Source organism: Bradyrhizobium stylosanthis (assembly GCF_001641335.1).
Taxonomy (GTDB): Bacteria; Pseudomonadota; Alphaproteobacteria; order Rhizobiales; family Xanthobacteraceae; genus Bradyrhizobium; species Bradyrhizobium stylosanthis.
In genome coordinates, this window is sequence record NZ_LVEM01000001.1 from 2,182,922 (window position 1) to 2,240,592 (window position 57,671).

The following is a 57,671-nucleotide window of genomic DNA, read 5'->3' on the forward strand; positions in this document are numbered from 1 at the left end:
ATTTGAAGCCGCGCTCGGTGAGATTGGCCGCGACCGACTCCGAATTCAGGAAGGGCACGCCGTATTTCTCGGCGATGGCGCTCGAGGTCAGGGTCACGCCGGACTGGTAGGAGCCGAACACGGCCGCCACCTTCTCTTCCGTGATCAGGCGCAGCGCCTGGTTCTGGCCGGTTGCGGGGTTGCCCTGGTTGTCGGCGATGATCACCTCGACCTTGGCACCGCCGAGGCCGGCAAGACCGGCGTTCTTCGCCAGCGGGAAATTGCCGAGCTCGGGATGGGCATTGTTGATGATGTCGGTTGCGACATCCAGCGCCGCCTTGGCATGCGCCCCGATCGAGGCGGTGCCGCCGGACATCGGCATGATCACGCCGATCTTGACCACCTTGTCCTGCGCCTGCGCGCCAGCCGTGAGCGCAAGGGACATCGCGGCCGCGCAAAGCAGCCCCGTGACGTGCTTCAAATTCATGAAATCAGACCTCCCAATGGGTTTCCCCGACCAAGGTTTTTTGGAAGCTGTGGGCGTAAGCGCCTGCTTCCGTTTGTTTATGCCTGGCTGACCCTAGGATGGCATGCCAGCCGGATACCGGCAAGGTGAAACGGGGTGCCACGATGCTGCATAGGGATGCAGCGAATGCACGCGTGCGGGCCGCGCGCTATCTGGCGTCGTTCAATGCTGGAAAAACAACCCGGCAGGCGTCAACGCGTAGGGTGGATTAGCCGAAGGCGTAATCCACCACTCTTCTCCGCGGGGACAAAAGAGGTGGATTACGCTGCGCTAATCCACCCTACGCAGCTTGCATTCAGCCAACTATGTCGCTCGCCCTCAGCAGCGTGGTGAAGCCGCCATAGATCATGCGCTTGCCGTCGAAGGGCATGTCGGCGCCCTTGAGCCGCGGATCCGCCATCACCTTCTTGTTGACGGCATCCCGGGTCTCGCGATCGCGGTAGACGATCCAGGAGAACACCACGACCTCATCCTCTTTCGCGATGACCGCGCGCGGGAACGAGGTCAGCTCGCCAAAGGGAACGTCGTCGCCGATGCATTCGACGTAGTCGAGCGCGCCGTGCTCCATCCAGACCGCGCAGGCGGTTTTCGCCAGGGCCTTGTAGGCCTCGATCTTGTCCTTCAGCACGGCCAGCACGAAACCATCGATATAGGGCATCACGGATCTCCTTGAGTGACATGAGCCCGAAGGACGATGCGGCGCCCACCGAGCCGACGTCCCGGGACGCCTGCGAGGTGAGGCAAACTGTCGCGAGCAATTCGTGAGCTGCTTCACATCCTGCGGTCGCAACTCGGGGACATCATCCCCAGCGTTTAGGTCTGCATTGCGGCTATTTCAAATTGTATTCGGCAGAAGGCAGTTTCCATGAGCGGCCGCCTTTCCTTGCTTTGCGTCCACGGCGTCGGCCACGCGGAGATCGACTCCGGATTTCAGGAGTCCTGGTCCAAGACGATCACGCACGCCATCGGATCGGTCGATCCGGACGTCCAGCTCACCATCGACTTTGTTCTCTACGACGAGCTGTTCGACAGGGCCCCGCTCAATCCCCTCACCTATGCCGCCGCCTCGGCCAAGCTGCTGGCCAGCGCGGTCGTTCATGGCATCGGCGACCTGCTGCCCGGTGCACGCGGCATCGGCGACATCCCCGCCGTCATCAAATGGACCGCGGGCATGGTCGCCCAATGGTCGACCGACGAGGAACTGCGCAACGATCTGCGCCGCGCCATTCTCGACAAGCTCGAGGCCAGGCCCTACGACATGGTCCTCGCCCACAGCCTTGGCTCGCTGATCTGCTACGACACCTTCCTGCACGAGGCGGATGCGATCAAGGACGCGATCTTCGTCAGCTTCGGATCGCAGATCGGCAATCCGGCGGTGCGCGACGTGTTTGCCGGCCGCATCAAGCCGCTGGCCTGCCGGAAATGGTTTCACCTCTTCAATCCCAGTGACCATGTGCTGACCTGTCCGCTCGATGTCCGGGCCGACAATTATCAGCAGGTCACGGTGGCCTTCGACGTTCCCAACGACGTGCTCAACCACGATGCGACCTGGTACCTGTCGCACACCAGCACGGTTGCGACCGTGTGGCATGACGCAGCGCCAGCGCCCGTGCCGCGCGCGATCGTGAGCGCGGCGCGCGAGATGGCGAGCCTCGCCGTCAAGCCCGGCCGCCGCGCCTTGCTGATCGGCATCAACGATTACCCCGATCCGGCCAGCAGGCTGGAGGGCTGCGTCAACGACGTCTTCCTGATGAGCTCGGTGCTGCAGGAGAGCGGCTTCGAGCCGGAGGATATCCGCATCGTCCTCAACGACCGCGCGACGACGCAGGGAATCATGGATCGGCTGCACTGGCTGCTCGATGGCGTTCGCGACGGCGACGAGCGCATGCTGTTCTACTCGGGCCACGGCGCCCAGATTCCGCGCTACAACATCCAGGGCGAGCCGGATCATGTCGACGAATGTCTCGTTCCCTATGATTTCGACTGGTCGCCGGCCCACGCGATCCTGGATCGCCAGTTCGCCGAGCTGTACTCGCAACTGCCCTATGACAGCTATTTCGTGGCGATGTTCGATTGCTGCCATTCGGGCGGGCTGACGCGCGACGGCGGCCCGCGTGTCCGCGGCCTCAGCCCTCCCGACGACATCAGGCATCGCGCGCTGAAATGGGACGCGAAAGAGCGGATGTGGGTGCCGCGCGATTTCACGCCGCTGAACAGGAGCCTGAAGGACAGGAAGAACGGCGCCGATTTCCTCGGGCAGAACGGGGCGACGCAACGGCTGGGGCGTGCGATGATGCTGCGAACCAAGCCGGACAAGGACTACGACAAGACGCGCAAGGAGCTCGATCATTTCGGGCCCTACATGCCGATCCTGCTCGAGGCCTGTCAGGAGCAGCAGCTCTCCTACGAATACCGCGACGGCGTGACGTCGTACGGCGTCTACACCTACTCCATGGCTGGCACGCTGCGCGAGTTGAGAGCCAGGGGCGAAAATCCATCCTTCAACACGCTGAACGACCTCGTCACGGCCAAGCTGAAGCGGATGCGTTACAACCAGACGCCCAATCTGGTCGGGGCCAAAATCCGCTGCAGCGCGCCGGTGCCGTGGGGCAATGCGCGGGACACCGAACCCGCCACGCAGGGCGGCGCGAAAGCATCCTCCACCACACCGCGCAAGAGCGGCCGCAAGCGCGCGCCGGCAGGAAAGAAGACGACCAGAAGGAAGAGATAGCACGCATCGACTAACGAGCGATCAAGCCCTTGGAGAATCGGTCATGGCGACAGGCATTTCCCTGCATATCGGACTGAACTCGGTCGACCCGCAGCATTACGAAGGCTGGAGCGGCCCCCTCAACGCCTGCGAAGCCGACGCCAACGACATGGCCGACCTCGCCCATACCCGCAGCTTCGCGCCGACCAAGCTTTTGACTCGCAGGGCAACGCGTGCCGCGGTTCTCGGCGGCATCGCGCATGCGGCCAAGTCCCTCAAGTCAGGCGATCTGTTCTTCCTGACCTATTCGGGACACGGCGGGCAGTTGCCGGATCTCAACGGCGACGAGCCCGACGGCAAGGACGAAACCTGGTGCCTCTACGACGGCGAGCTCGTCGACGACGAACTGTATTCATCATGGGGTGCGTTCGCAGCCGGCGTGCGCATCCTACTGCTCTCCGACAGCTGCCATAGTGGCAGCGTGAGCAAGGCGCTGCACTATCAGGCCAGGGCGCGCGCCCTCCCCGGCACGCAATATCGCGCCATGCCGGACGAGGTGGCGCTACGCGTCTACCAGAGCAACAGGAAGACCTATGATCCGATTCTGAAGCGGCGCGACCTCTCCGAGGCGCTCGGCAACGTCAAGGCGTCGGTGCTGCTGATCTCCGGCTGCCAGGACAACCAGCTCTCACAGGACGGCACTTTCAACGGCCTGTTCACGGGAACGCTGAAGACGGTCTGGAACGGCGGGACCTTCAAGGGATCCTACCGCCGCTTCCACACCGCGATCGGCGCCAAGATGCCGCCGGATCAATCGCCAAAACTCTCGCTGGTGGGCGCCAGCAACCCTGCCTTCATGGCCGCACGCCCCTTCACCATCGAGGACGGAAAAAAGAAGTCACCGGCAAAGAAGAAGACGGCAGCGAAGAAGAAGTCGGCCCGGAGCTGACCGGGCTTGTACCGGCGGGACGTAGCCGGCTGAGCCGGTAATTCACCAAGGGAGAGCGCCCGGAGATGGCTGGGGAACCTGGATTCGAACCAAGACAAACAGAGTCAGAGTCTGTTGTGCTACCGTTACACCATTCCCCAACGGAATAGTCGAACAAATTCAATATCTTACTGATTTGCTCGACTGTGGCCGGAAGCGCGTTTGGCGCAAATCACGGCTCAGGCGTGGCAGCGTTCTACCTGCTCGCATCTGGGCTGGCAAGCGCTCCGGTGGATGGCTCGTCAGCCCGGTTGTGGGACCGCAACGCGGGCCCGTTCGCGGGGGTGCCGCTAATGCGTGCGGCCGATGCGGACGACGATTTCGCCCCGGCTATGCGCGATCATGACCTGACCATATTCGTCCTGCGGCGGGCTTTCCTCGTAGCGCAGCGGGATCGTGGTCATCTCCTCCTGCGCCGTGCCGGCCGGCTGCTGCGCGTTGACATCGAGGATCAGGATCTTTGGATTGATCCCCTGAGGTGAGCGCCTGGTCAGGCGGGCCAGCGAGCCATTGTTCGGGACCCGCACGTCCCCAATCATGATCAGGCGGGGCGGCACGCCCGGTGCGCGGTCGATCCAGGCCTTGAAGGTGTCTCTCAGCAGGACAGTCATGACGCATCTCTCCCTAGCCAAGTTGCGCGATCCTTCGGTCGCAGGCGCAACATTGGCGGGCGAAGCGAATCCGAACGTGAACGGCCCGTGAATCGGACGAGACTGCGCAAGATGTCGCGGCGAACGCCGCGGCCCACCACCACACGATACCGGTCAGAGACATCGGCGCCGTTGCGCCAGCCGGCGAAGAAGTCAGATCGCGATCGCGCGTGAGTTGCCGACGGCGTGCGGCCGCATCGCGCGCTTGGTGCAGACGCGCAAGGACTCGCCATTCACGCTCATTTCACGCTCGTCCGCTCCAAGTTGAGGCGCGATTTTCATTTCGCCCGCAAGGTCGCATTTCGATCGCGCGGCAACCCTTGACCGTATGACAGCCCAAGATGTACGATTTCTGCATTGCACCAGATCCGGCGGGCTGTATTCCTGAGCTCACGAGTCGTTGGCTTCGCGCACAACGCGAACCAAACATCTACATTTCACCAAGCCACAGCTCCCGGGACCTGCCCTCCTGCATTGTCGTCGACGATGTCGACGGAGGATGGGACGAGATGTCGGGCGTTGGCGACGACAAGGCGGCAAGCGAGAGCGAAACTGGCCGCTTGCGGCTGAATATCATCGGAGCATTTTCCGCATCCGTGAGCGGGCACGAGATCGGGCTCGGCCGAAAGGCGCAGGCGCTTCTCGGCTACATGATGCTCTCCTCCGCGCGCCAGTTGCCGAGGACAAAGCTGGTCGGCCTGCTCTGGAGCGAGAAGGAAGACCCGCTCGCCAAGGGCTCGCTGCGTCAATCGCTGAGCCAGATCCAGCGCGAGCTGAAGACGCACGGCTGCCCGCATTTCCATGCCGACCAGATGCACGTCGCACTCGATATCGAGCAGGTGGCATGTGACCTGACGGAGATCGTCGCGGATGCCGAGCGCGGCATCGTCCATCCCACCCTGCTCGCACACGAACGCCTCACCGACGGCATCCTCGACGATCTGGAGAATGTCGATCCCGCATTTTCGGACTGGCTTGCCGAGACGCGGCCGCTGATCCACGAGCGGCTGATCGATGCGTTGACGCGGCTGCTGCCCGACGAGGGCCAAACCGACATCACCGCCATTGCCGAGGCTGCAGCCAAGGCCATCTATCGGCTGGATTCCGAGAACGAGCGGGCCGTTCGCGTTCTCATCAGGAGCCACATCGCGTCCGGAAGCATCGGTGCTGCGCTCGCGATCTACGCGCGGCTCTGGCGCCAGCTCGAGGATACCTACGACATCGAGCCCCACAAGCTCACGCAGGACCTGATTGCCGGCCTGCGCCAGCAGCAACCCGAAATCGTCACGCGGCCGGTCGCGGCTCCCGCGGTCGTGCCCGCACTCGGACTGGCCGGATTTGCTGCCAGCCGGCCGTCGGTCGCCGTTCTCCCCTTCCGTGCGCTGTCGCCGACGCTGGAGCCTCAGTTCACGATCGGCATCGTCGACAGCGTCGTCCAGGCCCTGTCGAGCCTGAAGGAGCTGTTCGTGATCTCGCGCGGCTCGACCATGATCTCGTTGTCGCAGACACCGGACTTGCGTGCCATCGGCCGCGATCTGAATGCGCAATATCTGCTGCACGGAAGCATCCAGCGGGCCGGCGACCAGATCCGGATCTCGACCGAGCTCGTTGCCGCCGAGACGGTCGAAGTCGTTCGTGCCGATCGCCTCAGCGGAACCGCCGCCGACGTGTTCGACCTGCAGGACCGCATCGCCGTCGAGGTCATACGCTCGCTGGCGCCCCAAGTTCGCGACCGGGAGCTACATCGCGCAATGCAAAAGAGGCCGGACGATCTCGATGCCTATCAGCTGTCCCTTGTCGGCTACGACCAGATGTTCAGTCCCGACTACACCACATTCGTCACGGCCCGAACCAACTTCGAGCGCGCGCACATCCTCAGCCCGGATTGGGCGCCGCCCTTGTCCTACAGCGCCATCTGGCACATGCAGCGCGTGGCCCGCGGGTGGTCCGCGAACGCGCCGAACGAGCTCGACACCGCCCGTGCGCTCGCCGAACGGGCGCTGGAGCGCAACTCGGCCGATCCGCTCGCCAATGCCGTCGGCGGCTACACGCTGTCGCAATGCAAGCACGACCATGCCGGCGCGCTCAAACAGCTCGACCGCGCGCTCGAGATCACCCCGAATCTCGCGATCGCATTCGCATATCGCGCCGCCGTGCATGTTCGTTGCGAGCACTACGCGGACGCACTCAGCGATGCCGCGATCAATCTGCGCCTGTCACCGCGAGACAGGCACGCCTGGTTCGCCGAGATGGTGTCCGCCCAGGCTCATTTTGCCATGAACGACCTGAGCGCAGCCATCGAGAACGCAGGCCGGGTCGCGACGCTGCTGCCCAGCAACCAGGTGAACCTGCGCATCCTGGTCGCAGCGCTCGTGGAAAGCGGGCGTCTCAACGACGCGAAGACTTTTGCAGGGCCACTGATGACGGCCGGCGAGCTCGACATGAAATGGATCGCGAGGTCGCCATGGCCGAAGCCGGCGCTGGCGCGCATCGAAGCCGCGCTCTCGCGGCTGGCCTCGACAGTTCGAAACGGAACCACCCACGGCAACAGCAACAAGTCCTGACAGAGGAGGCTCATATGGCGGGCGGATACGGAGGATATGGCGGTTACGGCGGTTATGGCGGCTACGGGGGCTATGGCGGATACGGGGGTTATGGCGGATACGGCGGCGCCAGCGGATCGGGCGGCGCCATGTTCGCCGACCGCGTCGATCGCCCGTTCGTCAGCGAACGCGACATCAAGGGCGCCAGGTTCGATGCCACCGGCTTCGGCATGCGCCTGTGGTCGACACGGTGGTATTCGTGGGTCGTGATGTCCGATCTCGCCAGCCGGGCAGACTGGCTCAAGCGGCTCGGCGGATTTGCCCTGCTCGGCAAGGGTCCGACCCCATGGGCGGGCGCGCTCGAGACCGACATCAGCATATTGAGGAACATGGCAGTCAACGAACGCGCGCCGGCCATGGACGAAATCGTCACCGAGGCCGACGAGTTCATCAGCAAGTTCCTGCATCTCGTGTCTGCGACGGCGACGACACATCCGGCGACGTCGCGCATGCTGATCGTCGCCGACGCGCTCACCGCGCTGATCGCGATGCACTACAAGGCGCATTTCAATCGCCCGCGGCCCACGCAGGTGGTGCCCGGTTTCATGTCGCCGATCCAGCACGGCGGACACGCGTCCTACCCGAGCGGACACGCCACGCAGTCCCACGTCTTCGCGGCGCTTCTGACCGAAGTCATGCCGAAAGATCTCGGCTTCGCCGATCCGGCTCCGGGTCTCGCGGGCCGGACAACGGTCGGAAAGACGCTCGGCGCCCTCGCCGACCGGATTTCGCGGAATCGCGAAATCGCCGGCCTTCACTATCCCTCCGATACCAAGGCAGGCGTGAAGCTCGCAGGCGCGATCCGCGACAAGATCCTTCTGGACCGGGATTACCTGCCGAAGTTCACGAAGCTCGTCGACAATGCCAAGGCCGAGTGGGAGAACACCGGCGTCTTCGAAGACGCGAAAGGCAACGGCAGCTCCGCGGGAGAGAAATATGCCCGTGACTGATCAATGCGGCCTCTACGAGGTCGTGCCTGCCGGCTTCGACCTGCTCCATGCGTCCCCCGCCGAGCTCGATCGCTACGGCATCCCGCAAAAGCCGGATGCCGACACGGAGCCGGAGCTGTTGGCGTTCTGGACAGAGCTCGTCTCGGCGCCTTTTGCGGCAAAGCAGCCGGTCTTCGCCGACATCGATCCCCCGTCCACCGGGGGACCGCTTCAATCGATGCTGAACTGGTCCGGGGCGCTCATTTCCACGCCCTGGCCCCAGCAGATCGTCTTTGCAGCAGCCGGATGGAATGTGCCGGACGTGCGCCGGCCATCCGCGTCGGCCCTCGGCACGCACTCGGACGATCCAAAATCGCTGCTGTGGGTGGGGCTGGACGGCCGCAACGGCGTGCTGCCGAATATCTCCCTGCCTCAGATCGGCACCGGCCACTGGCCCAATCGCAAGCCCAAGCACTTCGCGTGGTGGGACTGGTGGCACAATACGAAGCCGGACGAAGTGCCCGGCAAGTCGGAAACGTCGCCGGAGCCGCAGGCGATCACGCTGATCGACAACCTCGCGATGGAGACGGGCCACAAGATCCTCGCCGGTCTTGCGGTCCAGGTCAGCGGAGACGTTCTCTATTTCATCAAGAACCAGAGCACCGGCGAATTCCGCTCGTTTCTCTCCCCGCCACCATCTGGCGAGATCGAGCCGCTCGGATCGTCCGTGGAATGGGTGATGGAGCGGCCGACGGACCCGAAGAGCCGCGATCTGTTTCCGCTTCCGGACTACGACCCTGTGAACTTCAGGTACTGCGTGGCCCGCGCTGCGGATGGAGCGATCGGATCGGGCCGCATGATGACGCTCGGAGACAACGCGCTCATGATCGAGATGCGGGAAAGCTTCGCTGATCCCGAGCGCACCGTCATCGTGTCACGCCCGGAACTGCGGCAAGAGACTAAAGACGGCCCGGTCGGCATCACCTGCACATTCCAGGATCCCATGGTGTGAACGGGCATCGCGCGTGAGAGGCCGGACCGCGCTGAAGCGCCAGGTCGCGATCCGGCCTGTGTCCACTTACTCCAGCTTGATGTTCGCCGCCTCGATCACCTTCTTCCATCGGGCGGTCTCGGAGGCGATGTAGGCCGCGAACGGCTCGGAATCCACCGCGACCGCGGCGGCACCGAGCTCGGCCATCTTCTGGACCGTCTCCGGCTGCTGCATGAAGGCACGGATTTCGGCCGAGAGCTTCTCGACGATCGGCTTCGGCGTGCCCGCAGGCACGAAGAAGCCGTGCCAGGCGACGGCCTCGAAGCCCGGCAGGAATTCGGCCACCGCCGGGACTTGCGGATCGAAATCGGCCCGCTTGGGCGTTGCCGTCGCCAGCATCGCGAGCGCACCGGTCTTCACCTGCGGCAGCAGCAGCGGCACGTTGTCGAAGGCGAGATCGATCTGGCCGCTGAGCAGGTCCGTCAGCATCTGGCTGGAGCCCTTGTAGGGCACGTGCACCATCTTGGTGCCGGTCATCTGCTGGAACAGCTCACCGGCGAGATGCTGCGAGGTACCGACGCCGGCGGAGCCGAATGAGACCTTGTCGGGGTTCGCCTTCAGAAAGGCGATCAGATCCGGTACGGTGCGCGCCTTGATCTTGTTGGGGTTGACGACGAGTACGTTGGGCACGACGCTGATCTGGGCGACCGGCACCAGATCCTTGTCCGGCTGGTAGCTGAGCTTCGGACCATAGAGCGAGGGGTTGATCGCGAGCGCGGAGGTGCTGGCAACGCCGAGCGTGATGCCGTCGGGCGCCGACTTCGCCAGACGGGTCACGCCGAGGATCGAGCCGGCCCCGCCGACATTCTCGACCACGAACGGCTTGCCTAGCTTCACCTGCAGATGGTTCGACACCATGCGCGCAAAGATGTCCGCGGTGCCGCCGGCGGCAAAGGGAACGATCACCGTCACCTGCTTTGACGGATAGCCGTCCTGCGCCTTCGCCGGCGACGTCGCCAGCATCATGACCGAGGCAAGAACAAGCCACATCGATCTCATCGAAGTTTCCTCTACTGTTATCGTGTTGTTGATTGGCTGCTGCACATGGCGGAGATCGCTAGAACGCGACCTCGTACATGTTCAGGATCGCATCCCGGCCGAGATCGCGCGGGTTGTTGTCGAGCAGGCGGCGAATGGCGTGTGCCTCGTCGGCCATCGCGCCGAGATCGTTCCTGGGCACGCCGAGCGCGGACAGCCGCATCCCGATGCCGAGATCCCTGCAGAAGGCGTAGGTCGCGTCGAATGCGAGCTTCGGATCGCTGCGTTCCGGCAGCCCCAGCGCCGTCAGCACCGCGACGGTCTTCTCCTCCACGGCGGGCATGTTGAAGGCGAGCGTGTGCGGGAAGATCACCGCACAGGCGAGGCCGTGCGCGACGTGATGGCGCGTGCCGAGCGGATAAGCCACGGCATGACCGGCCGTGGTGTTCACCGGGCCGAGGCAATAGCCGCCATAGAGCGAGGCCAGCGACAGGCCGGCGCGCGCCTCGCGGTCGCCGCCATCGGCCACCGCGCGCTTGAGGTAACGTCCGACCAGCCGCGCACCCTCGAGCGCGTAGAGGTCGATCGTCGGATGCGCCTTGCGGCTGGTATAGGCCTCGACGCAATGCGCCAGCGCATCGACGCCGGTCGCCGCGGTGACCTCCTTCGGCACGGTCATGGTCAGGTCGGGATCGACGATGGCGATGTCGGCCAGCATGTAGCGGCTCTGCACCGCCTGCTTGTTCTGGCTGACGGGATCGGTGACGAGCGCGCGCGTGCCGGCCTCGCTGCCGGTGCCCGAGGTGGTCGGGATCTGCATCAGCGCGACGCTGCGGCCGGCCACCTTCTCCGGCCCGACGATGTCGGCAAAGGGCACCTCACTCGTGCACATCACCGCGACCAGCTTGGCGAGATCCATCGCACTGCCGCCGCCGAAGCCGACGACGAGGTCGGGCTTGGCCTCCTTCGCCATCGCCACCGCCTTTTCGAGATTGGGCAGATCCGGCTCGGGCTTGACCTCGCCGAACACCTTGACCGCGCCCGGCAGCGCCAGCGTGTCGACGCGGCGCGCATTGAAGGGATCGGAGATCACCAGCGGCCGCCGGGCGCCGATCCGCTCGGCGAAGCGCGCCGCGGCGGTGATGGTGCCGTTGCCGAACTCCAGGATGGTCGGACGTTGGATTTCGATGGGCGTGAAGGCGTTGGTCATCGTGCGTTCGATCTCATGATTTGGATGCGGAGGCGCCGGCCGACAGCCGTTCGGCATAGTCGATGGCCTCGATCAGGCTGTGCTCGTTTGCGATGCCCTTGCCGGCAATATCGAAAGCGGTGCCGTGATCGACCGAGGTGCGGATGATCGGCAGGCCCAGCGTGATGTTGACGCCGGACAGCTCCTGCCAGCGGCCGGTCGCGGGATCGACCTGGAAGCCGAGCAACTTGACGGGGATGTGCCCCTGATCGTGATACATCGCGACCGCGGCATCGTACTGGCCGGCGCGCAGCTTGACGAAAATCGTGTCGCCCGGCACCGGCCCGACGACGTCGAGACCATCGGCAACGGCTTTCGCAATCGTCGGCGCCGACACGTCGATATCCTGCCGGCCGAACAGGCCGCCCTCGCCCGCATGCGGATTGAGCGCGGCGATCGCGATCTTGGGTTTTGCGATGCCGAGGCGGAGCAACGCGTCGTTGGTGAGGTCGATCACCATCCGCAGCCGCTCCGGTGTCAGGCGCTTCGGCACGTCCTCCAGCGCGACATGGGTCGAGACATGGCTGACGCGCATGTTGCCGTGGGCGAGCAGCATCACCGAGCCGCGTACGCCGGTGAGATGCGCCAGCATCTCGGTATGACCGGGGAAATGATAGCCGGCCTTGTTGAGCGCTTCCTTGTTCAGCGGCGCGGTGACGATAGCGGCGGTGCGGCCGGCCTGCGTCAGGCGCACGCCCTGCTCGATCGCCTTGTAGGCGAAGCGGCCGCCGTCGGCGCTGAGCACGCCGGGCTTGATCGGATCACCCTCGGCGTCGGCCTGCAGGTAACAGAGGTTCGGCCAATCGCGATCATCGGCCGTCACCTCCGGGATCGCGACGTCGGCGCCGAGCGCGGCCTTCGCGCCCTGCAGCGCCGCGCCGCTGCCGATGACGAGCAGGCGCAGATCGCCGGCCGCGATCCGGTCCTTCAACCCGACACAGGCCTTGACAATGATCTCCGGCCCGATCCCGGCCGGGTCGCCCATGGTGATGGCAAGGTGACGAGAGGTCATATCGGACTCTCCATTTTGAGCAGATGATTGTCTCGGAGCAGGTCGCGCCACAGCTCGCTGTTGCCGAAGGCTCCGGACTTGGAAACGACATCGACGCCGGCCCAGCGGCCCCCTTGCAGGATCGAGCGCGGCAGTCCCGGCACGATGCGTCCCGTCACCTGGAGCGCATGCGCGCCGAGGGCAACGCAGGCAGCCTTCAAGGTCTCGCCGCCGGCGACGATCAGCGTGCCCGGCGGCTCCAGCGCCGCGATCAGCGCCGTCATCTCGTGCGCGATCCGCCGCGCCGCCTCCGTGCGCGCCAGTCCCTCGGCGAGCAAGAATTTGACCATCGCGACGCGGTCGTCGGCGAGCTTGCGCTGAACCGGCGACGCGCCCTCGCCTTCCGCAAGCGCAATCGTCGCTTCGCCGCAGGCGGCGAGCTGCGAGGCGGTTGCGGGCTGGTCGGAGCCGAACAGCCCTAGCACCGGCAGCTTCAACTGGCCCGGAGCATCAGCGCGATGGCTGCGCGCGAGCGCGCCGGCCAATCCGCCGCTGCCGCACCACAGCACCGGACCCGGCATACGCCGTCCCATCTCGACGACGCGGTCGAGATCGATGTCGCTCTCGGCATCGAACACCTGGACGCCGCCCTGCGACAGCGTCTCGGCCTGCCCCTGCCGCGCCGCGATGCCTTCTTCCTGCAATTGCGCCAGGAGATTGTCGCCGACACGATGCCACTCGCCTTGCACGGTGCGCGCGAATTGCTGGCCGCCCGCGGTGCGGCGTCCCTGATAGTCGAACGCGGGCGCGACCACGCAGGATGCCCAGGGGCCGCTGCGCAGGCAGGCGCCGAGCTCGGCGGCCCAGGCGCCGCGCAACAGGCTGTCGACCTTCTTGTAGGCGATGGTCGCGCCCTGGAGCTGCGGCGCCAGCCGTCCGACGATCTCGATGCTGTCGGCCTTCGACCGTTCGCGGGTGCCGCTATCGATCGCGAGGCTCCCGGAGCCCCTCGGTGCCGACGCTTCGGGCCAGGTGACGTCGAACGGTCCGCACAGGCCGACGAACTCCGCCGCGGTGTCGAGCGCACCGGTGAGATCGTCGGCAAGCAGGCGGACGCTCGTCATCGTCAGGCGGCTCCCGTGCCAAAGATCTTGCCGGGATTCATCAGGCCATGCGGATCGAGCAGGCGCTTGATGTCGCGCATCAGCGCGATGTCGAGCGGATCGGCGACGCGGGCGAGCCGACCGCGATTGGTGATGCCGATGCCGTGCTCAGCGCTGATCGCTCCACTCTGCGCCGCGGTCTCGTCGTCGACGATCTCGTTGATCTGTGCGACCAGCTTCGCCGTCGCATCCGGATCCTGGCAATGCACCCGGTCGATCAGGGCCACGACATGGATGTTGCCGTCACCGATATGGCCGTGCATCACGACATTCGCATGCGGCACGGCGGCCTTGATCCGCGCCTCTACATTGCTCACGAAGGCTGCCTGGCGCTCCAGCGGAACCACGCTGTCATGCGACACGACGTAGCCGCTGCGCTTGTTGCCTTCCGACACGCTGTGCCTGACGGCCCAGATTGCCTTGGCCTGCGCCAGGTTCGAGGCCAGGATGACGTCCTCAGCTAGCCCCGCCTCCATCGCGTCCGCCAACACCTCGGCCAACGGCTCGTTGAGATCGACGCCTGCGAGCGTGTCGGTCAGCTCGACGATCAGATACCACGGTGTGGTCAGTTCGAAGGGAACGGTCACATGCGGCACCGTCGCGGCGATCGCCTCGATCTGCGAGCGCGACATGATCTCCAGGCTGCCGAGCCGGTCGCCGACCGCACCGCGCAGTTGCTGCATGATCTCGAGCGCCTGCTCGACGCCTTGCAGCTTCAGCAGCGCCAGCGCCGAGCTGCGCGGCGGCGCGAACAGTTTCAGCACCGCCGCGGTGACGATGCCGAGCGTGCCTTCCGCACCGATGAAGAGCTGCTTGAGCGCATAGCCCGTATTGTCCTTGCGCAGCGCGCGCAGGCCGTTGAAAACCCGCCCGTCGGGCAGCACGACCTCCAGCCCGAGCACGAGATCGCGCGTCGGGCCATAGCGCAGCACGGCGGTGCCGCCGGCATTGGTCGAGATGTTGCCGCCGATCTGGCAGGAGCCTTCTGCGCCGAGGCTTAAGGGAAAGTAGCGATCGATGTCGCGGGCGGCGTTCTGCACCTCGGCGAGGATACAGCCCGCTTCCACCGTGATGGTGTTGGCGAGCGGGCTGACGTCGCGCACCGCGCGCATGCGATCGAGCCGGATCACGACATTGCCCGCAAGATCGTCCGGCGTGGCGGCGCCGCACATGCCGGTGTTGCCGCCTTGCGGCACGATGGCGAGCCGCCTTGCAGCGCAGAGCTTCACGGCGGCGGCGACCTCGGCGGTCGAGCCGGGCTTCACTACCGCGACCGCCTGGCCGCGATAGCGGCCGCGCCAGTCCACCACGTAAGGCTCCTGGTCGGCTCCGGACGCGATGACGTGCTTGTCGCCGACGATCGCGGCGAGCCCGGCCAAAGCGTCCTGGAAGGAGACGGACATCAGATCGCCTCGCGGTGCGGCCTAGAAGGCGGCAGCGAACGCCACGGCGTTCGCGAGCAGCTCTTTCAGCTGGTCCGGCGGCAGCGACTCCAGCGGCGGCCGCAGCCGCTGCCATCCGGCATGCTTGGTGCGATCGGCCGCGAGCGCCTTCAGCGAGGCCATCTGCGGGAAGCGCGAGACCAGCTCGCGGGCCTTCACGATGCGCGCCTGCGCCGCCTTGAGCGCCGGATCGTCGTCGCTGTCGCCAAAGTGCTTGAAGACATAGGCCAGGCTGCGCGCCACGACGTTGGACGTCGCGGTGATGCAGCCCGCGCCGCCCTTGCGCAGCAGCGGCAGCATCAACGGATCGGCGCCGCCCAAGACTGCGAAACCGGGGAAGCGCTCCACCATCGCGGTCATGTTGGCGAAGCCGCCGGACGAATCCTTGATGCCGGTGAACGTCGCCGGATAGGCCTTGCGCAGCCGCTCGATCAGCGCGTGCGAGATCGGCTGCGCGGACATCTGCGGGTAGTGATAGAGGACGACTTTCAGGCGCTTATCGCCGATGCGCTGCACCACTTCGCTGTAGGACGCATAGATGCCGTCATCGCTGACGTTCTTGTAGTAGAACGGCGGCAGCATCACCACGGTCTCGACGCCGAGCGAGAGCGCATGGCGCGTCAGCGCGACGGTCTCGGTGAGCGCGGCGACGCCGGTGCCCGGCAGAAGCCGCTGCGGCGAGATGCCCGCAGCCACGACCGCTTCGAGCAGCGCGGTGCGCTCCGCCAGCGAAAAGGAATTGGCCTCGCCGGTGGTACCGAGCAGCGCGATACCGTCGCAGCCTTCGTCGAGGAGGTAGCGGCAATGCTCCACGAAGCGCGCATGATCGGGCGCGAGCTCGGCGTCGAGTGGGGTCAGCGCGGCGGAGAACACGCCATGGGGATGGAGCGATGATGTCGACAAAACTTCCTCCGATCGGCAGAACGATGTTGTTCGGAATGCGAACATTTGTTATTTACTGACACTGTCGTAAAATCAGCCGGTCCCAGCGTCAAGGGCGATGGCTGTCATGGCAGGGCATTCGGGCATGGCCAAGGTCGAGCGGAAGACGGCGAAGCGCAAACCGGACGCTAGCCCGGGAAATCCAAAGAATAATCCAAAGAACTACGTTGCTTCCGTCGGCAAGGCATTCGCCGTGCTCAAGAGCTTCACCAGCGAGGCTTTCGAGCTGACCCTGAGTGAGATTGCCGCACGGGCCGAGCTTGACCGCGGGACCGCGTTCCGCCTGATCCAGACCCTGGTCGAGCTCGGCTATCTCCAGGCGGTTCCGCAGAGCCGCCGGTTCCGCCTCGGCATCGCCTGTCTCGACCTCGGCTACACCGTGCTGTCGCACGGGTCCTTGCGGACCATCGTCGAGCCGCTGCTGCGCGACCTCGTGCCTGAGGTGGGCGACGCCGCCTCGCTCGGCATCCTCGACGGCGGCGACGTGGTTTATCTCGCGCGCGTCGGGGCCGGTCTCGACCGCCACAAGATGGATCGCCGGCCGGGCACGCGCATTCCGGCCTACAGCGCCGCGCTCGGCCACGTCATGCTGGCGCATCTGGCGCGGGACGAGCAGATCGCGCGGCTGGAAGCGCGCCCCCGCGTCAAACTGTCGGAGCGAACGCTCACCGATCTCGATGCGCTGCTCGCCCGGCTCGATCAGGTGAAGAAGAAGGGCCATGCCGTCTCCGACGGCGAGAACGCCTACGGCCTGCGCACGCTGGCAACGCCGATCTTCGATGGTCAGGGTCTCGTGATCGGGGGATTGAGCGTCACCGTCGATGCGATGCGGATGGACATGGCAACCTTCCGCGACCAGGCGCTGCCGCGGCTGACGCGACTGACGACCCTCGTGCAGGATCTCGCGATCAAGTCGGGGCTGACGAGCTAACGTCATTGTGGAAGGCAGCCTGAGACCTATATCGTCAGGGCTTCCTTCCAAAACCCGACCTGCCCTTGCGAAAAACCGTGCTCATTTTCTTACTGCTCCTGTTCGTGCCGATCGGCATCTCGGCAGCCCGCTACACTTGGGCCGGCGACGGTCGCGGCAACTGGCAGACGGCGGACCGCTCCAGCGCAGGCTTGCTGCCTCCGGCCTCCTCCCATCCCGACGCCCTGATCCGGGTCTATGCCGCACGAACCGTGCGGTGGCGGAGCATCTTCGCTGTGCACACCTGGATCGTCGTCAAGGACAAGGACGCAAGCAGCTACAGCCGATACGACTACACGGCGTGGGGCGAACCGATCCGCAGCAACGGGTTCGCTCCCGACGGACGGTGGTTCGGTGCCCTGCCGGAAACGGTCGTCGCGGTCGACGGGCCGCAGGCCGAACTGCTCATTCCCAGGATCCGGTCCGTCATCGAGACCTACAAGTTCCGAACCTACGGCGATTACAGCGCCTGGCCGGGACCGAACTCGAACACCTTCGTGCAAGCCGCGCTCGATGCCGTGCCCGAGCTTCGCGCCGTCCTGCCGCCGACCGCGATCGGCAAGGACTATCCCTATTCCGGGCGATGGATCGGGCTGACCGCCTCCCGCTCCGGCGTCTATGCCTCGCTCTCCGGCTATCTCGGCCTCACGCTCGGCTGGGTCGAAGGTCTCGAGATCAACGTCTTCGGTGCCGTGCTTGGCCTCGACATCAGGCGTCCCGCCATCAAGCTGCCGGGCATCGGCCGCCTCGGTGTTGCTGCCGGCCTATAGAGACAAGTGCCGCGGCGCCTAGATGACGATGCGGTCGAAGTCGGCCGCGATCCGGGTGTTCGGAAATATCCGAGCCGCTTCAGTCAGGATCTCAGAATCTTCGTAACGCCCCGACATGTGGGTCAGCACGAGCTGCCCGACATTGTTCGCGGCAGCGAAGGACGCCGCCTCTGCCGCCGTGAGATGGCCGTAGCTTCGCGCGGTCGTCGCGTCACGATCGAGAAACGTCGCCTCGATCACCAGCAGGTCGGCATCGGCAACGTGTTGCGACAGCCCATCGGTGGTTTCGGTGTCGCCGATCACGACGAGCTTCTTGCCGCCGCTCGGCGGGCCCAGCACGTCCTCCGGATCGATCGTTTGACCGTCTTCGATCGCGATCGGTCGTCCCGCGGCCAATTCACCGCGCAAGGGACCATCGGGAACGCCGAGTGCAGCCAGGCGATCGGGCCGAAGATGGCGGCGTGCGGGACTCCAAAACGAGAAGGCAAAGCTGTCGGTGTCGCGGTGGCGCACCGGAAAGCAGTCGACGGTGAAGTCGCCGGCGTCGATCACCGGCCCTTCGGTCAGGGCTGCGAACTCCACCGGGATCGGAGCCCTGCCCGCACCCCAGAGGCCCGCGAGCATGCGGATGACAAGGTCGAGCGTGCCTTCCCCGCCATGAATGGTCATCGCGTCCGAGGTTTGCCGCAGGCCGAGCGTCGAGAACAGCCCGGGAATGCCAAGCACATGATCGAGATGCGCATGCGTGAGCAGGATGCGGTCGAGCCGCCGGAAGCCGGCGCCGCTGCGCAGCAGCTGGCGCTGCGTGCCCTCGCCGCAATCGACCAGCATGCGCTGGCCCGCCGCCTCTACCAGAAGAGCCGGATGGTTGCGTTCCGCGGAGGGAACACTTGCCGAGGTCCCGAGAAATGTCAGGGCGAACATGGTCGTCGATGGTCCTGCGACCGCCCTCTCCGCGACAACACCCTGGACGGTCTCACCGTCCCCAATGCCACGCGAGCAGCAGCGCGTACAGGCCCATCGATGCCGCGTAGAGCACGGCCAGCAGCGCATAGCCCGCGATCTGGCGGCTGATCGCCGCCTTCGGCGCCACCCACCAGTCGAGCGCCCTGAAGGCGGCCGGCACCAGCCACCAGCCGAGCAACTGGGTGCTGACGAGATTGCCGATGAAGAGCGACAACCAGACCGGCACGCCGTGACTGTCGATCAGCGGCCTGCTGATGAAGTAGCCCCAGAGATAGACCACGGGATACAGCACCAGGAGAACGATCAGGTTGCTTTTCCAGATCAAGCCCGGACCTTGCTCCGGCGCCGGCGTCTTGCCGGTGGGGAACCAGAAATTGAAGCCGTAGCTCGCCCGCTTCACGTTCATGCCGGCGTTGAAGCGCTCGCCTTCCTTCAGAAGGGTCTGCCGCAGCGGCGAGTCCAGCCAGGCATTGAGATTGGCATCGCTGTCGAACGACAGGATGATGATCCATTCCTCGTGCAGGCCGGGAATCGGCCGCTCGATCTTGTGACGCAAAAATCCCTTGAACTCGGCCTCGGCTGCCTGGATGCGCTGCTGCCATTTCAGGAACGCATCCTCGAGCCCGTCAGGCACCCTGAACGAGATGACGGCGGAGACCGCACTGTCGCGCTGAACGCCGGTGTCGGGCAGGATATGGACATCCTCCGACCCGACGAAGTGGCGCTGCACCTCCGAAATCAGCTTCGCCCGCACCTCGCTCTGGAGCCAGGCGCGCGCCGCGGCCGGACTGGCGAACCGCACAATCGTCACCCAGTCCACATGCGCCGGCGGCTGCGGCGGCACCACCTCCTGGCTGAGAAAGCCGGGCCACGTCTTGAGCACCTCGCCGACCTCGCCGTTCCACCGCGCGAACGCGGCAAAGCCGTCGTCCGCTATGCGGCGCTGGATGACGAGAGCGACGGGCTGGCCGGCCGTGTCGGGAGATGCGCTCATCGGCTGCCGTCTCAGCTCTTCTTGTAGAGACGCTTGCCCATCACCCAGGTCTCGTCGACGCAGCGGTCGTCGCCGACCATCATGACGGCGAACAGCATGCTCGCGGCCTCGTCCATCGTGCGCGGGCCGGCGCCGTCGGCGATCAGCGACTGGTGCCACGCTTGCGCGATCTGGCCGCCGTTCGGATCGAGCGCGACGAAATCGGCTTCCTTGCCCGGCTCGAAATTGCCGAGCTTGTCGTCGATGTAGAGACCTTCGGCGCCACCGAGCGTGATCGACCAGAAGCCGCGATAGGGCGAGAGCTTGTTGCGCTCGGCTTCCGCAAGGTCCTTGCGCGTGGGATCGATGCTGCCGTCGAGCAGTGTGTTGTTGCACATGCCGACCTTGTAGGCGTCATCGAGCACGGAGATCATCGAGAAGCGATTTCCGCCGCCAACGTCAGTGCCGAACGACATCTTGACGCGATGCTCGGGATCGGTGGCGCGGCCAAGGCGGAACAGGCCGCTGCCGAGGAACAGGTTCGAGCACGGGCAGAACACCACCGCGGCGCCCTTCTTCGACATGCGGCGGAACTCGTTGTTCGAGAGATAGACACCGTGGCCACCCGAGAACTTCGGCCCGACCAGGTCGAACTTCTCGTAGACGCCGAGATAGTCCTGGCAATCGGGATGCTCGACCAGCACGCCGCTGCATTCCGCGGGGTTCTCGGAGATGTGGGTGTTGACCCAGCAATCCGGATGCTCGTGCTTGAGGCGCTGGCACGCTTTCAGCAACTCCGGCGAGGCACCGAAGGCGAAACGCGGCGTGATGGCGTAGAGGTTGCGGCCCTTATTGTGGTACTGCGCAATCAGCCGCTTGCTGTCGCGATAGAAATTCTCGGGCGTATCGACGAAATCGGCCGGCGCGTTGCGATCGATGCCGGTGAGGCCCGCGATGACGCGCATGTTGCGGCGGGCCGCCTCCTCGAACAGCTCCTCGGTCGAAACCGGCGAGGAGCTCGTGAAGGCCTGGCAGGTGGTGGTACCGGAGGCAAGCAACGCGTCGAGGAAGCGCTTCACGCCCTCGCGCGCGTAGTTGCGATCCCGGTATTTGAGCTCTTCCGGGTAGACCCATTTCTGGAGCCACGGCAGCAGCTGCTCGCCATAGGCGCCCAGCACGCGCGTCTGCGGCAGATGGATGTGGCCGTCGATGAAGCCGGGGACGATGATGCGGTCCTTGATGTGGGTGACCGCGACGCCCGGATGCGCAGCGGCGATCTTGTCATGGGGACCGAACGCCTTGATGACGCCGTCGGTGACGATCATGAGGCCGTCTTCGTGGAAACGCGCAGCCGCCTGCTCGTTGCCGACGTGCTTCCAGGGATCGTCGACGAAATCGAAGAACGTGCCGCGAATGCCAACAGTGGTCATGAACCTGTTCCTTCCTTAGGTCTGCGTGGCCTGGCGCACTGAGGGCAGCGAGATCGCGAGCAACATGCCTGCGACGGCGCAGAGGCCGAGATAGAGCCATCCGATCGGGGCCTGCGTTGATTCAGGCAGGACCGCCGCGATCGCCATGGCGCCGCTGACGGCGAGATAGCAGAGCGCGCTGATCAGGCCGCCGATCAGGCCGTGGTCGCGCTCGAACAGGCCGAGCGCCATGCCGTACATCATCGGGCACAGCACGCCGCAGCCGCCGAGCACCAGCGCGCCGCCGATCGTGATCGACACGAAATCGAGACCGACCGTCATGCCGGTCGCGGTCAGAACGACCGAACCGGCAAGAAACAGCGCGAACGCACCGAAGCCCATGACGCGGGCCGGCATGAAGCGCGCGAAGTGCGCGCAGCCGAGCTCGCCGGCGAGATTGACGCCGCCGAGGCCGAGCGCGACGAGGCCGTAGATGGCGGCGGAATAGCCGAGGCCGGTCTGGTAGAAGAACGGCGCGACGACGCCGAACGCCAGCTGAGCGCTCGCCGCCGCGGCGAAGACCAGCACGAAAGCAAGAAAGCCCGGGCGCACGAGCGCATCCCGCAGGATGCCGGCGGTGCGGCGCGGATCGAACGGCGCGCGGCGCTCTGCCGGCAACGTTTCGGGCAGCAGGAAGACGACGATCGCAGCGACGATGGCCGCGGCAAAGGCAATGATGACGAAGACGCCGCGCCACGAGGTCAGTTCGACGATGAAGCCGCCGGCCGCCGGCGCCAGCACCGGCGCGAGCCCCCAGGCCGCGCCTAGCAGTCCCGAGATCGCGGTGAGCTCACGGCCGCGAAAGCAATCGGCCGCGACCGCATAGGCGACGACGAGACAGGTGCAGCCGCCGATGCCCTGCAGGAAACGCAAGGCGAGCAGCAGCGAGGCGCTGGTGGCGAGCGCGCAGGCGATGCTCATCGCGATGAGCACCGACAGCCCCGCGAGCAGGACGTTGCGGCGGCCGAGCGTATCGGAGGCGATGCCGACCGGCACCAGCGCCAGAGACATGCCGAGCATGTAGGCGGTGACGGTGTTCTGCATCGATGCGGAATCGGTTGCGAGGTCCACCACCATCTGCGGCAGGCCGGGCGTATAGGCATCGAGCGGAATCTGGCTGAATGGCACGACGCACAGCAGGATCGGCACGATCCCGCTCCTGGCGCGACCGGCGTCCGAAGCAAGTGCAGTCATGGCTTACGCCCCCTCGATGCCCGCCCCGTCTTTTCGTGCGCGCGATGAGACGCGACGATGCAGGTTGCGGATCTTGACGCGTGGGAAGCTGCCACAACTGTGTGTAGAAACTCTTAGAGAGTCTGCTGCAATGCGGACGGCCGGGAAGGCTCAAACAAAAAGTGCGAAAACAACCCCATGCACAGTACAAATCATTGGGGAATTCCGACCCGCACGGCACGCGCCCCGCCGCCAAGGACGCTTGACGCGTCGGGCAAAACAGGTGCGCACCGAACGTCAGCTTAACGCCGGGCCGGGTCATTAACCGTTCGGAAGCCATCGCCGGCTCGAACACGAACCGGCTTCGGCGAGGCCGGTCAGAACAGGAAGCCCTCGAGTGCGGCGAGAAACTGCCGCGGCGACTGAAGCTGCGGCACGTGCGCGCAACCCTGAATGATCTTGAGCTCGGCGCGCGGCAATCCGGCGGCGAGCTCATGCGACATCGGCGGAGGCGTCGCTTCGTCGTGCTCACCGACGAGAACGAGCACCGGGACTTTCACCGTGGCAAGCTGAGCACGGAGATCGAGGCTCGCCAGGGCATCGCACGCAGCACGAAACACATCGGGATCGGTCCGCAGAAACGCGGCACGGCGATCCTGCATCAGCTCCGGATGCTGCTCCTGGAATTCGGGAGCGAACAGGCGCCGCATGGCGACGTCGGTGATGGCCTCCAATCCATTGTCGCGCGACACCTTCGCCATGTTGCGAAACGCCTCGCGGCCGGGCTCGGAGAACGCCGCACCGCTGTCGGCGAGAACCAGCCTGCTCGCGATCCCGGGATGGCGGATCGCCATCTGCAACGCAACGAACCCGCCATAGCCGTTGCCGAGCACGATCGCGGGCGCGCCGCCCGCGGCATCGCGCACCGCCTCCGCCATGCGGTCCGCGACCGCCGCGAGCCCGCCTTCGACGGCGCGTGAGCGGCCGAACCCCGGCAACTCGGGCACGATGGTCCGGAACGTCCGCTGTAACTCCGGCACGATCGCATCGAAACTCGCACGATCCGACAACAGCGAGTGGAAGAGGAACAATTGCGGCCCCTCGCCCGACTGCGCGGCGTTGACGGTCCCGTTGGCAAAAAGCCTGTCCATATCCGGTCTTTCCTTCACTTCATGGGCCGCCAGCGCGGCCTGAACTGCCCTGACTGATAAATCAACTGTCAAAGAATTCAAGCATTTGGCTCTTGACGTGAAATATCACGACTGAGATATTAACGCCAAGGAGATCACGAATATGATGCTTTTACGCGAGAATATCTACGATCGGCTTCGATCTGATATTTTAGCTTGTCGCTTCGCTCCCGGCGATGAAATGCGTGAGCAGGACCTCGCCGAGCGCTATGAAGTGAGCCGGCAACCGGTCCGGGACGCGCTTCTGCGGCTGCAGCGCGAGCACCTCGTGACGGTGCAGCCGCGCCAGGGCTATCGGGTCACGCCGATCTCGCTCTCGGACGCCCGCGACCTCCTGCGCTTCCGCCTTGCGCTGGAGCCGGCCTGCGTCGCGGAGGCGATCGAAAGCGCGCCCGACAGCGTGCTGAAGTCGCTCGACGAGTTCCGCCGCTTCTCGGGCAACCACGAAGACTTCATCGCCTACAATCGCGGCTTCCACACCGCGCTGGCGCACGCCTCCGGCAATCGCCGCATGGCGACGGCACTGTGCGACCTGATCGGCCAGGCCGATCGTCTCGTCCGCGTCAGCATTTCCAACCTGAAGGGCCACGATCCGGCGAAGCTCGTTGCCGAGCACGTCGCCCTGATCGACGCCATGCAACAGCGCGAGACGCGAACCGCCGCGCGCATCATCAAGGCCCATATCGGGGCCACCGAAAAACGCGTTCTGCCGGCGCTCAAGCGTAACGCCGTCATCGTGGAAGAGAGGTCGTCATGAACATCCCGTCAAAACCCGCGTCGATCGAGGTTGAAATCCACGGCAATTTTGTCGATGGGCGTGAAGTCGAAGCCGGCAACGGCGCGATGCTCGACGTCCGCAACCCCGCGACCGGCGACGTGATCGCCCGCATTCCCAACTCGACCGCCGAGGACATCGACCGCGCCATGAAAAGCGCGCGCGCAGCGTTCGAGGGCAAGGCATGGGGCGGCATGGACACGCGTGCCCGCGCCCGGCTGATCAACAAGCTTGCCGACGCGTTCGAGGCCAATCTCGACAGCCTGTACCGGCTGGAAACCCTCAACAACGGCCGCCCGGTCAACGAGACCCGCGCCCAGCTCTCCCGCCTGCCCGACTTCTTCCGCTACTTCGCCGGCGTCGCGCTGTCGCGCCGCGACTCCGTGATCCCCGTCGAAGGCGCGTATCTGAACTATACGCTCCGCACCCCGATCGGCGTCGTCGCCAATTGCACGCCGTTCAATCACCCGCTGATGATCCTGTGCAAGTCGCTCGCCGTGGTGCTGGCGACCGGATGCGTCACCGTGGTCAAGCCGTCCGAATACACGCCGCTCACGACCTTGAAGCTCGCGCAGATCTTCAGCGAAGCGGGCCTGCCGCCCGGCGTCTTCAATATCGTGCTTGGCCTTGGCCAGAACGCCGGCAAGATGCTGGCCGAGCATGGCGACATCAACAAGCTGGTCCTGACCGGCGGCACCGAGGCCGGCCGCATCGCCGGCAGCGCCGCCGCAAAGGTGTTTGCGCATCAGACCATGGAGCTCGGCGGCAAGACGCCGGTCATGGTGTTCGACGATTTCGACATCGACCGCGCCGTCAACTATGCCGCGTTCGGGGCTTTCATCGGCGCAGGCCAGACCTGCGTCTGCGCCTCGCGCCATATCGTCCAGGCCTCGATCTACGACGAGTTCGTCGAGAAGCTGCAGGCCAAGACCCGCACGATCCGCGTCGGCGATCCCTTCGATCCCGCCACCCAGATGGGCCCCGTGATCTCGGCCAAGCAGCGCGACCGCGTTCTCAGCTATGTCGGTTATGGCCACGCCGACGGCGCGCGTCTCGTCACCGGCGGCGTTGCCGCCAAGGTGCCGGGCCACGACAACGGCTATTTCGTCGAGCCGACCGTGTTCGCCGACGTCAAATCCGACATGCGCATCTTCCAGGAGGAAGTGTTCGGCCCGTTCACCTCGGTGACGCCGTTCAAGGACGAAGCCGATGCGCTCCGCCTTGCCAACGACTCGCCGTTCGGCCTTGCCGCCGCGATCCGCACCCGCGACGTCGCCCGTGCGCATCGCGTCGCCGCCTCGGTCAAGGCGGGCATCGTCTGGATCAACGATCACCACCGGCTCGATCCGGCCTCGCCCTGGGGCGGCGTGGACGATTCCGGCATCGGGCGCGAATGCGGCACCGAGAGCTTCAACGACCATTTCAACACCAAGAGCGTGATGGTCGCGACGCACGAGCAGCCGTTCGACTGGTACCGCGACACGGCCAACCAGAAGCGACTGAACTGACAGAGACCAGGAGCGGCCGATCGCCCGGAGAAGGCGGGCCGCATCAACCAGAACGAACAGTCAAGGGAGAGCGTATATGTCGACATCGGTGAACGCAGGCGGCCGTCTGGATCGGCTGCCGATCGGACCATTCCACCGCCGGATCATGCTGCTGATCGGCATCGGCATGTTTTTCGACGGTTTCGACATCTACATCGCCGGGACCGTGCTCAGCGTGACGCTGAAGACAGGCTTTTCGACCCTCCCCCAGAACGCGGCGTTCATCTCCGCGACTTTCGTCGGCATGATGCTGGGATCGTTCGGCACCGGCTTCCTCGGCGACCGCTACGGCCGCCGCTTCACCTATCAATTCAATTTGCTGCTCTTCGGCCTCGCCTCCCTCGCCGCAGCGTTCTCGCCGAACATGGCCTTCCTGATCGCCTGCCGCTTCGTGATGGGCGTCGGCCTTGGCGCCGAGAACGTCGTCGGCTATTCCACGATGACGGAATTCGTGCCCGCGCGCACCCGCGGCAAATGGCTCGGCTTCACGACCGTCTGCGTCGTCACCGGCCTGCCCGTCGCGCTGCTGATTGCCTCCGTGCTGGTGCCGCAATTCGGCTGGCGCTCGATGTTCGTGCTCGGCGGCGTCGGCGCGCTCGTGGTGTGGTACATGCGCAAATCGCTGCCGGAATCGCCGCGTTGGCTGGAAGCGGTGGGACGCACCGCCGAAGCGGAAGCGCTGATGCAGGCCATCGAGAAGGAGGCGGCGCAAGGCCAGCCCTTGCCGGCTCCCGCGCCCGTCACCTCGGTCCCCGTCCCCGCCGATCTCGGCACGCTGTTCACCGCGCCCCTGCTGTCGCGGATGATCGTCGGCTCGGTCTGCCTGATCACGATCAACACGCTCCTTTACGGCTTCGTGACCTGGCTGCCGGTGTTCTTCGTCAAGCAGGGCCTCTCGATCGCGACCTCGTTCGGATACTCGCTGCTGATGGCGCTCGGCGCGCCGATCGGCTCGGCCATCGGTGCGTTGACCGCCGACCGCTGGGGCCGCAAGCCGACCATCATCGGCGCCTCGCTGATCACGGTGGCACTCGGCATCGTCTATCCCATGATCTCGGATCCGATCCTGCTGCCGGCCGTTGGCTTCGCGCTGACCGTGCCGATCTACGTCCTGGTCGCGCTGCTGTTCGGCATCTACATCCCCGAACTGTTTCCGACCGAGGTCCGCCTGCGCGCCTCCGGCATCGTCAACACGCTGGGACGCGGCGCCACCATCGTCACGCCGTTCCTCGTGGTCTCGCTGTTCGAGTCGCGCGGCGTCGCCGGCGTGATGGCGCTGATGATCGGCCTCCTCGTGGTGCAGGTCATCACGGTCTGGGCGATGGGCATCGAGCCCCGGCATCGCAGTCTCGAGGAGCTGAAGGCGGAGGAAGCGGCTTCGCCGGTGCTGAAGGAAGCGTCCTGAGTCCAGCTCTTGGCAATGTGGCGCGTTTCGTCCACCAAATGAGGTCGTCATGCCCGGGCTTGTCCCGGGCATCCACGTTCTCCATGCCGCACAGCAAGGCGTGGATGGCCGGGACAAGCCCGGCCATGACGGCCTCCCCTGGATTTCAAATACGCACGCCTCCCGCCCTGACACGCGGGCAGATCTGGTTCCCGTTGCGCCGTCTCCTCATCCCGCGCTCAACATTGCATGCTCGCCGCGCGATGCGATGCAAGGGAGCTTATGATGACCGCAGACGCCGCTGACCTGAACTACGGCTCGATCGGTGCACTGCTTGGCGCCCTGCACGCCCGCAAAATCTCCGCGTCGGAATTGCTCGACCACGCCATCGCCCGCATCGAGGCGCTCGACGGTCCGATCAACGCGGTCGTCGTTCGCGATTTCGATCGCGCCAGAGACGCCGCGCGCGCGGCCGATGCCGCGCTTGGCCGCGGCGAGCGGCTGCCGCTGCTCGGCATTCCCGTCACGCTCAAGGAACCGTTCAACGTCGCAGGCTTGCCGACGACATGGGGCTTTCCGCATTTCAGGGATTTCAGGCCGGCGGAGGACGCCCTGCTCGTCTCGCGCCTGAAGGCGGCGGGCGCCATCATCATCGGCAAGACCAACATCCCGATCGGCCTCAGGGATTTCCAGAGCTACAACGAGATTTACGGCACGACGAACAACCCGTGGGATCTCGGCCGGTCGCCCGGCGGCTCCTCCGGCGGATGTGGCGCGGCGCTGGCCGCCGGCTTCAGTCCGCTGTCGATCGGCTCGGACATCGGCGGCTCGATCCGGGTGCCCGCACATTTCTGCGGCGTGTTCGGACACAAGCCGAGCCTCGGCCTCGTCCCGCTGCGCGGCTACAGCATGCCGCCCGCACTGCCCGTCCCCGGCCAGGGCGATCTCGCCGTCGTCGGGCCGATGGCGCGCACCGCCTCGGATCTCGCCTTGTCGCTCGACGTGATTGCCGGCCCCGACGAGACCCGCGACGGCGTCGGCTATCGCCTCGCGCTGCCCGCGCCACGTCATGACCAGCTCAAGAATTTCAGGATCCTCGTGATCGACACGCATCCGCTGATGCCGACGGGGGACGCCGTGCGTTCGGCGATCGGGCGATTGGCGGAGCGGCTCGAACGTGCAGGCGCGCGGGTCGCACGTTCGAGCGCGTCGCTGCCCGATCTCGCGGACTCCGCGCGGCTCTACATGAAACTGTTGAATGGCGCGCGAAGCCCGCGCCTGACGCCGGCGGCTCTCGCCGAGGCGCAAGGCGCGGCGGCAGCACTCTCGCCCGACGACCGCAGCCTGCAGGCCGAGCGCGCCCGCGGCTGGGGCGCGCTCCATCGCGAGTGGCTCGCGTCCGATGCCGCACGCCTGCAACTGCAACAGAAGTGGTACCAGCTCTTCCGCGAGTTCGACGCGGTGATCTACCCGGCCGCCGCCGTGCCGGCCTTTCCGCAAGACCAGTCCGAGCCGTTCGACGCGCGGCAGCTCGACATCGACGGCAAATCCTACAACTACTCCGACGCCTGCTTCATCTGGGCCGACCCCGCTTCGACCTGCGGATTGCCGGCGACCGCCGTTCCGATCGAGCGCACGCCATCGGGCCTGCCGGTCGGGGTGCAGATCATCGGGCCGTATCTGGAGGACCGCACGACGATCACGCTGGCCGGACTGATCGAGCGCGAGTTCGGCGGCTTCGTGCCGCCGCCGTCGCTGTCTGCGAGATAGCTAGGTTCTGTCGGCCGACTGCGCTGCCACCGCCTGCACGGCGACATCAGCAACTTGCCGCAGTGCCTCGCGGTCCGCGCCTGACGATGCCATCACGCCCATGCCGACCGACACGGCCGAGACATAGCGCGCGAGCGCTGCGGGATCGGCGCTCTCCTTGAGGTCGCCTTCGGCCTTGGCACGGACAAAGCGGTCGCGGAGCTGGTCCTCGTTCTGGGCGCGGCGAGCGGCGAGCTCGAAGGGGACGTTCTCCGAGCCGGTACCGCAGGCAATGCCGCCTTGCACGAGCAGGCAGCCAGGCGGATTGGCGGGATCGGTCTGCTTGTCGGCGATGCCCATCAGCATCCGCTCGGCGACGGCGCGGGCGGTGGGGGCCGCGATCACCTCGTCCATCCAGACGCCGCGCAGCTTGGTGTAACGGTCGAGGGCTGCCTTCAGCAGGCCTTCCTTGTTGCCGAAGCAGGCATAGAGGCTGGGCGGATTGATGCCCATGGCCTCGGTGAGCTGGGCGATGGTGGCGCCCTCATAGCCATGGCGCCAAAACACTTCCATCGCCTGGTCCAACGCCATTTCGGCGTCGAATTCGCGGGGGCGTCCCATGCCCATGACTTCAATCTCCTCGGAATCGGCGCTTCGCCCCAGTCAACGCCCGATGCTATCTATTTGTTCTCGCTTTATTTTCTCTTTCGCCTTCCCATTCTTGCGGTAAGCGGCTACAATTTTCTTAGTGAACGGTACATAAGTATCTTGCGCTGCGATATCCAGCTCCACATCTGTAGTGAACACTACATATCTGGAGCGCGCAAATGCCCCCCTCCCAAAATACCCCCCGCGCCGGCCGTTTCCGCCGCCTTCTCGGCGGCGCTGCCATCGTGGGCGCCCTCGCCGTAGCCGGCTCGATCGCGACCGGCCACTACTTCCATGCCGCACAGGCCACCGCGACGGCGGCCGCGGCAGAACAGGCCGTCCCCGTGACGGTCGCGCTGATCGAGCCGAAGCAGACCGTGCTGTGGGACGATTTCTCCGGCCGGCTCGAAGCCATCCAGCGCGTCGAGCTTCGCCCGCGCGTCGCAGGCGCGATCCTCTCCACCAACTTCACCGAAGGCGCGCTGGTGAAATCCGGCGACGTGCTGTTCAAGATCGATCCGGCACCTTACGCGGCGGAGGTCGACAAGGCCGCGGCCCAGCTCGAAGCTGCCAAAGCGCGCGTCGTGTTCACCCAGAGCGAACTCGAGCGCGGTGCGCAGCTCGTCGGCAACGCCGTCGTCACCCGACGCGACTATGACCAGCGCGACAATGCCAATCGCGAGGCGATCGCCAACGTGAAGGCTGCCGAAGCGACGCTCCAGACCGCCAAGCTCAACCTCGACTACACCGAGGTGCGTGCGCCCGTGGACGGACGCGTCGGCAAGATCGAGGTCACCGTCGGTAATCTCGTCGCCGCCGGCACCGCCTCCCCGGTGCTGACCTCGCTGGTCTCGGTCAATCCGATCTACGCCTCGTTCGACGCGGATGAAGAGGTCGTGCTGCACGCGCTGAACTCGATCGCGGACGGCTCCGGCAAGCGCGGCAATCTCGACCAGATCCCGGTGGAGATGGCGACCTCGGGCGGGCTCTCGGCCAAGGGCCACATCCAGCTCATCGACAACCAGGTCAACGGCCAGAGCGGCACCATCCGCGTCCGCGCCGTGTTCCGGAACGACGACGGGCGTCTGATCCCCGGCCAGTTCGCCCGCGTGCGCATGGGCCAGCCGGCGCAGCAGACGCTGGTGATGATCGACGAACGTGCGATCGGCACCGACCAGGACAAGAAGTTCGTGATGGCGGTCGGTGACGACAGCCGCGCGGTCTATCGGCCGATCACACTCGGCGGCGCGGTGGATGGCTTGCGGATCGTCACTGCGGGCCTGAAGCCCGGCGACCGCATCGTCGTCAATGGTTTGCAGCGCGTGCGACCGGGTGCCCTCCTCAAGACCGAGGTGGCGGCCATGGGCGCGCGCGGACAGCAGGCTTCCAACCACAGCAACCAGGACGTGGTGCAACGCTGATACCTGACGTCATTCCGGAGCTCGCGAAGCGCGAACTACGGTGCGCAATTGCGCACCTGAGAATCTAGAAGTTACGAAACTCCGACCACATCACCTGCAGATTCCGGGTTCGCGCTTCGCGCCCCGGAATGACGGCGGAGCTGTGGGGAGACGACCACGATATTGCCCAGGGGCAAAGCCATGAATCTCTCGAAGTTCTTCATCGACCGTCCGATCTTTGCCGGCGTTCTCTCAGTCCTGATTTTCCTCGCCGGCCTGATCTCGCTGTTCGCGATGCCGATCTCGGAATATCCCGATGTGGTGCCGCCCTCCGTCGTGGTGCGCGCGACCTATCCCGGCGCCAATCCCAAGGTGATCGCGGAAACGGTGGCGACCCCGATCGAGGAGCAGATCAACGGCGTCGAGAACATGCTGTACATGTCGAGCCAGGCGACAACCGACGGCGCGATGACGCTGACGGTGACGTTCCGCCTCGGCACCGACCCCGACAAGGCGACGCAGCTGGTGCAGAACCGCGTGCAGCAGGCCGAGCCGCGCCTGCCCGCGGTGGTGCGCCAGCTCGGCATCATCACCAAGAAGTCCTCACCCGACCTCACCATGGTGGTGCATCTGCTGTCGCCGAACGGCCGCTACGACATGACGTATTTGCGCAATTACGCCGTGCTCAACGTCAAGGACCGCCTCGCCCGGATTGACGGCGTCGGTGACGTGCAGCTCTATGGCGCCGGCGACTATTCGATGCGGGTCTGGGTCGATCCGCAGAAGACGGCCGAGCATGGGCTCACCGCGAGCGACATCGTCAAGGCGATCCAGGCCCAGAACGTCGAGGCTGCCGCGGGCGTGGTCGGCTCCTCCCCGAACGTAAAGGGCATCGATCTCCAGCTCTCGGTCAACGCCGAGGGGCGCCTCGCCAACGAGGAGCAGTTCGGCGACATCGTGGTCAAGACCGGCAGCCGCGGCGAAGTCGTCCGCTTGCGCGACCTCGCGCGCATCGAGCTCGGGGCCTCCGAATACGGCCTGCGCTCGCTGCTGGACAACAAGCAGGCAGTCGCGATCCCGATCTTCCAGGCGCCCGGCTCCAACGCGCTGCAGATCTCCGACAACGTCCGCGCCACCATGGCCGAGATCAAGAAGAACATGCCGGAAGGCGTGTCCTACCAGATCGTCTACGACCCCACCCAGTTCGTGCGGTCATCCATTGAAGCGGTGATCCACACCCTGCTGGAGGCGATCGCGCTGGTGGTGCTGGTGGTGATCCTGTTCCTGCAGACCTGGCGTGCCTCGATCATTCCGCTGCTGGCCGTGCCGGTGTCGATCGTCGGCACCTTCGCGGTGATGCACGTGTTCGGCTTCTCCATCAACGCGCTCAGCCTGTTTGGCCTCGTGCTCGCCATCGGCATCGTCGTCGACGACGCCATCGTCGTGGTCGAGAACGTCGAGCGCAACATCGAAGCCGGGCTGTCGCCGCGCGATGCGACGTACCAGGCGATGCGCGAGGTGTCGGGGCCGATCATCGCGATCGCGATGGTGCTGATCGCGGTGTTCGTGCCGCTGGCCTTCATCTCCGGCCTCACCGGCCAGTTCTACAAGCAGTTCGCACTGACGATCGCGATCTCGACCGTGATCTCCGCCGTCAACTCGCTGACGCTGTCGCCGGCGCTGTCGGCGCTGCTGCTCAAGGGACACAACGAGCCCAAGGACAAGCTGACGATCGTCATGGAGAAGGGCCTCGGCTGGTTCTTCCGCGGCTTCAACAAGGCCTTTACGCGCTCCTCGGAGAATTACAGCGGCACCGTCACCAAGGTGATCTCGGGCAAGGCCGCGGTGATGGGCCTCTATGTGCTGCTGGTCGGCCTGACCGCACTCCTGTTCCAGCAGGTGCCGAGCGGCTTCGTGCCGGGCCAGGACAAGCAATATCTGGTCGGCTTCGCCCGCCTGCCCGATGGCGCCACGCTCGACCGCAGCGAAGAGGTGATCCGCAAGATGAGCGACATCGCGCTGACCCAGCCAGGTGTCGAGAGCTCGGTCGCCTTCCCCGGCCTGTCGATCTCCGGCTTCACCAACTCCTCCAACGCCGGCATCGTGTTCTCGACGCTGAAACCGTTCGACGAGCGCAAGGGTGCGGCCCTGAGCGGCAATGCCATCGCGGCCGACCTCAACAAGAAGTATGCGGGCATCCAGGAAGCCTTCATCGCCATGTTCCCGCCGCCGCCGGTCAACGGCCTCGGCACCATCGGCGGCTTCAAGCTGCAGATCGAGGATCGCGCCGGTCTCGGCTATGACGCGCTGAACGAGGCGACCAACGCGTTCATGGCGGCGATGCAGAAGGCGCCGGAGATCGCCGGCGTGTTCTCGAGCTTCCAGGTCAACGTGCCCCAGCTGTTCGCCGACATCGATCGCACCAAGGCACTCCAGCTCGGCGTGCCCGTGACCGAGGTGTTCAATACGCTGCAGATTTACCTCGGGTCCTACTACGTCAACGACTTCAACAAGTTTGGCCGCACCTATTCGGTCCGGGTCCAGGCCGACGCGCCGTTCCGCGCCCGCGCCGACGACATCAGGCAGTTGAAGGTGCGCTCGTCCTCCGGCGACATGGTGCCGCTGTCGGCGCTGCTGAAGATCCGCCAGAGCGCAGGGCCGGAGCGCGCGATCCGCTATAACGGCTTCCTGTCCTCCGACATCAACGCGGCGGCTGCGCCCGGCTTCTCCTCGGGCCAGGCGCAGGAGGCGGCGACGCGGATCGCGGCGGAAGTGCTGCCGCCCGGCTTCGCCTTCGAATGGACCGACCTGACCTATCAGGAGTTCATCGCCGGCAATTCCGGCCTCTGGGTGTTCCCGCTGGCGATCCTGCTGGTGTTCCTGGTGCTGGCCGCGCTCTACGAGAGCCTGACCCTGCCACTCTCGATCATCATGATCGTGCCGATGGGGCTGCTCGCGGCGATGTTCGGCGTCTGGATCTCGAAGGGCGACAACAACGTCTTCACCCAGATCGGGCTCATCGTTCTCGTCGGTCTTTCGGCCAAGAACGCGATCCTGATCGTCGAATTCGCGCGCGAGCTCGAATTCGCGGGCCGCACGCCGATCCGGGCCGCGATCGAGGCGAGCCGGCTGCGGCTTCGCCCGATCCTGATGACGTCGATGGCGTTCATCATGGGCGTGCTGCCGCTGGTGCTCTCGACCGGCGCCGGCTCGGAGATGCGGCGGGCGATGGGCGTTGCGGTGTTCTCCGGCATGATCGGCGTTACCGTGTTCGGCCTGTTCCTGACGCCGGTGTTCTACGTGCTGCTGCGGACCGTCACCGGCAACAAGCCGCTGGTGCATCACGGCAGCGACATCAGCGCGGCGCCGGTCCAGGGTTCAATCACCAGTCCCGGACACTGAATCTGGAGCATGATCTTGCCGGAAAACCGCTCCACACTTTTCCGGATCATGCTCTAGATCAGGGATATCCCCGAGATCAGCAACAGAACGAGCACGGTCTTGCGAAAGACCGTCTCGTTGACCCGGTGAAAGGCTATCACGCCGAGTGCGGAACCGGCGAACAGAGCCGGCAGGCTGACCGCGAGGTCGACGAAGACCTTCGACGACAGATCCTGGTGTCCGACCAGCAGCGCGATCGCGAACACCTGCATCGCCGCGATGAACGGCTGCACCAGGCCGCGCTGCTCGCTCTTGGGCATGCCGCGCATGTCGCACCAGATCGTCGGGATCGCGCCCGGCATCGCCGTGAGGCCGCCGACCAGCCCTCCGCCAAACCCGATCAGCGCGACCCAGTGCCGGCCGACCGCCTCGCCGGCCGTCACCAGTGTCGGCCGCAGCAGCATATAGGCCGCATAGAGCGAGACGATGATGCCGAAGCCGCGCCTGAGCAGATGCGTGTCGGTGGACTGCAACAGCGACACGGCGATGGGAACGCCGATCAATCCACCGACGATCAGCAGCAGGCTGCCTTCCCAGCGGATGTTGCGGCGGAGCGCCCACAGATTGGTCGCCTGCACGCCGATGCTGCAAGCCATCATCAGCGGTACCGCCTCGAGCGGCTGAAACACCCGGAGCAGGATTGCGCCCGCAACCGCCGAGAAGGCGAAGCCCGAGAGCCCCGAAACGAAGGCACCGGCGAACACGGCAATGCTGAGCAGCATGAGGGTGGTGACATCGGGCACGGCCGTCCTCCGCTCAATCGTAGGGGATGTGCGAGACCGCGGCGCTGGCGCTCTCGGTGCAGACGGCGGGCTCGCGCGGAAAGGACGCATGCATGGCGTGGGCGTGGGAGCGTTCCAGCATCGCCAGTCCAATCAACTGAAGCGTGACGAGCGCCGCGGTGAGTGCGATCGCGACGATGTTGGCATTACGCCCGTTCGAATGTGGAGTGGCCGGCGAAGCGCTCGCACGCATCAGATCGGTTGGCATGTCCTGAAATATCCTCTTCGTTGCTAACCGGAATGACTTCACTCAAAAGCAATGTGTCGTGCGGCTCGCCCAGCAAATGGCGATAGCGCTGCAAGGCGCGCCGCGCGTCGATCTCGCGCTGACTGCGAATGGCAGCACCGACGCGCGCGACGATGTCGCGAAACCCGGAGATGAAACCAGCTGACGCCATTCGCATGACACTCTCCTCTCAATGGTATGAGAGACTGACGGAATTGACTTCCGTCCGCTGTGAGTTGCTTCACACGAAGATCGAGACCGCCGCACAAGAAATCGTGTGACGTGTCTCTAGAAGAGAACGCCGCCAATCGCGTCATTCGATCGAATGAGGCGCGATAACTTTCAAATGATGCTGCTGATTGAACCTATCGCGCGCTGGCGCGACTCGTTTGCGACGGCGGGCGGCCGTCAGTGCACGAGCGGATTGGAAAATCCCGCGGCGAGCTTGACGAGATCGGCCTGGCGCGACACGCCGGTCTTGGCGAAGACGCGATGCAGGTGAGTCTTCACGGTGGTCTCGGCGATGCCGAGCGCGATCGCCGTCTCCGGCACGCCGCCGACCGCGACGATCGACTGCAGGACCCGCAGCTCGGCAGGCGTCAGGTCGAAGGTGCGGTCGATGAGGCCGGCACCGGAGCGGCCGTCAAGCTCGGCCCGCCAGACAAACAGGGCGCCGACGGCCGAGCTGCGGTCCGCAGCCCCCTCGCGCAGCAGCGATGGCAGCGCGATGACGTTTGCGACATGGTAGGAACCGCTGCGCGACATCAGCGGGATCTTTCGGCCGGCAGCCGCCGCCAGGGCGACCTGCCCGGCGTCACGAAAGATGTCGCGCAAATCCCGGTTCGCCTCGGACGATCGTGCGACCAGTCGGCCCGAGACCGATTGCAGCACGTCGGCCTCAGTCAGAAGCGCCTCCGCGGCCGGATTGCTGTGGACGATGTTGCAGGCGGCATCGAGCAGGATGACGCCGGCGGCGAGCCGGTCCACCACATCGGCAAGCGCGATCGCGCGCTGCTGCTTCCGCTCGATTGCCTTGTTGATCAAGAGGGCCCGGCTCGTATGCGCGACCAGCGACTGCATCCGCGCCCGCTTCTCCGCATCGAGCATGTCCCTGCCCGGGATCACGGTCAGCAGCATCGGACACGCCGAGGCCGACTGCTCCAGCACCACGTTGGCGACGTCAGCGCAGCCCTGCGGCCGCAGCCATTCCTGATAGAAGCGGCCGCGGCGATATTCCTCGAAGTCCACGAGATCGGGGATGTTGCGCACCTCGCCGTAGCGGGGGAGCCTCGCGAGCGGGTCGTACTGGGCGTAGGTCTCGGCGTAGAGCTGGATGTAGTGCGGATCGACCCCGCAATAGAAATGCGTCGCGCCTGATTTGCTGACCGGGTCCTTCGAGATCAGGCCGCAGGCCCGGCTGCCGATGAAATCATTAACCATGACGATCACGTCACTCCACAACTCAGGGTGGAGACCGGCGTCATAGATGCTCTCGATCAGCTCGGAATGTTTGGGACGTCGGGGCATCGGAACAGCCAGAGGTCAAGCAGGGAGACGGCGAAATGTGTTCGTACCCGGCGGCCTCTGTGAGTCTATCGAGAAAGCAAAAGGTTCAACTTCGGCGACGATGTGCCGCTCAGTTGACGAGCGGATTGGCAAAGCCCGCAGCGAGCTTGACGAGGTCGGCCTGCCGCGACACGCCGGTCTTGGCGAAGACGCGGTGCAGATGCGTCTTCGTGGTCGTCTCCGCGATGCCGAGCGCCGCCGCCGTTTCAGGGACGCCGCCGACCTCGACGATCGACAGGAAGACGCGCAGCTCGGCCGGCGTGAGATCGAAGGTCCGCGCGACCAGCTCGCCGTAGGACTGCCCTTGAAGCGAGACCTTGCGCAGCAGCAGCGCGCCGACGGCATCGGCGACGCGCTCGCTGCCGTTGCGCAGCACGGACGACAGCGGCAGGACATGCGCGACGTAGCGCTCGCCTGACGGTGAAAGCAGCGGAATCGCGTTTCCCCTCGCCGCGAGCAGGGCAGTTTCGCTACGGGCCGCAAACGCCTCGCGGAGCATCTGGTTGGCCTCCAGGCTGCAGGTCACGAGCTGCCCGGCGACGGAGCGCACGACATCGGCGGCTGCGAGCAAGTCATGTCCCGCGGAATTGGCATGCACCATCCGGCAGGACGCATCGAGCAGGAAGACGCCGGAGGCCAGATTGTCGAGGACATCGGCCAGCGCCGTCGCCAGGGTCAATCGCGAATCGACGGCACGGTTGATCAGCAGCGCACGGCTGGCGTGCGGGACGATCAGCGAGAGGCGGTGTTTCATCGCGGGATCGACCATGCGCCGGCCGGACAACACCGTCATCATCACCGGGCAGCTCGCATTCGATGCGTCGAGCACGACGTTGGCGGCATCGCTGCAGCCCTGCGGCTGCATCCATTCCTGATAGAAGCGGCCGCGCCGGTACCCATCGAAATCGACGAGATCCGGGATGCTCACGATCCGTCCGTGCGGCGGCAGGACCGTCAGCGGGTCGAACTTCGAGTGCGTCTCGGAATAGAGCTGGATGTAGTGCGGATCCGCTCCGCAATAATAATGCGTGACGCCGAACTTGCTGATGGAGTCCTTGGAGAACAGCCCGCAGGCCTGACCGCCGACGAAATCGCGAATGCCGGTGACGACGTTGTTCCACAACGCGGGATCGAGCCCGGCGTCGTAGATGGACTCGACCAGGTCCGGCAGCTTTCGAGGTCCTTGCATCGCTGTCAAATCGCCTGAGTGATCAATGTCACCGACGATAGCACAACTACAGCATGCGCCATCCTCCGATCGGAGGAGGTGCCGGCCGGGCGGATGGTGCCCGGCCGGCGGACGCCGCGTTCAGACCGCCAGGGCTGGTGCCGGCTCAGAACGCGACGCGAACACCACCCTTGGCCGTGCCGGTGCGGCTCTGGTCGGACATCATCATGCCCTCGACCGCGCCGAACACGGACACGTTCCTGGTCGTGCGATAGTCGAAGCCGAAGCCAGCGACGGCGCCGACCGTGCTACGGCTGCCGGGTGTGACGAAGGACAGGGTCTGGCCGAGCAGCACCGTGTTGACGGCCGTGTCGCCGGCGCGCTGAAGCGCGATGATGCCGCCATGGACGTTGGCCTTCAGCTCGCCGCCCGCAAGGCTGGTCACGCGCGACAGATCCACCTCTCCCCGCTCCTCGAAATCCTGCAGCGTACGGCCGCCGACCGACAGGCCTTGCGCAGAGCCCGTTTCGCTATAGCCATCGAAACGGCCGGCGACATAGCGCAGCCGCGCCGTCGGCGTCAGCACATAGCCGTTGCCGACATTGAGCCTGTAGCCGTAGGCGACCTCGGGACTCACATACCAGCCGCTGTAATTCGCGATCGCCGTCTCCATGCCGCCGACGACGGCGTTGTTCAGCACCAGGCGGCGCGATCTGTTGTCCGCGTTGCCTCCCTGGATGGTGAAGTCGAAGAACTGCGCAGCCCATTCGAAACGGCTATAGGCGCCGGCAAACACGTAGTCGGTGTCGACCGACTGCGAGTTGAGATCGACCGAGAGCCCGCCCTGCCCGCCGCCGAGGAACACGCCGGCCAGCCAGTTCGGCTGCAGCCTGCGGTCGATGCCGATCGCCCCGCCCCATGCCGTCGAGCTCGCACGCAAGGTCGAAGCCGTCTCGTCCTGGATGCGCTGGCCGCCGAACGAGTTGGCCCAGACCGTGATCGGCGCCGGATCGGTCCAGAGGCTGCGCGGCGCCTTGGTGAAGGGGCCAGCCTGTGCCGTCTCCGGCGCATAAGCCATCGCCATCATGTTGCTGCCGCCAGAGCCGGTACCGCCGTTCAGGCGGCCCTGCACGAGCGAGGAGACACCACCGGTGAAATCCATCATCGTGCGGTCGGCCTGCGCCAGCGCCGTCGGATCGAGCGTCGCCAGCGTGGTGCCGGAGGCGACCGACGGACCGTTGAAGGCGCCTCCGGACGTGATGGTGTTGATGGTGCCGTTGAAATTTCTGAAGGTCGGCAGGTTGATCGTCGTCAGCGACGACACCCTGCTGGTCGGCGCGAGGTTGACGTTGACGACGTCGTTGCCGAAGCCGAAATCGACTACGCCGTTGATCTTCGAGCCCGGCAGCAGCGTCAGCGTGTCAGCCCTGTTGGAGAGCTGAATCGCTATTCCCCCGGTGCCGGTGATCGTGCCGGAGTTGGTGATATTCGATCCGTCGGACGAGGTGATCCCGCGCCGGGCGACGATGGTGCCCGAATTGTTGACATTGGCCTGCGTCGTCAGGATGCCGTCGCCACTGGCCGTCGAGGCCTGAAGCAGGCCTGTGTTGGTCACGTTGGCGATATTGGCATTGATGGCGGCGCCCTGCCCGATGATCGTCCCGGAGTTGTTGACGTTGCCGAGGAGCGCGTTGACACCGCGGTTTCCCATCACGGTTCCGGAATTGTCGAGGTTCACGGTGATGCCGCTCATGCCGAAGCCGAGCGTCGTCGAAATCAACCCTGTGTTGGTCACATTGACGGTGGTGGCAAAGATCACCGTCGAGCCGCTGGACATGGTGCCGCTGTTCACCACGTTTGCCGTGTTGCCGGCGCGGACGCCGAACTCGGTCGCGGTGATCGTGCCGCTGTTGCGAAGGGTTACGTCTCCGGCATTGGCGACAATGGCATCGCCGGTGCTGCCGTCGGCCGTAATGTTTCCTGCGTTGGTGATCGCGGCGGAGGTCGCGGCGAAGACCGCATTGTTATGTGCGGTCACGGTGCCACCAGCGAGGTTCGTCAGCTTGACGTTCAGGCCGTCGATGCCGGCCGAGCCGCCGGCAATGGTCCCCGAATTGGTGACGTCGGCAAGATTGTTGGCGAAGATCACACCGGCAAGGGACGAGGTCGTGCGGATCACGCCGGCGTTGACGATCGTGACGTTGCCTTTGCCCAACGTGTTATCGCCATCCGCCGACACCGCGTTACCGCTCGAGGAGATGACGCCGGCGGCACCATTCGTCAGGACCACATTTCCCGTATGTGCATCGATTGCACCTCCCCCACCGGTGATCGTCCCGTCATTGCCGACGATCGCGTCCGTCTCAGCGTGGATGGCCACACTATTGGCATTGGTGCTGCTGATCGTTCCGCCGGCATTGTTGGTCACCGTAATGGTGCCGGTCCCGGAGGAGATCGCATGCTCCTCGCCCCGGATCGTTCCGGTATTCGCGGTGACCTGCACTTCCCCTGCCAGAATACCGATCCCGCCGGTCGCGTCGGCCGTGATGCTGCCGGCATTCGCGACGCTCGCCGTCCGCGCATTGATGGCAGAGCCGTTCACAGCGGTCGCCAGAATGTTGCCCCCGTTGCCGTTGGCGACCGTGACACTGTCGCCCTGGATGCCCATCGCGATCCCGGCGATGGTTCCGGTGTTCGAAGAGACAACCACTGTACCCGCGGCGATGCCCGCCGCAGCGGCCGAAACCTCGCCCGCATTGTCCAGCCGCACCGTGCCGGAAGCCCCGGACGAGATGGCGATGCCGCTGGCCCCGATCGCGAAGATCCTGCCGCTGAGGCCATTGACGATGGCAGCAGAGCTGTCAACGGAGATTGCGATGGCATCACCCGAGATGCTCCCGGTATTCGAGGTCACGTTCAGCGTGCCTGCGTGAATTCCGATCGTGTCGGGCCCAACCCCGGCGATGGTGCCTGAATTGCTCAACGTGACCGCTCCCTGCCTCACCTCAAGGCCACTGCCGCGTCCGCCGGCCTCGCTTCTGATCGTGCCTGCATTGGTGAGGCTCAACGATGACGCTATGATCGCGTGGAAGCCGGCAATCGTGGCCCCGGCGAGGTTCGATACGTTCAGATTCTCGGCGCCCTGCAGACCAACGGCGGTGCCTCCATCGATCATGCCTGCGTTGACGACGGTGTTGTTATTCCCGCTCAGAATGCCGAAGGCATTTCCATGAACGTTGGCGCCGGCCTCGATCTGATAATGATTGTTGTCCTCGGTGCCTGCGCCGTAGCCAGTACTGGTGCTCTGCTGACTGTTGCCGGAACAGGTAATCGTCGTATTGCTGACAGGCGCCGCCGGCGTGCAGGCCGCCTCGACGCGTTCGGCCACGAGCAGCGGCGCGAGCAAAGCAGCCGGCGCGAGCAAGCGCAATGATCGCCACACCGGGCCCTGTCCCACCACGTCACTCCGACCCTTCAACTTCATCGCCCTCATTCCTTCATCGAAACCACGAAGCGGCACAGACGCGACGCGGCACGCCTCCCCCGATCGAAGGAGGCCAACTCATGCGAATCTGGGTTCGCTGATCGCCAAGGTAGAAAGGAGCGTCGCTTCGGACTTGGACGGATGCGACCGGCTCTCGGCCCAGAACGAACCGAATGCGCGTCGTCAGGACCTGATGCAGACTTGCCACACGGCCGTGCCGCTCACGCCTGGTCCCAGCCCACCTTCTCGGCGCTCTCCGCCCAGACCGCGGCGCGATAGATCTCGCGGCCGCCCGCATCCCGCACGCGGATCCAGGCGTCGCGATCGCGCAGATCGTCACGCCAGACGAAGAGATGCCGCGCCATCTCATCGGCCACGACGAACGTCGCCTTGGGCTGCTCGAAGACCATGCCGCCAGGATCGATCTTCACGACATTGTCGACCAGGAGATCAAAGAAGAAACGGCGCATTCCACACTCCAACTCACAGCACGAGGCGGCGTCATCACTTATTCGGCGCGCCAGAACACGTAGTCGGCCGAATACGGCACGCTGCGATAGGCGCCCGGCTCGGTGCACGGCCCCCTCGCCATCCCGCCTTGCGTGTTGATGCGCTGGACGTGGGTCACGCCGTAGAACAGTCCGTTGCCGGTCTGGGTGACGACGCCGAATTTCAGCCAGGGAAGATCGTCGCCGGTGCGGCCCGCCGCGCGCGCCACGATCCTGGCTTTGACCGAGCTGCCGTCCTTGTGCTCCCACACCAGCGTGCGCGCGTCCACGGCCGCCCAATGCAGGGCCGCGTAGTGGCGCCCCACCGAATTGTCGCCATCCATGAGCGCGGCGGCCGGCTCGCGTGCCTGCCACACGAGCTGGTGTTCGGCATCACGCAGGCACTCGTAGATCTGCGCGCCCTCGGCGTGGAGCGCCGCGCCGGGGATCTCGCCGGGGACGCGGATCTCGTCGGGCGTTCCCGCCAGGGCAAGCGATCCGTGCAGCAGGCCTGCGAGAACGAGGCTGCGATACACCGCACGTTTCGCGGTCATGACTCCTTGATCAAGGATCATGTCAAATCCCTTTCGCTGATTGAAATTGACGGCTGGCGGGAACTCGGTCGCAGCGGCTAGAACGCCCCGCCGCTCCTGACGTCGCTCGGCGTTGCGCCGTAGGCCCGCCGGAAGCAGCGGTTGAAATAAGAGAGATCGCCGAAGCCGACGTCATAGGCGATCGAGCTCACCGGGCGCGCCGCGAAATCCGGCTCACGCAGCATACGATGGGCGCGCTTGAGGCGCTGCTCGGTCAGGAAGGACGAGAAAGTCTTGCCGTCGGCCTCGAACAATCGCTGGAGATAGCGCGGCGTCACGCCGAGCTCCTGCGCGACGCTGGCCACGGACAGGTCCTGCTGCCAGCAATTGTTGGCGATGAGGAACTTCGCGCGCTGAAGCCGCGCCGCCTTGACACCGCGCCGTCCGGTCACGTCCCGGGCATGATCCGTCGCACCGAGAACCAACGCCAGCAGATCGTGCAGATGGGCGACGCCGAGCTGGCGCATCGCAGGGACCGCCAGTGCCCGCTCGTGCACCAGCGCAATGGCGTAGTCGACGAGCAGCCGCAGACCGGTCGTGCCCTCCGGAATGACGCGCATCACGGCATCGTCGACGTCCACGATCATCGGGGCCAGCACACGTCTCGGCACACGCAGCGAGAAGCCGCTTCCCAGCAACAGCCGCTCGAAGGTGGTGACGTCCTCCGCGCTCGTCAGGACCGCCTCTCCGGCGTGAAGCTTCAGATCGCGGCCTCGCTCGGATATCCCGAGAACGCCGGACCGGTTCACGATCAGGGCAAGGCTGTCGTCGCCATCGGCAATCAGCTGCTTCGTTCGGATGACGCGCGCGCCGCACATTCCTCCGATCAGCAACTGGGCTTCCGGCAGAACGTGGGAGGTGAAGCTGGCCGCGGCCGGCTTTCCGTCCCTGGCCTCGACCTCCGCCTTCAGCACGCCGCGGCAGTAGAATTCGCGCAGCAGCGGCACGCGCTCGTCTTCGGGAATGTCGTCCGTCGAAACGTTGAATATGGAAAATTCGTCCTTGCCGCTCACTGCAATATCTCCAACCGACAAACAAAGTCCGGCGATGCGCGGAGGTCCCGCCGCGCCCGCGCTCGATACGCATCGCGCATTGCCTCCGTTACGCATGCTGCTCTCCTTCGCGTGGCGCCATATACGAAAGTCCTAAGCGACCCGCGTCCTGCGTTCGGAGGACCCGGAAGCCGCGTGCATCACAATGCATTGAGATTGCGCGAGCGCGCCGCTCGCGCTGTGAAATGGATCACACCACGTCGTCGCCGCTCGTCGGCTGCGCGAACGGCACAGCGAAGCCGGCGGCGATCTTGACGAGATCCGCCTGCCTGCCGGCGCCGGTCTTTTCGAACAGCCGGCCGAGATGCGTCTTCACCGTTGTCTCGGCAATGCCGAGCCTGGCCGCGATGTCGGGAACACCGCCGATCTCGACGATGGCCATCAGCACCCGCAGTTCGGACGGCGTCAGCCGAAACGCAGCGGCGATCGCATCGGGCACCAGCGACGGCAGCATCGTGGCCCTTTGAACAAAGAGCACGGTCGCGGCCATATCGCGCGGTGCATGCCCTTCCCGCTTCAACGGAAAGGCATGGAGCAGATAATGATGTCCGTTGGACGACGTCACCAGATTGATCTGACGGCTACGGGCCGAGTCATTTTCAGCGTTCGCAAAGATTTCGGAAAGGCCGCGGAATATCTTGTCGGCCTGGGTGTTGCGCGCGACGATCCTGTCGCCGATCATCGCGAAGAGATCCGCATCCGCAAAGAGCTGGCGGCACGCCGCGTTGGCATGCACGACCCGGCCCTCGGCGTCGAGCAGGCAGATCGCCGTGCTCAATCCGTCCAGCACGTCGGCGAGGTCGTCGACGGTATGCGAACGTGCCCTGATCTGGCGGCCCATGGCGCGCGAGCGCTGGATGTGAGGCGCGAGCAGCCGCATGCGCTCGCGCATCGTCTCGTCGACGAGCCCGCGGGAGCGGTGACGCAACACTTGCAAGATCGTGACGCGCGCGTGCGATCGCTCGAGCGTGACGGTTGCCAGGTCCGTCGCGCCCTGCGGCTCTACCCACTCGCGATAGAAGCTGGTCGCCACGAAGTCGGAATGGGGCATGATGTCGGTTACGCCGACAGTACGCCCGGTGGCGAGATCGAAGTGGCGGTCGAGCAGCGGATCGAGCTCGACATAACGGTCGCGATAGAGCTGGCGGAACCTTGCATCCGCGCCGAAATGCTGGTGGATCTCGATCGAGAGTCTGGCTGAATCCCTGGACAGGATCGTTGCGGCACAGCCGCCGACGAAATTCGAAACCTGCTCCAATGCGGCGCCACGCAGCGCGGGGTCTGCCGCTGCATCGTAGATCTCGCCGACCAGCGAGGAGAACCGGCCTGCCTGCAGGATCGTCATCGGAGCGACGATGCGAACGGCGCGCTGCCCCGGTGACGAGACGGGCGAGCGCATCGGACGAGGAGGATGGTGGAAGGAACAGGCCGGCCAATCGCCGCCCGGGACGAGAAAAAGATGCGACAGCGCAATGCTGGAATATCGAACATCGTCCTTGCGTAATGGCAACCGCAGGATGCGGCTTGGACGTTTTTGCCAAAGACTAGGATTAATGCGAACAGCAACCGCGCTGTGTGGACTGGATCACGCGCGCGCCGTTCGCGAGCTTTGTTGCCACCAATTCCCGCTGCGGCGAGCGCTTGCCTCGCCATCAACTCTCGCAGGACGAGCAAAGCGTAGCGTACCCACCAATTCGCAAGACGGTCGGCACGCCGCTCGCGCGGCCTTGCCCACCCTACGGCAGCTGTGCCTGAGCCGGCAATTTACTTCCGGTTCTCCTCGCAGAACTTCAGCGCGGCGAGCGCCTCGCCGGCGCGCGGGATCTGCATCTCGATGCTGTCGTCCTCGTCGTCCTCGAAATCGAGCGTGAGGCGCTTGGCCTTGGAGAGCCGGTCCATGATCGACTGGTCGTATTCGAAGATGCCGCGCACGGTGGTCTTGTCCATGACCTCCCACTTCGCCTTCTTCATGATGTCGGTATCGTCGGTGCCGACATCGGCGCGGAGGATCTCGCCGACCTTGTCCCACTCCCAGCCGTCATAGATCATCACGATCACGATGGCCTTGTCGGAATAGGTGATGACGATGACGTAGTCGCGGTTCTCGTCCTCCTTGTCCTTGTAGCCCCGGCTCGCATTGCAATGCGTGTCCTGCGTGCGCTTCTCGATGGTCCAGTCGCCGACCTTCGATTGTTGCGCCTGCGCAGGCCCTGCGCTCAAGACGCCAACAAGCATTCCGGCGGCAAGAAAGACTCGTTTCATGTCGGCCTCCAGCGTGTTCCCCACGCCAGATGACCACCTCTGCCGGCGACCCGCAAGGGCTTCAGCCGGCGGGCAAGGCGCGCGGCGAGCGCCCTAGGCGCGCCGCGGCACGATGGCGATCGGCGTGAAGGTGTAAACCTCGTCGCCGTTCTGGTTGAACATGGTCCACTTCACCAGCGCGATGCCCTGCGGCTTCGATTTCGAGGGCGTCAGGCTCATGACTTCCCCGACCAGGTGCAGGCGGTCGTTGGGCCGCACCGGCATGGTCCAGCGCAGCCCGTCGACGCCGGCACCGATCAGCGGATGCGGGCCGAAGGGGCGGGTCTGGATCGCGAGGTTCATAGCGATGGCGGCAGTGTGCCATCCCGAGGCAGCGAGCCCGTTGAACAGGGTCGCCTTGGCGGCCTCATGGTCGAGATGCATCGGCTGCGGATCGAACTCGGCCGCGAAGCGCTTGATGTCCGCTTCAGTGACCACCAATTCGGGCGATTTGAACCGCATTCCGATGGTGAGATCGTCGAACCACTCGACCTGCGCCATGATTTTGCCTCGCAATGTCACGCACCGCCCCGCCGTGCGCGGGTGGCTCAAAGATTAACTAAATGCGAGATGTAGCGGCTCTGCAGTGCACAAACCAGCTCGGGGTTCCCCGCGAAACCCCTTTCCCTGTGCGACGAAACACGCCTGAAACAGATGGCCGGTTAAGTCGTTGTCAAAATAAATACAGGGACGGCTACCATGCAATTCCTTCTCGACCTCATCTACGATTACGCCTGCTGCCAGCAACTCGTCGCCCAGCCACTAGGGGAGGATGAGCTATGATCGAGGTGATCTCCGCCCTTCTCGCCCTTTGCAGCGTCGGTGTCTTTGCGGCGCATGCGCTGGATGCCTATCGCACCACGCATTACTGAGTGCCACGCGTTCTCGTGAGTAACCCTGCGTCCTAGAAGGGCCGCCGGTAGAAATGTTCTGAATGCGTCGCCGGCGGAAACCTGTTGGCGAGCGCGAGCGCTCCCTTTTCGTCCGTCTCGAGCGCGATCTTCTGCGCGAGCATGACATCGCCGGGCACGAGAAAGCCCGTGGGGACAAAGCACCATCCCATTGTCGCGCGACCGGCCTCGTCGACCTCATGGACGTTGGCGGCCGTGCCGTAGTGAATACGATACCGCTTGCCGGTATCGCAACCGATGACGTCGAAATACCGGTGCTGCTCGAACTGCGCGCGCTGCTCCGGCGTCAGCCATTCGGCCAAAAGCCGGCGCCCCCGCGCATCCGGCGTATTCTCGCCGAAGAAGCGCCGGTAGAGTTCGCGCAGCGCGTGCAGACGGGCACGCGCGGGCGCGCGGAACCAGAGTGCCGCGAACATGAGCAGCTCAGATCAGCCGCCGACCAGGCGGGGATAGAACAGCGTTTCGTGCGCGGTCGGGTCGAACGATTTGATGCGGGTCACTTCGCCGGGCCCGGTGCGGTAGGCGGCGGTGAAGCCGGCTCCGGTCAGCTCCCGAAAACGCTGTTCGGCCCGCGCCAGCGCTTCGGCATTGCCAGGATCAAACTCGTGGCGCGTATCGCCAGTCTGGTCCATCACGATCTGGGTTGCCATCGTTGAGTCTCCTCATGCCCAGCCCCGAACCTGATCAAAGCAAACCTCGTGCCGTCAGTTCCTGATGGCAACAACTTTCTCGCATCGACGCATCACGCCTTGCTGAGCAGGAGCGCTTTCGAGCGACGCGGGCGTTCGAAAGCGGGCCCGTCAGCGCGAGGCGGCCGCCCCTCCGCCCTCGTCGATCTGCCGGCCCATCAGGGCGATCGCCTTCTGATAGACACCGGCGGCATTCCAGGCCTCGATGGCGGCGAAATTCGGCTCGCCCGGCTGGTAACCGGCTCCCGCACGCCAGCCATGGGCCTTCAGGAAGTTGGCGGTCGAGTTCAGCGCGTTGGCGGCAACCTCGAGATTGCCGGTGCCATAGGCCAGGATGTTCTTGGGCATGAACTGGGTCTGGCCGACCTCGCCATGCATGGAGCCGCGGGTCGATCCCGACAGCGTGCCGCGGTCGATCAGCTTCAGCGCGGCATAGAGCTGGTCGGTGAAGAACTCAGGACGGCGGCAGTCATAGGCCAGCGTCGCGATCGACGAGAGCATGTTCTGGTTGCCGCGCTGGCTGCCGAAGCCGGTCTCCATGCCCCAGATCGCGATCAGCGGCCCGGGCGGAACGCCATAGCGCTGCTGGATCGAGGCGAACAGGGCGGCCTGCGACTGCTTGAGCTGCCGTCCCTTGGCGACGATGGTGGTGGCGCCGCGCTTGGCCAGGAACTGGTCGAGCGTGAGCGAAAAGCTGCGCTGGCCGCGGTCGGCGGCGATGGTGGCGCTGGCGTAATTGGTCTGCATCAGCGCCGAGAGCGCGGTCTGGCCGATGCCCTTGCCTTGCGCCTCCGCGCTGAACTCGCGCTTCCAGGCCTCGAACCCGCCGGGCCCGTTGCCGCACGTGGCGGCCTCGGCCATGGGCAGAGAGAGTAGCAGCGCGGCCGCGCCAATCACTGCTGTCGCGACTGTCCTGCCCTTGATCATTGCCCGTTCCTTTTGCTGCTGCGCGACCGGCTCGCGCAGGCGCATGATCCTACGTCAGTCGCCATCGCTCAAGTCCCGACGACACCAATCAATCCAGGCAAGGCCCTTGACAGAAGCGGTCACGCCTCGTCCGTTCCCAGCAGGAAATCCACCATGATGCTCTGGTGCTGCTGGTACATGTCCGTGCCGGTGCCCGTGACGCAGCCGAGCTTTCGAGCGGCTGCGATGAACGGCGAGATTTCGGGCTTGGTGATGACGCAGCCGCAATAGGCCGATGGCGCAAGCCGCGCCGTATCGACCGGCAGCGGATCGCCATCCTTCATCCCCGCGGGCGTCGCATTGGCGACAAAATCGAAGCCTTGGGGATCCCCGGTGCCGGCGCGCACGGGCGCCTTGCGGAGGCCGTTGAGCCGGTCGATCAGTGCGTCGCGGCGCTCGGTCAGGCTGTCATGGATGGCCAGTTCGCTGACCCCGGCCTCGACCAGCTCGAGCGCGATCGCCGAGCCCGCACCGCCCGCGCCGACAAGCAGCGCCCGCATCCCCGCGGGGTCGATCCCTTTGGCCCGCGCGCCACCGACGAAGCCGAGACCATCCACCATGTCGCCATGCCATGCGCCGTCGGGGCGCCGGCGCATCAGGTTCACCGTTTTCAGGAAATGCGCGCGCGCCGTCGCACTCGCGCAGGCCTGGTAGCAGGCGAATTTGTGCGGAATGGTCACGACGATGCCGTCGAGGTTCTTCAGCCGCGCCGCCAGCGAGAGGAAGTCGGCCAAATCCACCGGCGCCACCTGAACGGGCATCAGGATGGCGTCGTGCCCCCGCGCGGCAAAGGCGGCGCTCACGCCGGCCGGCGAGCGCACCTGCGCGATGGGATCGCCGACGATGACATGAAGCCGTGTGGCGCCTGATGGTGCCGGGATCATGCCGCTCAAGCCCGGGCCTCGGCCGCGGTCCCGTAGGTCAATTCCAGGCCGTCCAGATTGCCCTCCTTGCGCCATTTGTCGAGCAGCCGCAGGAAGGCCACCGGCCCGCGCCAGTACTGGCTGTTTCTTGCCGCAATGGGATCGAACACGCCCTCGTTGTTGTAATAGCCCGGCGTGCATTCGGCGAGATAGGTCTGGCGGCCGATCGCGGCCTTGACGACCTCCTCGACCCAGGCGTTCTCGGCGACGAGGGTCGGCTCGAGCGTCCTGGCGCCGCGCTTGCGTACCTGGTCGATGACATAGGCGATGTGCTGCGACTGCTCGTCGATGATGTGCGGGAAGTTGGCGCTCTGGCCGGCCTGCACCGTGACGATCAGGAAGCAATTCGGAAAGCCGCGGCTGTAGAAGCCGTGCATGGTCTTGACGCCGTCGCGCCAGCGTTCGGACAGGCTCATGCCGTCGCGGCCGTGGACCTCGAAACCCATGCGGCGGGCGTAGTCGGTGCCGACCTCGAAGCCGCTGGCGTAGATCAGGCAGTCGAGCTCGTAGGCCTTGCCATCGACGACCACGGCATTCTCCGTGATGCGGTCGACGCCCTGCCCTTTGGTATCGACGAGATGCACGTTGGGACGATTGAAGGTGTCGAGATATTCGTCGTGGAAGCAGGGCCGCTTGCAGAACGCCTTGTACCAGGGTTTGAGCGCCGCCGCGGCCGCCTCGTCCTTCACCACTGCATCGACGCGGGCGCGGATCTCCTCCATCTTGCGATAGTCGGCCTGCTCGATGACCTTCAGCGCCTCCTCCATCGAGGTCACCGGCTGCGGTTGCCGACGCGGCGCCAGCAGGATCTCGCCGAGCAGACCGGTCCAGCCGTCCTGCACCAGATCCTGCTCGAACGGCTCGCCCGAGATCACCGCCGTGAAATTGTCCATGCGCTCGCGCTGCCAGCCGGGCTTCAGGCCCTGCGCCCAGGCCTGATCCGTCGGCCGGTCGTCGCGCACGCCGATAGCCGACGGCGTGCGCTGGAAGACGTAGAGCTCCTTCGCGAAGCGGCCGAGATGCGGCACGCATTGCACCGCCGTCGCGCCGGTGCCGATGATGCCGACACGCTTGTCGGCAAGGCCGGTGAGATCGCCTTCGGCGGTGCCGCCGGTGTAGGCGTAATCCCACCGGCTGGTGTGGAAGCTGTGCCCCTTGAAGCTTTCGATGCCCGGAATGCCCGGCAGCTTCGGGCGGCTCAGCGGGCCACCGGCGAGGATGACGAAGCGCGCGCGGATGCGGTCGCCGTGATCGGTCTCGACCAGCCAGCGCGCCTCCTGCTCCTGCCAGCTCATGCGTGAGATCACGGTCTGAAACAGCGCGCGCTCATAGAGATCGAAGTGGCGGCCAATGCGGCGGGAGTGCTCGTAGATCTCCGGCGCCCGCGCGTATTTGCGCACCGGCATGTAGCCGGTCTCTTCCAGCAGCGGCAGATAGATGTAGCTCTCGGTGTCGCAGGCAGCACCCGGGTAGCGATTCCAGTACCAGGTGCCGCCGAAATCGGCGGCCTTTTCCACGATACGAAAATCCCCGATGCCGGCTTCGCGCAGCCGCGCGCCGCAGAGCAGCCCGCCGAAGCCGCCGCCGACGATGAGAACTTCGGTATCTTCGCTGACGGCCTTGCGCGCAAAGCCGGGATCGGCCCAGGGATCGTCGAGATAGCGGCCGAATTCGCCGGTGACCTCGACATACTGCGCCTTGCCCTCGGCGCGCAGACGGCGATCGCGCTCGTCGCGATAGCGCGAACGGAGCGCGGAAATATCGACGGTAGGTGCGCCGGCTGTACCGGTCTTGTGTCTTTCCGCTGACATCCATTTCCTCCACGGCGGACGCTGCGTCGCCGGCAGCGCACTCACTTAGCCCCGAAAAAGTGACGCATGCAATCGCGTCGCACGCTTTTTGCGTGAACGCCGCGCAGCGTTCCGCTAACCTCCAGTACAAATCACAAGCCTTAAGCCGCGCAACGACGCGACATCCGGAGGAGACCATGCAGGGATTGATGATGGACATGCCGCTCTTGATCAGCGGCCTGATCCAGTACGCCGCCGATTATCACGGCGAAGCGGAAATCGTCGCGCGCGAGATCGAGGGCGACATCCATCGCTATACCTATGCAGACGCCCATCCGCGCATCAAGCGCATGGCGCTGGCCTTGCAGCGGCTCGGCATGAAGCAAGGCGACCGCGTCGGCACGCTCGCCTGGAATACGCATCGGCATTTCGAGATGTTCTACGCCGCCCCCGGCATGGGCTACGTGCTGCACACCGTCAATCCCAGGCTGTTTCCCGAGCAGCTCGTCTATATCATCAACCACGCCGAAGACCGCCTCCTGTTCGTCGACCGCGCCACGCTGCCAATCGTCGAGGCGATCGCGGCGCAACTGAAAACGGTCGAGGCCTATGTCGTGATGTCCTCGCGCGAGCGGATGCCGGAGACGAAGCTAGCCAACGTGCATTGCTACGAGGAGTTGCTGGAGCAGGAGAACGACGCCGGCTTCGCCTGGCCGGAGTTCGACGAGAAATCGGCCTCCACCATCTGCTATACCTCGGGCACGACGGGCAATCCCAAGGGCGTGATCTACTCGCACCGCGCCGCGATCCTGCAGACCATGACCTGCTGCAATTTCGACTTCCTGCCCGGCCATGTCGAAGGCGTGCGCGAGGTTATGATGCCGATGGCGCCGCTATTCCACGGCAACGGCTGGAACATGCCGTTCACCGCGCCCTACACCGGCTCGAAGCTGGTGCTGCCCGGCCGCAACTACGAGCCGGACAAGCTCTATGAATTGCTCGAAGGCGAGAAGGTGACGCTGTCGGCGGGCGTGCCGAGCTTCTGGCTGATCCTGCTCGACTGGCTGGGACGCACCGGCAACAAATTCACGACATTGCGCGCGACATTGTCGTCGGGCTCGGCGCCGCCGCGCGCGATGGTCGAGAAGCTCAAGCGCGACTACGACGTCGACTACATCCAGGCCTGGGGCATGACCGAAGCGCTGGGCTGCTCGATGCCGGGCTTGAGGCCAGGCTCGGAGCATCTCGGCGACAAGGAAAAATTCGACCGACGCCAGGTTTCGGGGCGCGCTTGCTTCGGCACCGCCTTGCGCATCGTTGACGATGCCGGCGCTGAACTGCCGCGCGACGGCAAGACCGTCGGCCACTTACGCGCCCGCGGCCCGTGGGTGGCCTCCGGCTACATGAAGCTCGACGAAGGCCTCGACCGCGACGGCTGGCTGATCACCGGCGACATGGCCGTGATCGACCCGCAAGGCCACGTCACGCTGACGGACCGTTCGAAGGATGTCATCAAGTCGGGCGGCGAATGGATCTCCTCGATCCAGCTCGAGGACATCGCACTGTCTCATCCCGACGTGCTGCAGGCGGCCGTCGTCGCCATCGCGCATGAGAAATGGCAGGAGCGTCCCCTGCTCCTCGTCGTCCGCAAGAAGGGCGCGACCGTCGACGGCAAGACGCTGCTCGACCACATGCGTCCGAAGATCGCGAGCTGGTGGATGCCGGACGCCGTCGAATTCCTCGACGAGTTCCCGATGACCGGCACCGGCAAGGTGCTCAAATCGGCGCTGCGCGATAAATTTAAGGAGTATCGCGTCGCATGACGCGCCTGCACCGCGTGCGGACAATTCTGCACGCGGTCTTCATGCTTTGGTAGATTGGAGAGCGATATATCGAGGCCTCGCTCACCCCTAGGTCGAGGACATCATGAATTTTTCCGGATTGGGCATGCATCTCGGCAATCTGTCGCGCCTGTCGAATGCGCTGACGCGGTCGATCAGTCCGGAGAATTTTTCGGGCGAGAAGGGCAAGGGCGGCATGTCCGTCGACGGCCCGGCCGCGCGTCAGGCCCGCGATCTCGGCCAGGGCTGGAAGGTCTCGCCCTATGTTCAGATCGAGCCCGGCACGACCTTCACGCTCGCCGACATCGAGGGCCAGGGCGCGATCCAGCAGATCTGGATGACGCTCGCGCGCGGGCGCCTGCGCCATTCGATCCTGCGCGTCTATTGGGACGATCAGGAGCAGCCTAGCGTGGAATGTCCGGCCGGCGATTTCTTCGCCTGCGGCTGGGAGGAGTTCGCGCAGGTCTCCTCGCTCGCGGTCTGCGTCAATCCCGGCCGCGCCTTCAACTGCTATTGGGAAATGCCGTTCCGCAAGCGTGCGCGTTTCACGCTGGAGAACCGCAGCGACGAGCAGATCACGATCTACTACCAGATCAACTACACCCTGACCGACGTGCCCGAGGACTGCGCCTATTTCCATGCGCAATTCCGCCGCACCAACCCGCTGCCCTACAAGGAGGTCTACACCATCCTCGATGGCGTCGCGGGCGCCGGCCACTATGTCGGCACCTACATGGCCTGGGGCGTCCACAACAACGGCTGGTGGGGCGAAGGCGAGATCAAGTTCTTCATCGACGGCGACGGCGCGTTCCCGACCATCTGCGGCACCGGCACCGAAGACTATTTCTGCGGCGCCTACAATTTCGATCCCCATGTCGCCCACGGCGGCCAGGGACAATCGCGCTACCAGGAATTCACCACGCCCTATGCCGGCCTGCCGCAGGTGATCCGCCCCGACGGCGTCTACCGCTCGCAGCAGCGCTTCGGCCTCTATCGCTGGCACATCCCCGATCCCGTCCGTTTCCGGAGCGATCTGCGCGTCACGATCCAGGCGCTCGGCTGGCTGCCGGGCGCGAAAGACGGCAAATACCTTCCGCTGCAGGACGACATCGCCTCGGTCGCGTTCTGGTACCAGACGCTGCCGACCGCTCCCTTCCCCACGTTGCCCGGGCCGGACTATCTCGAAATCGCGTAAGGCCGGCCGCCGTTCGATCAAGGAGACCAGAGATGCTTTATCCGATGTCGCCCAAAGTCGTCGAGCTCAAGCGCAAGCTCGAGAGCTTCATGGACCGGCACATCTACCCGAACGAGGAGCGCTTCTACCGCGAAGCGGAGGAGCTCGGACCGTGGAAGGTCTACCCCGTCGTCGAGGAGCTGAAGCCGCTGGCGCGCGCCGAGGGCCTCTGGAATCTGTTCCTGCCGGAATCGAGCCATGGCGCCGGTCTCACCAATCTCGAATATGCACCGTTCTGCGAGGTCATGGGCCGCTCGCACCTTGCGCCCGAAGTATTCAACTGCTCGGCGCCCGACACCGGCAACATGGAGGTGCTGGAGCGCTATGGGTCGGAGAAGGACAAGGAGCGCTGGCTGAAGCCGCTGCTCGCGGGCGAAATCCGCTCGTGCTTCGCCATGACCGAGCCCGCGGTCGCCTCCTCCGATGCGACCAACATCGAGAGCTCGATCGTGCGCGACGGCGACCATTACGTCATCAACGGCCGCAAATGGTACACGACCAATGCGACCGACCCGCGCTGCAAGATCTGCATCTTCATGGGCAAGACCGATCCCGACAATCCGGACCGCCACAAGCAGCAATCCATGATCCTGGTGCCGATGGACACGCCGGGCATCGAGGTGAAGCGGCCCCTGCCCGTGTTCGGCTTCTACGGCGTGCCTGATCGGGCCTCGGAGGTCGTCTTCACCAATGTGCGGGTGCCGAAGGAGAACATGCTGCTCGGCGAAGGCCGCGGCTTCGAGATCGCGCAGGGCCGCCTCGGCCCCGGCCGCATCCACCATTGCATGCGCCTGATCGGCCTGTCCGAGCGCACGCTCGAAAAGATGTGCCGCCGCGTTCGCAGCCGCGTTGCCTTCGGCAAGCCCGTCTCGGAGCAGACCGTGACGCAGGAGCGCATCGCCGAAGCCCGTATCATGATCGAGCAGGCCCGGCTGCTGACGCTCAACGCCGCCTATGCGATGGACACCGTTGGCAACAAGGTCGCGAAAGCCGAGATCGCCATGATCAAGGTCGCCGTGCCCAACATGGCCTGCCAGATCATCGACTGGGCGATCCAGGCCCATGGCGGCGGCGGCACCTCGAACGATTTCGGCCTGACCCAGGCCTATGCGACGGCGCGGCTGCTGCGGCTTGCGGACGGGCCGGATGAGGTCCACCGCAACCAGATCGCGCGGTTCGAATTGAAGAAATATTCGAACAATTAGACATCGGCTAATCCGGCCTCACAATCGGAGGCACGCCTTCAACTTGTCGGCATAGGCGTCGGTTCGCTCCGGCGTATTGAGCCCACACGCAAAGAGCACGTAGGGATCGATCTGCCGTTTCATGGCAGGGTCTATCCGTTTCTGGAGATACGAGATGTCGTCCAGAATTTGAACACCGGCCGCGATATACTGGAAATATTGCGTCCCGACATGGGCTCGCACTGCGAGAGCTTCCGCTTTGTCTCCGGTGAGACCGTAGCTCTCCGCAATCTGCTTCGTGAAGGCAACCGTGTCAGCGCCACCGTCTGCCGAACAATCGCTCCTGAAATACTTCTGCAGCGTCGCGTCCGTCGTACCAATAAACCGCGCGTCGCGTATTCCGTAGTCGAGACTGTATAGCGCGTAGGCAAGGTCGTTTTTCAGTACGTCCTTGAGAAACGGCCGGAGCAGAAGCTCTTCCGCTGCCACTCCCGACCCCTCCACGGCCGCCCCGACATCGGACGCGACGCGCGATTTATCAGGCGCTGTCGCTCGCAAGGCGAACCCTACCGCATGACGGAGCTCGTGGAGCAACAGGCTGTAGTACTCCATTTTACTTCGGACGATGCCAATTCCGAACTCGATATCACCCGTAGACCCGTACGTCTCGGCCCCGCTCGCTCGGTTCACATTGAAGCGAAACTTCGAAAACAAAGGAGCGATCTCGATGGGATAGCCAACGTAGCGGGCCGCGATCCAGGCTTTGACCTCCTCGTACATCGCCCTGACCTTCCTCTCGTCCTCGACATAGTTCGCTCCGATCCTTTCCACGTTCCCATCGAACGCAGCTCGCCAGGCAACCGCTGCGGGACCATTGGTGGTGGCTTGCGCCTTGTCCAAAGCTGCCGCGATTTTCTCGACAAACAGTCCGAAACCCGTCTCGGCGTCGATTAGCTCAATGATCCGTTGGCGATTCTGAGCGACGAGCACATCATCATTCGGAAAGACCTGCTGAAGCGCAAACTTGGCGATGCTTCGATACTCGGCCACCTTGCTCGATCGATACCGCTCCAGCTGAGCCCTGTAGGTGACCATCGAGGACGTGCCATCATTATTGGAGCGCTGATCGGCACTGAATGCTTCCCAGAGCTGCGCGCGGTCGGTCTCCGAGTAGACGGTACATTTTCGCGCGGCGTCAGCGCTCGCGGAGACCCGCTCAAGCCACCAATTCTGGAGGAGAATAATTCCCTTAGCCAAATTGTTGCTGGTGGGATCTCCTACAAATTTCTTGAGGTCGGCATCGGATCCCATACAAAGAGGATATCTCGTCGCGGCCAGCGTTCCAACGTCCACCCATTTGAGCTTTGTGCTGTGCAGGTACATTGCGTTAACTTCGCGCAGCACGTCATCATCACTGGAGAATATTCGCGGTCGTCCCTTGTCGGCGTTGAAGCCCTGCACGACGTTGTTGCTGAGCGACACGACCTCACAGGTGACCTCCATGTCCGAACCGCCGAAGCTATCGCCGCTGAAGGCCCCCACGGCACGCGCGCGCGCACGGAACAATGCTTCCCGCTTCAATCCTCGCTCGTCCGGAGTAAGAACAGCGTCATCGATCGCACGAAGATCGGCGACCAGAATCGAATGAAACGTCTTGATATCGGCAAACGTCTCCCGGTCGGGCAGTTGGACGGAATCAAACAATGACTTTCCATCCCAATCGCGGTTTGGCAGTTTTTGACTGGGATAGGTCAAACTCGCCCGCTCCGCCGCCATCGCGCCAAGATATTGGCGGACCAGAGCGCTCGACAGTCCGG

At 65.0% G+C, this 57,671-nt stretch carries 48 protein-coding genes and 1 tRNA gene (2 of these 49 running past the window's edge); 16 read left to right on the forward strand and 33 right to left on the reverse strand.

Annotated features, from left to right (window positions below):
• Positions 1-466: the 5' end (the start) of an ABC transporter substrate-binding protein gene (locus A7X65_RS10640; RefSeq protein WP_063684492.1), read on the reverse strand. 788 nt of this gene lie to the left of the window's left edge; only the first 466 of its 1,254 coding nucleotides appear in the window; it begins with the start codon at positions 464-466; the stop codon falls past the left edge of the window.
• Positions 467-800: 334 nt separating this feature from the next.
• Positions 801-1,163 carry a DUF1428 domain-containing protein gene (locus A7X65_RS10645; RefSeq protein ID WP_063684493.1) on the reverse strand — a complete coding sequence of 121 codons (363 nt, stop codon included), beginning with the start codon at positions 1,161-1,163 and terminating at the stop codon, positions 801-803.
• A 207-nt stretch (positions 1,164-1,370) separates the two neighbouring features.
• Between A7X65_RS10645 and A7X65_RS10650 the strand changes: the two genes are divergently transcribed.
• Both A7X65_RS10650 and A7X65_RS10655 read left to right on the forward strand, forming a co-directional pair.
• Positions 1,371-3,236 carry a caspase family protein gene (locus A7X65_RS10650; RefSeq protein ID WP_063684494.1) on the forward strand — a complete coding sequence of 622 codons (1,866 nt, stop codon included), beginning with the start codon at positions 1,371-1,373 and terminating at the stop codon, positions 3,234-3,236.
• A 43-nt stretch (positions 3,237-3,279) separates the two neighbouring features.
• A complete protein-coding gene (locus A7X65_RS10655; RefSeq protein WP_063684495.1) occupies positions 3,280-4,164 on the forward strand; it encodes a caspase family protein in 885 nt (294 codons plus the stop codon).
• A gap of 66 nt (positions 4,165-4,230) precedes the next feature.
• Here the strand turns inward: A7X65_RS10655 and A7X65_RS10660 are convergent.
• Together A7X65_RS10660 and A7X65_RS10665 are read right to left on the reverse strand one after the other, a co-directional pair.
• Positions 4,231-4,304 (reverse strand) — tRNA-Gln (locus A7X65_RS10660).
• Between the two features lie 189 nt (positions 4,305-4,493).
• Complete coding sequence (locus A7X65_RS10665; protein WP_063684496.1) at positions 4,494-4,814, reverse strand: hypothetical protein; 321 nt, start codon at positions 4,812-4,814, stop codon at positions 4,494-4,496.
• Positions 4,815-5,362: 548 nt separating this feature from the next.
• Here A7X65_RS10665 and A7X65_RS10670 point away from each other — a divergent pair.
• From A7X65_RS10670 to A7X65_RS10680, 3 genes are read left to right on the forward strand one after another with little or no spacing between them, the layout of a single operon-like run.
• Positions 5,363-7,417 (forward strand): BTAD domain-containing putative transcriptional regulator, encoded by a 2,055-nt coding sequence (locus A7X65_RS10670; RefSeq protein ID WP_063684497.1) that lies wholly within the window; start codon positions 5,363-5,365, stop codon positions 7,415-7,417.
• Complete coding sequence (locus A7X65_RS42600) at positions 7,318-8,406, forward strand: phosphatase PAP2 family protein (protein ID WP_167358223.1); 1,089 nt, start codon at positions 7,318-7,320, stop codon at positions 8,404-8,406. Before A7X65_RS10670 ends, A7X65_RS42600 begins: the two co-directional genes overlap by 100 nt.
• On the forward strand, positions 8,393-9,397 hold the full coding sequence (locus tag A7X65_RS10680) for a G1 family glutamic endopeptidase (protein ID WP_167358224.1): 1,005 nt from the start codon (positions 8,393-8,395) through the stop codon (positions 9,395-9,397). The genes A7X65_RS42600 and A7X65_RS10680 overlap by 14 nt, the downstream gene beginning before the upstream one ends.
• 66 nt (positions 9,398-9,463) lie before the next feature.
• On the opposite strand, the gene A7X65_RS10685 is transcribed toward A7X65_RS10680, so the two are convergent.
• Genes A7X65_RS10685 through A7X65_RS10710 form a run of 6 tightly spaced genes read right to left on the reverse strand, consistent with a single transcriptional unit; the run spans position 9,464 to position 16,162 of the window.
• A complete protein-coding gene (locus A7X65_RS10685) occupies positions 9,464-10,435 on the reverse strand; it encodes a Bug family tripartite tricarboxylate transporter substrate binding protein (RefSeq protein ID WP_063684500.1) in 972 nt (323 codons plus the stop codon).
• Between the two features lie 58 nt (positions 10,436-10,493).
• Positions 10,494-11,624, reverse strand: a complete 1,131-nt coding sequence (locus tag A7X65_RS10690) for an iron-containing alcohol dehydrogenase (RefSeq protein WP_245323376.1) — start codon at positions 11,622-11,624, stop codon at positions 10,494-10,496.
• Between the two features lie 13 nt (positions 11,625-11,637).
• The gene (gene pdxA / locus A7X65_RS10695; RefSeq protein WP_063684502.1) at positions 11,638-12,675 is read right to left on the reverse strand and encodes a 4-hydroxythreonine-4-phosphate dehydrogenase PdxA; all 1,038 of its coding nucleotides are present in this window, start codon (positions 12,673-12,675) and stop codon (positions 11,638-11,640) included.
• Positions 12,672-13,778, reverse strand: coding sequence for a four-carbon acid sugar kinase family protein (locus A7X65_RS10700; RefSeq protein WP_063684503.1), 1,107 nt, complete (start codon positions 13,776-13,778; stop codon positions 12,672-12,674). Before A7X65_RS10700 ends, pdxA begins: the two co-directional genes overlap by 4 nt.
• A gap of 2 nt (positions 13,779-13,780) precedes the next feature.
• Positions 13,781-15,220, reverse strand: a complete 1,440-nt coding sequence (locus A7X65_RS10705) for an FAD-binding oxidoreductase (RefSeq protein ID WP_063684504.1) — start codon at positions 15,218-15,220, stop codon at positions 13,781-13,783.
• Positions 15,221-15,241: 21 nt separating this feature from the next.
• Positions 15,242-16,162 carry a dihydrodipicolinate synthase family protein gene (locus tag A7X65_RS10710; RefSeq protein WP_063684505.1) on the reverse strand — a complete coding sequence of 307 codons (921 nt, stop codon included), beginning with the start codon at positions 16,160-16,162 and terminating at the stop codon, positions 15,242-15,244.
• A 106-nt stretch (positions 16,163-16,268) separates the two neighbouring features.
• On the opposite strand from A7X65_RS10710, the gene A7X65_RS10715 reads away from it, so the two are divergent.
• The gene (locus tag A7X65_RS10715) at positions 16,269-17,132 is read left to right on the forward strand and encodes an IclR family transcriptional regulator (RefSeq protein WP_245323381.1); all 864 of its coding nucleotides are present in this window, start codon (positions 16,269-16,271) and stop codon (positions 17,130-17,132) included.
• Positions 17,133-17,209: 77 nt separating this feature from the next.
• Positions 17,210-17,941: a DUF3750 domain-containing protein gene (locus tag A7X65_RS10720; protein WP_063684507.1), complete on the forward strand. Its 732-nt coding sequence runs from the start codon at positions 17,210-17,212 to the stop codon at positions 17,939-17,941.
• An 18-nt stretch (positions 17,942-17,959) separates the two neighbouring features.
• On the opposite strand, the gene rnz is transcribed toward A7X65_RS10720, so the two are convergent.
• The 5 genes from rnz to A7X65_RS10745 all read right to left on the reverse strand — a co-directional run bounded on the left by rnz (position 17,960) and on the right by A7X65_RS10745 (position 23,673).
• Complete coding sequence (gene rnz, locus A7X65_RS10725) at positions 17,960-18,865, reverse strand: ribonuclease Z (RefSeq protein ID WP_063684508.1); 906 nt, start codon at positions 18,863-18,865, stop codon at positions 17,960-17,962.
• Between the two features lie 52 nt (positions 18,866-18,917).
• Positions 18,918-19,901, reverse strand: a complete 984-nt coding sequence (locus A7X65_RS10730; RefSeq protein ID WP_063684509.1) for an antibiotic biosynthesis monooxygenase — start codon at positions 19,899-19,901, stop codon at positions 18,918-18,920.
• Positions 19,902-19,912: 11 nt separating this feature from the next.
• A complete protein-coding gene (gene guaD, locus A7X65_RS10735) occupies positions 19,913-21,310 on the reverse strand; it encodes a guanine deaminase (protein ID WP_063684510.1) in 1,398 nt (465 codons plus the stop codon).
• 15 nt (positions 21,311-21,325) lie between these two features.
• Positions 21,326-22,543 carry a multidrug effflux MFS transporter gene (locus A7X65_RS10740; RefSeq protein WP_063684511.1) on the reverse strand — a complete coding sequence of 406 codons (1,218 nt, stop codon included), beginning with the start codon at positions 22,541-22,543 and terminating at the stop codon, positions 21,326-21,328.
• A gap of 356 nt (positions 22,544-22,899) precedes the next feature.
• On the reverse strand, positions 22,900-23,673 hold the full coding sequence (locus tag A7X65_RS10745) for an alpha/beta fold hydrolase (protein ID WP_063684512.1): 774 nt from the start codon (positions 23,671-23,673) through the stop codon (positions 22,900-22,902).
• 145 nt (positions 23,674-23,818) lie between these two features.
• Here A7X65_RS10745 and A7X65_RS10750 point away from each other — a divergent pair, with 145 nt between their 5' ends.
• The 4 genes from A7X65_RS10750 (at position 23,819) to A7X65_RS10765 (ending at position 29,188) form a co-directional block, all read left to right on the forward strand.
• A complete protein-coding gene (locus A7X65_RS10750; protein WP_063684915.1) occupies positions 23,819-24,469 on the forward strand; it encodes a GntR family transcriptional regulator in 651 nt (216 codons plus the stop codon).
• The gene (locus A7X65_RS10755) at positions 24,466-25,995 is read left to right on the forward strand and encodes an aldehyde dehydrogenase (RefSeq protein ID WP_063684513.1); all 1,530 of its coding nucleotides are present in this window, start codon (positions 24,466-24,468) and stop codon (positions 25,993-25,995) included. Before A7X65_RS10750 ends, A7X65_RS10755 begins: the two co-directional genes overlap by 4 nt.
• Positions 25,996-26,071: 76 nt before the next feature.
• A complete protein-coding gene (locus tag A7X65_RS10760) occupies positions 26,072-27,439 on the forward strand; it encodes an MFS transporter (protein ID WP_063684514.1) in 1,368 nt (455 codons plus the stop codon).
• A 264-nt stretch (positions 27,440-27,703) separates the two neighbouring features.
• A complete protein-coding gene (locus A7X65_RS10765) occupies positions 27,704-29,188 on the forward strand; it encodes an amidase (protein ID WP_063684916.1) in 1,485 nt (494 codons plus the stop codon).
• On the opposite strand, the gene A7X65_RS10770 is transcribed toward A7X65_RS10765, so the two are convergent.
• Positions 29,189-29,794, reverse strand: a complete 606-nt coding sequence (locus A7X65_RS10770) for a TetR/AcrR family transcriptional regulator (protein WP_063684515.1) — start codon at positions 29,792-29,794, stop codon at positions 29,189-29,191.
• Positions 29,795-29,994: 200 nt separating this feature from the next.
• Between A7X65_RS10770 and A7X65_RS10775 the strand changes: the two genes are divergently transcribed.
• Together A7X65_RS10775 and A7X65_RS10780 are read left to right on the forward strand one after the other, a co-directional pair.
• Entirely contained in the window at positions 29,995-31,236 is a 1,242-nt protein-coding gene (locus A7X65_RS10775; protein WP_063684516.1) for an efflux RND transporter periplasmic adaptor subunit, read from the forward strand.
• A 180-nt stretch (positions 31,237-31,416) separates the two neighbouring features.
• Positions 31,417-34,617 carry an efflux RND transporter permease subunit gene (locus A7X65_RS10780; protein ID WP_063684517.1) on the forward strand — a complete coding sequence of 1,067 codons (3,201 nt, stop codon included), beginning with the start codon at positions 31,417-31,419 and terminating at the stop codon, positions 34,615-34,617.
• Between the two features lie 53 nt (positions 34,618-34,670).
• On the opposite strand, the gene A7X65_RS10785 is transcribed toward A7X65_RS10780, so the two are convergent.
• From A7X65_RS10785 to A7X65_RS10860, 16 genes are all read right to left on the reverse strand, one after another.
• Positions 34,671-35,399: a sulfite exporter TauE/SafE family protein gene (locus A7X65_RS10785; RefSeq protein ID WP_063684518.1), complete on the reverse strand. Its 729-nt coding sequence runs from the start codon at positions 35,397-35,399 to the stop codon at positions 34,671-34,673.
• Positions 35,400-35,584: 185 nt separating this feature from the next.
• Positions 35,585-35,842: a hypothetical protein gene (locus A7X65_RS40515; protein WP_082884883.1), complete on the reverse strand. Its 258-nt coding sequence runs from the start codon at positions 35,840-35,842 to the stop codon at positions 35,585-35,587.
• A 230-nt stretch (positions 35,843-36,072) separates the two neighbouring features.
• A complete protein-coding gene (locus A7X65_RS10795; RefSeq protein WP_063684520.1) occupies positions 36,073-37,191 on the reverse strand; it encodes a helix-turn-helix transcriptional regulator in 1,119 nt (372 codons plus the stop codon).
• Positions 37,192-37,300: 109 nt separating this feature from the next.
• Positions 37,301-38,419 (reverse strand): helix-turn-helix transcriptional regulator, encoded by a 1,119-nt coding sequence (locus tag A7X65_RS10800; RefSeq protein ID WP_063684521.1) that lies wholly within the window; start codon positions 38,417-38,419, stop codon positions 37,301-37,303.
• A gap of 145 nt (positions 38,420-38,564) precedes the next feature.
• Entirely contained in the window at positions 38,565-41,882 is a 3,318-nt protein-coding gene (locus tag A7X65_RS10805; protein ID WP_167358225.1) for an autotransporter outer membrane beta-barrel domain-containing protein, read from the reverse strand.
• Between the two features lie 221 nt (positions 41,883-42,103).
• Positions 42,104-42,352: a DUF6894 family protein gene (locus A7X65_RS10810; protein ID WP_063684523.1), complete on the reverse strand. Its 249-nt coding sequence runs from the start codon at positions 42,350-42,352 to the stop codon at positions 42,104-42,106.
• 38 nt (positions 42,353-42,390) lie between these two features.
• Positions 42,391-42,924, reverse strand: coding sequence for a DUF3455 domain-containing protein (locus tag A7X65_RS10815; RefSeq protein WP_063684524.1), 534 nt, complete (start codon positions 42,922-42,924; stop codon positions 42,391-42,393).
• A gap of 77 nt (positions 42,925-43,001) precedes the next feature.
• Complete coding sequence (locus A7X65_RS10820) at positions 43,002-43,976, reverse strand: helix-turn-helix transcriptional regulator (RefSeq protein WP_063684525.1); 975 nt, start codon at positions 43,974-43,976, stop codon at positions 43,002-43,004.
• A 229-nt stretch (positions 43,977-44,205) separates the two neighbouring features.
• Entirely contained in the window at positions 44,206-45,360 is a 1,155-nt protein-coding gene (locus A7X65_RS10825) for a helix-turn-helix transcriptional regulator (protein WP_063684917.1), read from the reverse strand.
• Positions 45,361-45,779: 419 nt separating this feature from the next.
• The gene (locus A7X65_RS10830; RefSeq protein WP_063684918.1) at positions 45,780-46,277 is read right to left on the reverse strand and encodes a hypothetical protein; all 498 of its coding nucleotides are present in this window, start codon (positions 46,275-46,277) and stop codon (positions 45,780-45,782) included.
• A gap of 93 nt (positions 46,278-46,370) precedes the next feature.
• On the reverse strand, positions 46,371-46,817 hold the full coding sequence (locus A7X65_RS10835; RefSeq protein WP_063684526.1) for a MaoC family dehydratase: 447 nt from the start codon (positions 46,815-46,817) through the stop codon (positions 46,371-46,373).
• A 403-nt stretch (positions 46,818-47,220) separates the two neighbouring features.
• Positions 47,221-47,643, reverse strand: coding sequence for a hypothetical protein (locus tag A7X65_RS10840; protein ID WP_063684527.1), 423 nt, complete (start codon positions 47,641-47,643; stop codon positions 47,221-47,223).
• 12 nt (positions 47,644-47,655) lie between these two features.
• Positions 47,656-47,877 carry a hypothetical protein gene (locus A7X65_RS10845; RefSeq protein ID WP_063684528.1) on the reverse strand — a complete coding sequence of 74 codons (222 nt, stop codon included), beginning with the start codon at positions 47,875-47,877 and terminating at the stop codon, positions 47,656-47,658.
• A 150-nt stretch (positions 47,878-48,027) separates the two neighbouring features.
• Entirely contained in the window at positions 48,028-48,843 is an 816-nt protein-coding gene (locus tag A7X65_RS10850) for a lytic murein transglycosylase (protein ID WP_063684919.1), read from the reverse strand.
• A 119-nt stretch (positions 48,844-48,962) separates the two neighbouring features.
• Positions 48,963-49,766, reverse strand: a complete 804-nt coding sequence (locus A7X65_RS10855; RefSeq protein WP_063684920.1) for a shikimate dehydrogenase family protein — start codon at positions 49,764-49,766, stop codon at positions 48,963-48,965.
• Between the two features lie 5 nt (positions 49,767-49,771).
• Positions 49,772-51,616 (reverse strand): flavin-containing monooxygenase, encoded by a 1,845-nt coding sequence (locus tag A7X65_RS10860; RefSeq protein WP_063684529.1) that lies wholly within the window; start codon positions 51,614-51,616, stop codon positions 49,772-49,774.
• Positions 51,617-51,792: 176 nt separating this feature from the next.
• On the opposite strand from A7X65_RS10860, the gene A7X65_RS10865 reads away from it, so the two are divergent.
• The 3 genes from A7X65_RS10865 to A7X65_RS10875 all read left to right on the forward strand — a co-directional run bounded on the left by A7X65_RS10865 (position 51,793) and on the right by A7X65_RS10875 (position 55,875).
• Entirely contained in the window at positions 51,793-53,418 is a 1,626-nt protein-coding gene (locus tag A7X65_RS10865) for a long-chain fatty acid--CoA ligase (RefSeq protein ID WP_063684530.1), read from the forward strand.
• Between the two features lie 103 nt (positions 53,419-53,521).
• Positions 53,522-54,631 (forward strand): glycoside hydrolase family 172 protein, encoded by a 1,110-nt coding sequence (locus A7X65_RS10870; RefSeq protein WP_063684531.1) that lies wholly within the window; start codon positions 53,522-53,524, stop codon positions 54,629-54,631.
• Positions 54,632-54,663: 32 nt separating this feature from the next.
• Complete coding sequence (locus A7X65_RS10875) at positions 54,664-55,875, forward strand: acyl-CoA dehydrogenase family protein (RefSeq protein ID WP_063684532.1); 1,212 nt, start codon at positions 54,664-54,666, stop codon at positions 55,873-55,875.
• Positions 55,876-55,893: 18 nt separating this feature from the next.
• Here the strand turns inward: A7X65_RS10875 and A7X65_RS10880 are convergent, their stop codons facing one another.
• A protein-coding gene (locus A7X65_RS10880) for a hypothetical protein (protein WP_167358226.1) crosses the window boundary here: on the reverse strand, positions 55,894-57,671 show its 3' portion. Its footprint extends 406 nt past the window's final position; the window shows 1,778 of its 2,184 coding nt (coding positions 407-2,184); its start codon lies off the right edge, out of view; it ends in the stop codon at positions 55,894-55,896.

Bases quoted from the DNA above. Each gene is read 5' to 3' on its own strand.
- A7X65_RS10805 (WP_167358225.1), bottom strand. From the start codon at position 41,882: ATGAAGTTGAAGGGTCGGAGTGACGTGGTGGGACAGGGCCCGGTGTGG.
- A7X65_RS10830 (WP_063684918.1), bottom strand. From the start codon at position 46,277: ATGAAACGAGTCTTTCTTGCCGCCGGAATGCTTGTTGGCGTCTTGAGC.
- A7X65_RS10825 (WP_063684917.1), bottom strand. From the start codon at position 45,360: ATGACGATCCTGCAGGCAGGCCGGTTCTCCTCGCTGGTCGGCGAGATC.
- A7X65_RS10840 (WP_063684527.1), bottom strand. From the start codon at position 47,643: ATGTTCGCGGCACTCTGGTTCCGCGCGCCCGCGCGTGCCCGTCTGCAC.
- A7X65_RS10755 (WP_063684513.1), top strand. From the start codon at position 24,466: ATGAACATCCCGTCAAAACCCGCGTCGATCGAGGTTGAAATCCACGGC.
- A7X65_RS10875 (WP_063684532.1), top strand. From the start codon at position 54,664: ATGCTTTATCCGATGTCGCCCAAAGTCGTCGAGCTCAAGCGCAAGCTC.
- A7X65_RS10645 (WP_063684493.1), bottom strand. From the start codon at position 1,163: ATGCCCTATATCGATGGTTTCGTGCTGGCCGTGCTGAAGGACAAGATC.
- pdxA (WP_063684502.1), bottom strand. From the start codon at position 12,675: ATGACCTCTCGTCACCTTGCCATCACCATGGGCGACCCGGCCGGGATC.
- A7X65_RS10680 (WP_167358224.1), top strand. From the start codon at position 8,393: ATGCCCGTGACTGATCAATGCGGCCTCTACGAGGTCGTGCCTGCCGGC.
- A7X65_RS10650 (WP_063684494.1), top strand. From the start codon at position 1,371: ATGAGCGGCCGCCTTTCCTTGCTTTGCGTCCACGGCGTCGGCCACGCG.
- A7X65_RS10780 (WP_063684517.1), top strand. From the start codon at position 31,417: ATGAATCTCTCGAAGTTCTTCATCGACCGTCCGATCTTTGCCGGCGTT.
- A7X65_RS10765 (WP_063684916.1), top strand. From the start codon at position 27,704: ATGACCGCAGACGCCGCTGACCTGAACTACGGCTCGATCGGTGCACTG.
- A7X65_RS10845 (WP_063684528.1), bottom strand. From the start codon at position 47,877: ATGGCAACCCAGATCGTGATGGACCAGACTGGCGATACGCGCCACGAG.
- guaD (WP_063684510.1), bottom strand. From the start codon at position 21,310: ATGACCACTGTTGGCATTCGCGGCACGTTCTTCGATTTCGTCGACGAT.
- A7X65_RS10860 (WP_063684529.1), bottom strand. From the start codon at position 51,616: ATGTCAGCGGAAAGACACAAGACCGGTACAGCCGGCGCACCTACCGTC.
- A7X65_RS10700 (WP_063684503.1), bottom strand. From the start codon at position 13,778: ATGACGAGCGTCCGCCTGCTTGCCGACGATCTCACCGGTGCGCTCGAC.
- A7X65_RS10740 (WP_063684511.1), bottom strand. From the start codon at position 22,543: ATGACTGCACTTGCTTCGGACGCCGGTCGCGCCAGGAGCGGGATCGTG.
- A7X65_RS10690 (WP_245323376.1), bottom strand. From the start codon at position 11,624: ATGACCAACGCCTTCACGCCCATCGAAATCCAACGTCCGACCATCCTG.
- A7X65_RS42600 (WP_167358223.1), top strand. From the start codon at position 7,318: ATGGCCGAAGCCGGCGCTGGCGCGCATCGAAGCCGCGCTCTCGCGGCT.
- A7X65_RS10850 (WP_063684919.1), bottom strand. From the start codon at position 48,843: ATGATCAAGGGCAGGACAGTCGCGACAGCAGTGATTGGCGCGGCCGCG.
- A7X65_RS10810 (WP_063684523.1), bottom strand. From the start codon at position 42,352: ATGCGCCGTTTCTTCTTTGATCTCCTGGTCGACAATGTCGTGAAGATC.
- A7X65_RS10800 (WP_063684521.1), bottom strand. From the start codon at position 38,419: ATGCAAGGACCTCGAAAGCTGCCGGACCTGGTCGAGTCCATCTACGAC.
- A7X65_RS40515 (WP_082884883.1), bottom strand. From the start codon at position 35,842: ATGCGAATGGCGTCAGCTGGTTTCATCTCCGGGTTTCGCGACATCGTC.
- A7X65_RS10775 (WP_063684516.1), top strand. From the start codon at position 29,995: ATGCCCCCCTCCCAAAATACCCCCCGCGCCGGCCGTTTCCGCCGCCTT.
- A7X65_RS10865 (WP_063684530.1), top strand. From the start codon at position 51,793: ATGCAGGGATTGATGATGGACATGCCGCTCTTGATCAGCGGCCTGATC.
- A7X65_RS10760 (WP_063684514.1), top strand. From the start codon at position 26,072: ATGTCGACATCGGTGAACGCAGGCGGCCGTCTGGATCGGCTGCCGATC.
- A7X65_RS10670 (WP_063684497.1), top strand. From the start codon at position 5,363: ATGTCGGGCGTTGGCGACGACAAGGCGGCAAGCGAGAGCGAAACTGGC.
- A7X65_RS10665 (WP_063684496.1), bottom strand. From the start codon at position 4,814: ATGACTGTCCTGCTGAGAGACACCTTCAAGGCCTGGATCGACCGCGCA.
- A7X65_RS10745 (WP_063684512.1), bottom strand. From the start codon at position 23,673: ATGGACAGGCTTTTTGCCAACGGGACCGTCAACGCCGCGCAGTCGGGC.
- rnz (WP_063684508.1), bottom strand. From the start codon at position 18,865: ATGTTCGCCCTGACATTTCTCGGGACCTCGGCAAGTGTTCCCTCCGCG.
- A7X65_RS10770 (WP_063684515.1), bottom strand. From the start codon at position 29,794: ATGGGCATGGGACGCCCCCGCGAATTCGACGCCGAAATGGCGTTGGAC.
- A7X65_RS10730 (WP_063684509.1), bottom strand. From the start codon at position 19,901: ATGAGCGCATCTCCCGACACGGCCGGCCAGCCCGTCGCTCTCGTCATC.
- A7X65_RS10685 (WP_063684500.1), bottom strand. From the start codon at position 10,435: ATGAGATCGATGTGGCTTGTTCTTGCCTCGGTCATGATGCTGGCGACG.
- A7X65_RS10750 (WP_063684915.1), top strand. From the start codon at position 23,819: ATGCTTTTACGCGAGAATATCTACGATCGGCTTCGATCTGATATTTTA.
- A7X65_RS10855 (WP_063684920.1), bottom strand. From the start codon at position 49,766: ATGATCCCGGCACCATCAGGCGCCACACGGCTTCATGTCATCGTCGGC.
- A7X65_RS10655 (WP_063684495.1), top strand. From the start codon at position 3,280: ATGGCGACAGGCATTTCCCTGCATATCGGACTGAACTCGGTCGACCCG.
- A7X65_RS10835 (WP_063684526.1), bottom strand. From the start codon at position 46,817: ATGGCGCAGGTCGAGTGGTTCGACGATCTCACCATCGGAATGCGGTTC.
- A7X65_RS10815 (WP_063684524.1), bottom strand. From the start codon at position 42,924: ATGACCGCGAAACGTGCGGTGTATCGCAGCCTCGTTCTCGCAGGCCTG.
- A7X65_RS10715 (WP_245323381.1), top strand. From the start codon at position 16,269: ATGGCAGGGCATTCGGGCATGGCCAAGGTCGAGCGGAAGACGGCGAAG.
- A7X65_RS10870 (WP_063684531.1), top strand. From the start codon at position 53,522: ATGAATTTTTCCGGATTGGGCATGCATCTCGGCAATCTGTCGCGCCTG.
- A7X65_RS10795 (WP_063684520.1), bottom strand. From the start codon at position 37,191: ATGCCCCGACGTCCCAAACATTCCGAGCTGATCGAGAGCATCTATGAC.
- A7X65_RS10705 (WP_063684504.1), bottom strand. From the start codon at position 15,220: ATGTCCGTCTCCTTCCAGGACGCTTTGGCCGGGCTCGCCGCGATCGTC.